This is a genomic window from Olsenella sp. oral taxon 809 str. F0356 (assembly GCF_000233535.1).
Taxonomy (GTDB): domain Bacteria; phylum Actinomycetota; class Coriobacteriia; order Coriobacteriales; family Atopobiaceae; genus Olsenella_I; species Olsenella_I phocaeensis.
The window spans coordinates 1-55680 of the sequence record NZ_JH376563.1 but is presented as its reverse complement, the minus strand read 5'-3'; the positions used below and the strand labels follow the sequence as shown (position 1 = coordinate 55680).

The window sequence follows — 55680 nt, the reverse complement described above, 5'->3', positions numbered from 1 at the left end:
GGCGGTGCGGTCGGGGATCTGCGGGTCGTTGAAGACGATCATGGGGATATTGTCCTGGTCGGTCGCCGCAGGGGTCTTCTTGATGATGGCCTCCATGAAGTAGGCGGTGGCGAGGGGTCCCACCCCGCCGATGATCCCCAGGATTGGCTTGTTCACGAAGGCTCCTCCCCGGCGCGCACGCGCCTCTCGCCCATCCGGACGATTGTAGGCGAGTGGGAGGGAGTTCTGTTCCTACGGTGCACTGTCCCTGCCCCCTTCGCAGCCTGCCTACAATATGCGGAGGCCCGCGCCACGCGGGCGGGCAGGGTCGGGCGGCTGGCAGGCGGGTGGCATGGCGCCGCCTGGGCAGGGCCGAGGCACAAGCACGAGAGACGGGTGCGCGCGATGGCGGAGCAGGCTGTGGAGGGTGGCAGGTCAGCAATGGGGGAGAGGGGCGCCGCTTCCTTCGTGCCCATCCTCCTGGGAACCGAGATCGGGTCCTACGGCATGGCGCGCGCCTTCTGGGAGCGCTACGGCGTGGCCAGCGTCTGCTACGGCAGCTTCCCCCTCACCCCCACGCGCGACTCGAAGTTCATCGAGCAGCGCTGTGACGCCGACTTCCTCGACCCCGCGCGCTTCGTCGAGCTCCTCAACGGGGACGCCGACGGCTTCAGGGACACGATCCCCCTGGTCATACCCTGCGGCGACGACTACTCGCTGCTCCTCTCCAACCACAAGGCCGAGCTGGACCCGGTCTATCGCTGCGTCTGCTCCGGGCCGGGCGTCCTCGACGAGCTCAACGACAAGGCGCGCTTCTACGCCCTCTGCGAGCGCGCCGGCGTGCCCTACCCCCGCACGGTCACCATCGGTCCCGGGGACGAAGGCAGGCTGCCCGAGCTTCCCTTCGGATTTCCCGTGGCGCTCAAGCCCACCGACGCCGCGTCGTGGCGCGACCACCCCTTCCAGGGGCAGAAGAAGGCCTTCGTCCTGGACGACGGGGAGATGCTGGCCAAGACCATACGACGCGCCTACGCCTCGGGCTACCAGGGGCAGCTCGTGATCCAGGACTTCATCCCCGGCGACGACGGCAACATGCGGGTCATGAACGGCTACGTGCGCCAGGACGGCTCCATATCGCTCCTCTCGCTGGGCCACCCCGTGCTCGAGGACTGCGCTCCCATGCGCATCGGCAACTATGCGGCCATCGTCTCGTACGCGGACGAGGGCATCTATGCCTCCGTCGAGCGGCTGATGGGCCACATCGACTACTTCGGCTACTTCAACATCGACATGAAGTACGACGAGCGCGACGGCAGCTGCAAGCTCCTTGACTTCAACCCCCGCCAGGGGAGGAGCAGCTTCTTCACCACGCTGGCCGGCTACAACCTCGCCGAGCACGTGGTGGCGGACGTCGTCGAGGGCAGGCGCGGGCCCGCGGTCCACGCCACCAACGAGTTCCTCTGGGTGGGCGTGCCCCGCTCCATCGTGCGCCGCTACGCCGCGAAGGGGCCGGGCCGCGACCGCGCGCTCGAGCTCATGCGCCAGGGCAGGGTGGGCACCACGCTCTTCGGGGCGCACGACGACAGCCCCCGGAGGCTCTGGAACATGGCTAAGCTCTGGGCGCATTACTATCTGGACTTCAAGAGGCACTTCGGGCACCGAGAGCTCGAGGACTAGGCGAGAGGGGCATACATGGCGGACTCGTCGCTCGAGCTGAGGCGCGCGCTCGCGCGGCGCAGCGGCACCTCCGAGGACGACTGGTTCCTCACCTACCGGGCGCGGCACGGCATGCTCGTGGCCTTCCGCGAGCTCGCACGGCTGCGGGGCGCGGGCGAGGTCGTGACGCAGCTCCTGACCTGCTGCACCGCCGTCGACCCCATCGTCGAGGCCGGGCTCGCCCCGCGCTACGCGGACGTCTCGGCGTCGAGCCTGGCGCTCGACGCCTCCCGGCTCGGACTCGGCCCGAGCTCGCGGGCCGTGGTCCTTCAGCACAGCTTCGGGATCTTCGAGCCAGCGGGCGACCTCGCCCTGAGGGAGGCCGCGGACGCGGCGGGGGCGCTTCTCGTCGAGGACTGCGCCCACTGCGTGGGGAGGCTCGCGCGCGACGGCGAGGGACGACCGCTCGCCGACGTCTCCGTCCACTCCTTCGGGGTGGAGAAGATGCTCCCCACCCACTTCGGCGGGGCGGTGTACGTGAGCCCCCGGATGGCGGACTCCGGGCTCAGGGCCGCCCTGGTGGAGGCTCTGGGCTCGCTTCCCCCCATCGACCCCGTGCTCGAGGAGGCCGCCAAGGGCTATCGCAGCCGCATCCGCGTGCTCAACCACCTGCCCGCCGGTCCCCGCCGCGCCCTTCGCGCGCGCTGGGAGGCCCGAGGAAGCTTCGACGCCGCGATATCACCCGAGGAGCAGAGGGGCCACGTCTCGCACGAGCCCTGCCAGCCTGGCGAGTGGATAGCCTCCCGGGCCCTGGAGGCCCTGGAGGGGCTCGACGCCCAGGAGGCCCTGCGACGAGAGGCCGTGACGGAGTACGTGCGCTCCCTTGCCGACACGGGAGTCGCCCTGCCCGCCGCCGTGTGCGCAGGTCCCGCCCAGCCGCTGCTGCGCCTCCCCGTCTTCCTGGCCGACTCCGGGCGCTCCGAGGCTCTCCTCGCCAGCGTGCGCGCGGCGGGGCACTATGCCGTGCCCTGGTACCGCCCGCTCCTCTTCCCCGGCGTCGAGGACCCTGCTGCATATGGCTTCGACGGCGGCATGGAGGGGCTCCCCGTGACCGAGCGCCTCTCGCGCGGGCCGGTGGCGCTTCCCTGCGACGTCACGCCCGAGCAGGCACGCCAGCTCGCGACCCTCGCGGCAGAGGCGGTCCGCTAGCATGGCCGCGCGTGGGGGCAAAAGGCCGGGCGAGGGGGAGCCTCTCGCCACAGACCGCTCCGAGGGCGGCAGGCCCAGCATCGCCGAGCAGGTGGAGCTCGTCCCCACCGACCCCGGCTGCTACCTCTGGAAGGACGGCAAGGGCGAGGTCATCTACGTGGGCAAGGCCAAGAACCTCCGCGCCCGCATGCGCCAGTATGTGACCCTCCAGGACGACCGCGCGAAGATCCCCCTCATGATGCAGGTGGTGCGCAGCTTCGACTACGTGGTCGTGGGCTCCGAGCACGAGGCGCTGGTGCTGGAGCGCAACCTCATCGCCCAGTACCACCCCTACTTCAACGTCGACTTCAAGGACGACAAGAGCTATCCCTACATAGCCATCACCGAGTCGGACGTATACCCGGCCATCAAGTACACCCGCGAGCGCCACCGCAAGGGGACCCGCTACTTCGGTCCCTACACCGACGCCCAGGCCGCCCGCGAGACCATCGACACCCTGCGCAAGGTGCTCCCCATCTGCTCCGCCAACTGCGCGGAGTGGAAGAGGGCGCGTCGCTACCTCCAGAGCCACCCCGACGACGTGGCCGTGGCCAACATGGTCCTGGCCGAGCGCGGCCGCCCCTGCTTCGACTACCACGTGGGTCGCGGGCCCGGCGTCTGCTGCGGCGCCATCACCACCGTGGACTACGCACGTCACGTGAGCCAGGTGGAGAGCTTCCTCTCGGGGAGGCGACGACAGGTGGTGGAGGAGCTCGAGGAACAGATGCGCGATGCGGCGGCCGAGCTCGAGTTCGAGCGCGCCTCCCGCATCAAGCGGCGCCTCGACGTCATAGGCGGGCTGGACGACCGCCAGGAGGTCATGTTCTCGAGCGACGTGAGCCTCGACCTCATCGGCTTCTACCGCGAGGAGACGATCAGCTGCGCCTGCGTCTTCGTCGTGCGGGAGGGGCGCACGATCCGCACCAGCGAGTTCATCCTCAACAAGGGCATGGACGTGGACGAGCAGGAGCTCGCCGCCGGCTTCCTCAAGCGCTACTACGACGAGACCGCCGACGTGCCCCAGGAGGTCGACCTCGCCTGCGAGCTGCCCGACGCGCAGCTCCTGGGCGAGTGGCTCAGCGCGAAGCGCGGGAGGCTCTGCCGCTTGCACCGCCCCCAGCGAGGCGAGAAGAGCCACCTCCTCCAGATGGCGGAGAGGAACGCCCGCCACGCCCTCATGCGCTACATGGTGCGCACGGGGTACGCCGACGAGCGCACCAACCAGGCCCTCCTCCAGCTCGAGAGCGCGCTCGCCCTGGAGCGACCGCCGATGCGCATAGAGTGCTTCGACATCTCGACCCTGCACGGGGCCTTCACCGTGGCGTCCATGGTGGTCTTCACCAACGGCCGGCCCGACAAGGGCCAGTACCGTCGCTTCAAGATCCGCGCCGAGCTCGACGAGGCCAACGACTTCGCAAGCATGGAGGAGGTGCTGGGCAGGCGCTACAGCCCCAAGAACATGGGGGACGAGCGCTTCGCCGCGGCGCCTCCCGACCTCCTCGTGGTGGACGGCGGCAAGCCCCAGCTCTCCGCCGCGATTCACCAGCTCGAGGAGCTGGGGCTCGACATCCCGGTCTGCGGCCTGGCCAAGTCGGACGAGGAGGTCTTCGTCCCCTGGGACGACACGCCGGTGGTGCTGCCCTCGGGCTCTCCCTCGCTCTACCTCATCAAGCAGGTGAGGGACGAGAGCCACCGCTTCGCCATCACCTTCCACCGGGAACTGCGCACCAGGGCGCAGTCCGTCTCGGTGCTGGACGACGTCGAGGGCGTGGGGCCCAAGCGCAAGCGGGCCATCCTACGTCGCTTCGGCTCCCTCAAGGGCCTGCGCGCCGCGAGCGTCGACCAGGTCGCCGAGGTCGAGGGCCTTCCCCGCTCCGTGGCCGAGGAGGTCTGGCAGACGGTGCACGCCTGGGAGGGGGAGGGCGCGTCCCTCTCGCCCGAGACGGAGGCGGATGCCGGGGGAGCCCCTGGTCCCAGTTCGCCTTCCGGCGGAGAGGGGCGAGGGGACGGGTCGGAGTAGCCCACGCCCGAAGCCCCTGCCACCCCGTCCGTTGCCCCTCGCTTGCCGCTGGGCGGAGATGATCTCGAAACATGCCTGAAATGCCATACGCTAGCGGGCGAGAGGTTGCGCCGACCCCGTTCTGCGCAACAAGGGACACGTTTGCGTGGAGAGAGGCAAGAACATGAAAGACCTGATGGGCAAGAACCTTTCGCGTCGCACCTTCCTCGGCGTCTCGAGCGGCGTCGCGGCCGTCGCGGGCCTGGGGCTCGTGGGCTGCGGCGGCGGCTCCGGCAGCAACGGCGGCAGCAGCGCCGGTGGCGAGAAGGCGGCCGGCGGCACCCTCACCGTGGGCACCGCCTACGCGACCCAGAACTACCACCCGTCCACCACGTCCTCGGCGCTCGCCCTGAGTGCCAACATGAACGTGGTTGAGGGCCTCTACGAGCTCGACTTCCATGACTACAGCACCCGCGCCGCCCTGGCCGCCGGCGACCCCACCAAGGTCGATGACACCACCTTCGAGGTCAAGCTGCGCGACGGCGCCAAGTTCTCCGACGGCACCGACGTCAAGGCGGAGGACGTCGTCTCGTCCTTCAAGCGCGCCAACGCCGAGGGCAACATCTACGTCTCGATGCTCACCCCCATCGCCTCCATCGAGGCCAAGGATGACACCACCGTCACCGTCAAGACCGCCTTCCCCGACTTCTCGCTGCTCAAGGAGCGCCTGGCGATCGTCAAGGTTGTCCCCAGCTCCGCGACCGACGAGGACCTGACCGCGAAGCCCACCGGCACCGGCCCCTGGATGTACGACGAGATCACCGACGCCTCCGTCACCCTCGTCCCCAACCCCAACTACAACGGCGAGTTCGCCGCCAAGGACGAGAAGATCCGCTATGACGTCCTGAAGGACGCCACCGCCCGCGTGACCGCCGCCCAGGAGGGCACCGACCTCATCTGCGAGTCCGTCCCCGCCGACTCCATCGACCAGCTCAAGAGCGCCGGCCTCTCCATCGACACCGTCCAGGGCTTCGGTACCCGCTTCATGATGTTCAACGTCAAGAAGGCCCCCTGGGACAACGTCAAGGTCCGCCAGGCCGTCATGTACGCCCTGAACTACGACCAGATGATCTCCAACGCCCTGGCCGGCATGGCCTCGACGCCCTCCTGCTACCTGCCCGAGACCTTCACCAACTACAACAAGGCCTCCATGGTCTATTCCTACGACCAGGAGAAGGCCAAGTCCCTCATCGCCGAGGCCGGCATCACGCCGGGCGCCATCACCCTGCGCACCACCGACAACGACCAGGTCGTCGCCATGTCCACGCAGATCAAGAACGACCTCGACGCCCTGGGCTTCGACGTCTCGATCCAGACCGACACCTCCGCGGCGACCTACGCCGCCATCGACGGCGGCGAGGCCTACGACCTCCTGCTCGCCCCCGGTGACCCCAGCTGCTTCGGTGCCGACCCCGACCTGCTGCTCAACTGGTGGTACGGCAACAACACCTGGATGCAGAAGCGCTGCGTTTGGAACGACTCCCCCGAGTTCGCGAAGCTCCACGAGCTGATGGACCAGGCCCTCTCCCAGACCGGCGACGAGCAGCAGAAGACCTGGAACCAGTGCTTCGACCTCATCTCCGAGAACGTTCCCCTGTATCCCGTCCTGCAGGTCCAGACCACGACCGGCTCCTGGCGTGACACCGCCAACGGCGACGGCACCAAGGTCTCCAGCGACTTCAAGGGCATCGGGACCACGGGCATCTCGCTGATCGGCGTCTCCACCACGAAGTAGTCGGCTCCGTCCCAACAGGCAGCGCGAGGGTAGGGCCCGGGCTTCAGGTACTGCCCGGGCCCTACCTCCTTGGAGCTGCCACGTCCTGACCGCACAGCGTTCGGAAAGGGGAGAGGCCACGTGAACAACCTCCTGCGCCTCATCGGACGGCGATTGGTGGCGCTGCCCATCATGGCCCTCGGCGTCACGATCCTCGTGTTCTTCCTCATGTCGTTCTCCAAGGTCGACCCGGCCTACAACGCGCTCGGCGAGAGCGCCACGCCGGAGGCGGTGGCCCAGTACCACGCCGACCACGGCCTGGACGACCCGTTGCCCACCCGCTACCTCCGCTACATGGGAGGGCTCCTCCACGGTGACCTCGGGAGCTACGGCGCCTCGAACTACTCCGTCGGCGAGCGCGTGGCCAAGGCCCTGCCCGTCACCATGCAGCTCACCTTCATCGGCCTGATCCTGGGTGCCATCGTGTCCTTCCTCCTGGGAGTGCTCGCCGCGCTCTACCGCGACGGATGGCCCGACCAGCTGATCCGCGTGCTCTCCATCGCCGGCCTCGCCACGCCCTCGTTCTGGCTGGCGGTCCTCATGATCCTGCTCTTCTCGTCGATGATGCACGTGCTGCCCGCCTCGGGCCCGCTGCCCAACTTCTTCGCCAACCCCGGCGGCTATGCCGCGCGCATGCTCATGCCCGCCGTGGCCCTCGCCTTCCCGCTCACCGGCCAGATGACCCGCATCGTGCGCACCGCCATGGTCGAGGAGCTCGACAAGGACTACGTCAAGACCGCGAAGGGCGCCGGGCTTCCCCAGGCCGTCGTCATCGGTCGCAACGTCCTGCGCAACGCCCTCATCACGCCTGTCACCACGCTGGGCCTCAAGATCGGCTACCTCATGGGCGGCGCCGTGGTCATCGAGACCATCTTCAACCTGCCCGGCATGGGCATGGCGATCCTCGAGGGCATCCAGGGCAACGAGACGAACCTGGTCCAGGGCGTCGTCATCGTCGTCGCGCTGTCGTTCATCGTGATCAACATCGTGGTCGACATGCTCTACCTCCTCATCAACCCCAGGATCAGGACGGTGTAGCCATGCTGACTCAGAGAAAAGAACAGGCCGAGAAGCTCGAGCAGGCCGCCGCGGGCGGCGCTCGCCTCGGCGGCTGGAAGAAGATGAGCGTCGGCTCCAAGGTCTCGCTCGTCCTGCTCGTCCTGGTGGCCCTCTCGGCCATCCTCGCCGCGGTCCTCTCTCCCTATGACCCGGTCGAGATCTTCACCGCGCGCCAGGCTCCCGGCGGCGGCTTCATCTTCGGCACCGACGACAAGGGGCGCGACATCCTGAGCCGCATGCTCTACGGCGGCCGCTACTCGCTGGTCATCGGCTTCGGCGCCACCCTCATGGCGCTGGTCTGCGGCTCCGTCATCGGCGCCATCGCCGCGGTCTCGCGCAAGTGGGTGTCCGAGGTGATCATGCGCGTCCTGGACATCATCATGTCCTTCCCCGGCATCGCGCTCGCGGCCGTGTTCGTGTCCATCTTGGGCAACAGCATCGGCTCGATCATCTTCTCCATCGGCTTCATGTACACGCCCCAGATCGCCCGCATCGTGCGCGCTAACATAGTGAGCGAGTACGGAGAGGACTACGTGCGCGCGGTCATCGTCTCCGGCGCCCGCGCCCCCTGGATTCTGATCAGGCACGTCCTGCGCAACTGCATCGCGCCGATCATGGTATTCACCGTGACCCTCGTGGCCGACGCCATCATCTTCGAGGCCTCCCTCACCTTCATAGGGGCCGGCATCCAGGAGCCCACCCCCACCTGGGGCAACATCCTGGCCGACGCCCGCGGTGGCGTGCTCGCGGGCCGTTGGTGGCAGGCGCTCTTCCCGGGCATGGCCATCATGGTCACCTGCCTCGCGCTCAACATCCTCTCCGAGGGCCTCACCGACGCCATGGCCGCCGCCCCCGGCGCCCCCGTCGACGCGGACAACTCCGAGAGCCGCCGTGCCGACGACATCCTGGCCTCCAATCCCGTCAAGGCCTACGAGGAGCAGGCGGAGGCGCTGGGTCGCAGGCTCGGTGCGCTGCGCGAGGTCGAGCTCGCCCGCGACGACCGCCACGTCCCCGACTACTCCGTGGAGCCCCTGCTGCAGGTCAAGGACCTCTGCATCAGCTTCCTCTCGCACGGTGACGTCCAGGTCGTGGACCACGTCAGCTTCGACGTGCGCCCCGGCCAGTGCATGGCCCTGGTGGGCGAGTCGGGCTGCGGCAAGTCCATCACCACCAAGACGATCATGAACCTCGTGGACCCCAAGGAGACGGTCACGGGCCAGCTCATCTACAAGGGCCAGGACCTGCTCAAGCTCAGCTCCGAGGAGCATCGCAAGCTCCTGGGCACCGAGATCGCCATGGTCTACCAGGACGCGCTCTCGTCCCTGAACCCCTCCATGCTCATCTCGACGCAGATGAAGCAGCTCACCGACCGAGGTGGGACCCGCTCCGCGGAGGAGCTGCTCGAGCTCGTAGGCCTCGATCCCAAGCGCACCCTCGAGTCCTACCCGCACGAACTGTCGGGCGGCCAGCGCCAGCGCGTGCTCATCGCCATGGCGCTCACCCGCGACCCGTCGCTGGTCATCTGCGACGAGCCCACCACGGCCCTGGACGTCACCGTCCAGAAGCAGGTCATCAAGCTCCTGAACGACCTCCAGGCAAAGCTGGGCTTCGCCATGGTCTTCGTGAGCCACGACCTCGCCCTGGTGGCCGAGGTGGCGTCCGAGATCACCGTCATGTACGCCGGCCAGGTCATCGAGCAGGCGCCGACCAAGGAGCTGCTCTGCAACCCCGTCCACGAGTACACCCGCGGGCTCCTGGGGTCGGTCCTCTCCATCGAGGAGGGCGCCCGTGACGGGAGCCGCCTGCACCAGGTGCCCGGCTCGGTCCCCTCGCCCGAGGACTTCCCGCGCGGCGACCGCTTCGCCCCGCGCTCCAGCCATCCCACGCTGGGCCTGGACGTGCACCCCGTCATCAAGAGCCTGCCGGGATGCGCCAACCACCGCTTCTCGGAGCTGCCCGACGACTATCTGAGGCAGAACGGGCTCGTTCCCTATCTAGACACCCTCAAGGAGGTGAGGTAGGTGGCCGACCAGAAGGAACCCATCATCTTCCTCGATGACATCTCCGTTACCTTCCGCACCCGCACGGGATCCATCCTCCACCCCAACCTGGTCCATGCGGTCCAGGGCGTGACCATCAAGCTCATGCCGGGCGAGACCATAGGAATCGTGGGCGAGTCGGGCTGCGGCAAGTCCACCACGGCCAACGTCATGTGCGGCCTGCAGTCGCCGACCTCCGGCCACGTCTACTTCCAGGGGACGGACGTCACGAAGCGCACGGCGGACCTGCGCAAGAAGATAGGCCGCGTCGTCTCGGTCGTCTTCCAGGACCCCGCCACGGCCCTCAACCCGCGCATGGTCGTCCGCGACCAGCTGCAGGACCCGCTGCTGGTGCACAAGGTGGGGGCGTCCGCCGACCAGGAGAGGCGCATCAACGAGCTCGTGGAGCTCGTGGGCCTGCCCAAGAGCGCGCTGCGCGCCCTGCCGGGTCAGCTCTCGGGCGGGCAGCGCCAGCGCGTCGCCATCGCCCGCGCCATGTCGCTCAACCCCTCGGCGATCATCGCCGACGAGCCCACCTCTGCCCTCGACGTGTCCGTGCGCGCCCAGATCCTCAACCTGCTCACCGACCTCAAGAGCGAGCTGGGGCTCTCGATGATCTTCATCAGCCACGACATCCAGACGGTCCGCTACATCTCCGACCGAATCATTGTCATGAACCACGGGCAGATCATGGAGCAGGGTCCGGCGCAGCAGGTGTTCAACGACCCCCAGGACGAGTACACCAAGACGCTCCTCGGGGCGGCACCGTCGCTCTTGCACCCCAAGATAGGTCGCTAGCAGCGAGCGCCCCGTCTGGCCGCGTGCCGGGCGGGGCGCGTCTCTCATGCGCGTCGCAGAGGACTAAGATGTGCCATCGTGCCCGGGCTTCCGGGCAGGCAGAGAGAAAAGGGTAGCCACATGTCAGACTTCAAGATCCGCGGCGTCGTGCCGCCCGTCGTCGTCCCCGACACCGAGGACCGCAGGCTGGACGTAGCCTCCTTCGAGCGCTCCATCGACCGCATGATCGACGCGGGCGTGGACGGCCTCTTCTTCCTGGGCTCCTCGGGAGAGGTGGTCTTCTCCACCGACGAGAGGCGCAACGAGGTCGTGCGCGAGGCGGTGCGCATCGTCGACCACCGCGTGCCCGTCCTGGTGGGCATCATCGACACCGAGACCGAGCGCGTGATCGAGCATGGCAGGCGCGCCCAGGAGCTGGGCGCCGACGCCCTCGTTGCCACCGCGCCCTTCTACGCCCTGGGCGGCATGGCAGACGTCGAGGAGCACTTCCGCGTCCTCCACGAGGAGCTCGACCTGCCCGTCTTCGCCTACGACATCCCCGTCTGCGTGCACACCAAGCTCCCCTGGAAGCTCCTGGCCAGGCTGGGGGCGGAGGGGGTGCTCGCGGGCGTCAAGGACTCCTCGGGCGACGACATCTCGTTCCGCTACCTCTGCCAGGAGAACGAGAGGCTGGGCCATCCCCTGAGCCTGCTCACCGGCCACGAGATTGTGGTCGACGGGGCCTACCTCTCGGGGGCCGACGGGTCCGTCCCCGGCCTGGCGAACGTCGAGCCCCACGGCTACGTGCGCATGTGGAGGGCCGCCGAGGCGGGCGACTGGGCCACGGTCAAGGCCGAGCAGGACAAGCTCAACGAGCTCAGCCACATCTTCGACGTCACCACCGGCGTCCAGGGCTTCGGCGGCGGCGTGGGCGCCTTCAAGACCGCCCTCATGCTCATGGGCGTGTACGAGTCCAACCAGATGCCCCGCCCGGTCAAGGCGCTCGAGGGCACCAACGTCGAGGCCATCCGCTCGGTGCTCGTGAGCTGTGGCCTCCTCGAGGCCTAGGCGAGAGGCGGCTCCCGCCCGAAGACGCAAGCCCGGGCGCGCTTGCGACGACGGCGCGCCCGCACCCCAGGAAGGAGTCCCATGGCAGCAGAGGCCAAGCGCGTCATCGCGCTCGACATCGGAGGCACCAAGATCGCCTCGGCCCTCGTGACGCTCCGCGCGGGCGAGGCGCCCCTCATCGAGCACTATGGCAAGGTTCCCACCGAGGCCAAGCTCGGTGGGCAGAGGGTGCTCGGGAACGCCATCGAATCCGCCCGTCGCGTCGCGGAGGTGGCGGGCGGCGGGCTGGACGGCATCGGCGTCTCGAGCGCGGGCGTCATCGACCCCGCGACGGGAGACGTCACCTACGCGAACGAGATCATGCCCGGCTGGGGCGGCACCCACCTGGGAGCCGAGCTCGCGCGCGAGCTCGGACTTCCCGCCCGCGTCCTGAACGACGTGCACGCCCATGCCCTGGGCGAGGCGCGCTGGGGCGGTGGCAGGGACGCCTCGAGCTGCCTGGTCGTCGCCGTGGGCACCGGCATCGGCGGTGCCTTCGTGCTGGGCGGTCACATCCTCCTGGGAGCCCACAACGAGGCGGGCCACGTGGGCCACGTGAGCTGCTCCGACGCCACCGGAGTCCCCTGCTCCTGTGGGGCGACGGGTCACCTCGAGCCCATCGCCGCAGGTCCCGGCATCATCGAGCGCTACCTCGAGCTGGGCGGCGATGCCACCCAGGCGGACGGCAGCCCCATGGACGGGGCCGAGATAGACCGCCGCGCGGCACGGGGCGACCAGGCCGCAAGGGACGCCGAGGTGCGCTCCGGCCATGCGATAGGCGAGGTCCTGGGCAGCATGTGCAACATGCTCGACCCCGACTGCGTCATACTCTCGGGCTCCGTCGCCCAGTGCGGGCCCGCCTGGCACGATGCCATGGAGCGTGGCTGGCACGAGGCGGTCATGCCGCCCGTGGCATCCACGCCCGTCCGCTCGGGCGAGCTGGGCGGCAACGCGCCCCTCATCGGCGCCGCCGAGAACGTAGTCCGCTCGGGCTACGCCGAGTTCGAGTAGGCAACGAGGGGGCCGTGCGAGGAGCGCGGCCCCACGTCTGGAGGTAGAAATGGAAGTCTCGCCCCTGGTCCAGTCGCTCAAGGGAAGGCTCGTCGTGAGCGTCCAGGCCTATCCCGGGGAGCCCCTGCGGCATCCCGAGACCATGGCCCAGATGGCGGAGGCCTGCGAGCAGGGTGGCGCCGCCGCCATCCGCTGCCAGGGCCTCTCTGACATCGCCGCCATCAAGGGCAGGGTCCAGGTGCCCGTCATCGGCCTCTGGAAGGAGGGGCACGAGGGCGTATACATCACGCCGACCCTGCGCCATGCCGTCGCCTGCATCAACGCCGGCGCGGACGTCGTCGCCATAGACGCCACCGACCGGCCCCGTCCCGACGGGAGGACCTTCGCCCAGACGGTGGCGGACCTTCGCGCCCAGTGCGAGACCCTCGTCATGGCCGACTGCATGACCATCGGCGACATACGCAACGCGGTGGCCGTCGGCTGCGACCTCGTGTCCACGACCCTCTCGCACAACAAGGCCGCCATCGACACCACCATGGACGACGGGCCCGACCTCCCGCTCCTGAGGCAGGCCACCGAGGAGTTCCCAGGCCTTCCCATCATCTGCGAGGGCCACGTGCACACGCCGGCGGACGCGGCGGCGGCCATCGGCGCCGGCGCCTGGGCCGTGGTCGTGGGGACGGGCATCACGCACCCCACGAGCCTCACCAAGTGGTTTCGCGCCGCGGTGGAGGGATGAGTCGGGGCCCTCGGGTCAGTTGCGGACTTCTCGCGTCTCAGGGTCCGCAGCTGACCTCCTGCTGGCGCGAGCCAGGCAGGGGTCTGGCCTGCCCTGGGCGCGCGTCGCAAACGGTTCGTTCGCGTGGGACGTCTAGCCGTACAATCAGGTGAGTCCGCAGCGCGGGCGGGGGAGGACCCCGCCCGCACCCCGTAGAGGGAGGGTCCATGGGAGCCGCAGTCAAGCCAAACGTGACCATCGACGACTGGGACAAGCTCGACGTCCGCGTGGGTCTGATCGAGCGCGTCGAGGACGTCAGGGGCTCCAAGAAGCTCGTTGCCCTCCACGTCGACTTCGGTGACTTCAAGCGCACCATCCTCACGGGGATGAGGGAGGAGCGCGAGGACTGCAGGGCGATTGAGGGGACCAAGACCCTCTTCCTCGTCAACATGGCGCCGCGCAGGATGGCAGGCATGCTGAGCGAGGGCATGCTCCTGGACATCGGCTACGAGGACGGCATCCCCTCGGTCCTCGCGACGCTCGAGAGGGACGTGCCCTCGGGCACGAGGCTCTGCTAGCCATGACCAACAGCAGCCAGCGCATGAGGGACGCCGCCGCGGCGGACCGCGTCCCCGACATCGTGGTGATCACCGGGATGTCGGGCAGCGGGCGCACCCAGGCCCTGCACGTCTTCGAGGATATGGGCTACTACTGCATCGACAACCTCCCTCCCCGCCTCGTCCTGGACCTCGCCCGCGTGGTGGGCATCAACGCCAACACCGGCCGTCACCTGGCCGTCACCTGCGACCTCAGGAGCCAGGGGCTCTTCGACGAGGTCACCGACGCGCTGGCGCAGCTCCGTGACCACGAGCTCAGCGTCAAGACCCTCTTCCTCGACTGCTCGGACGAGGTGCTGCTGCGCCGCTACGACGAGACCCGTCGCCGTCACCCCATCGCCCAGGAGGGCGAGACGACCGTTGCCGCCATAGCCCGCGAGCGCGCCGCGCTCGCGCCCATCCGCGACGAGTCCGACCTGGTCATCGACACGAGCCGCCTGCGCACGAACGCCCTGCGCAGCCGCATCAGGCACGCATTCTCGGAGCTCGACGAGCAGCAGCTCCTGGACGTGAGCGTCTTCAGCTTCGGCTTCAAGCACGGGCTCCCCGCCGAGGCCGACCTCATGATTGACGTGCGCTTCCTGCCCAACCCCTTCTACGACCCCGCCATGCGCGAGCTCACCGGCAACGACGCCCTGGTCACCGACTTCGTCATGCAGAACAAGGTGACGGCGGACTTCATGGTCGCCTGGAAGCGCCTCCTGGACGTGGCGATGCCGGGCTACGTGGCCGAGGGCAAGACCCAGCTCTCCATCGCCGTGGGCTGCACGGGCGGCCAGCATCGTTCCGTGGCCATCGCCAACGCGACTGCAGCCTACCTCACGGGGCAGGGCTACCGCGTCTCGCTTTCGCACCGCGACCTCCCCCTCGCCAACCGGAGGCCCTGATGGGCCTCGCGACGGTGCGGCACGGGGGTCGGTCGCAGCCCGCGCGCGTGGCCACTCTCGCCTGCGGGGGTGATGGGACATGTCGTTCACCGCGCAGGTGAAGGACGAGCTGTCGCGCGTGGAGGGGGAGTGCCCGCTCTGCGCCTACGCCCAGCTCTCGGCCATAACGCGCATCTGCGGCACGCTCTCCTTCAGGGGTCCGGGGCGCTACTCGATCCGCGTCTCGACCGAGACCGGCGCCGTGGCGCGCACCATGATCAAGCTCACCCACGAGCTCTTCGACCTCGAGACGCCTCTCACCGTGCGCCGCTCCAACCTGCACAAGGCCCGCAACTACCTCATAGAGATCCCCGAGCAGCGCGAGCTCGAGGCCGACCTCGTCCGCCTGGGCATCCTCCTGCCGGGCCGCGGCCTCGCGCCGGGCATCCCCTGGCAGCTCCTGCGCTCGGACCACTGCAGGCGCGCCTTCGTGCGCGGGGCCTTCATGGCCGGGGGTTTCATCGCGGACCCCAGGGGCGACTTCCACCTCGAGGTCGCGGTCACGGGCGAGGAGTTCGCCCGCGAGCTCGCCGACGTCCTGGAGGACCTGGGGGTCTCCGCCCGCCTCAACCGCCGACGCGGCTCCTTTGCGATCTACCTCAAGAGCTTCGACGAGATAGCCCGCCTCCTCGACGCCATGGGCGCGCGCCGCTCCACCCTCCTCGTCGACAAGGTGCGGCGCATGAAGTCGCTCAAGAACGACGTCAACCGCCGCGTCAACGCCGAGATGGCCAACCAGGCCCGCTCGACCGGTGCCGCGGCGGACCAGCTGGGCCTCATCGACCAGGCGGAGCGCGAGCCCGGGCTGCGCGCGCTGCCGCCGGCGGTGAGGGAGTTCTGCGCCCTCAGGAGGGCGCATCCCGAGAAGTCGCTGGCGGATCTCGGCGCCATGGCCGAGCCGCCGGCATCCAAGTCGGCCATGTACCATCGCCTCCTGCGCCTCCAGAAGATCGTGGGGGAGTCGCAGGGGGCGTAGCGCGTGCCCGTATGGGCGAGAGTTGCCCTGGCCACGGCACCTAACGAGGAGCGCGAGCGCGGCGTAGCGCGCGCCCGTGGGCGAGAGTCGCCCCCGTCCCGCCTGGAAGGTCCCTGCCGGCGCGCCGGACACGGCGGCGGGCCCGGGTACCTCTCGCCTGGCCATTCCAAATGCACCCCGAACAGTGGCCAACCGTGGGCGCGCCTCCAAATTCACCCCCATTTGGCTTTGGGCGACCGAGTTGCAGTTTTGTGGGTAAAATAGGGGTGTGCTTGTAAGAGTGTTGGCCACTCCCGAGGAACGGCCTCGGTTGGCCTCGCGAAAGGAGAAAGCATGGCAGTCAAGGTTGCTATCAACGGCTTCGGACGTATCGGTCGCCTCGCGTTCCGCCAGATGTTTGGCCACGAGGGCTCCGAGATCGTCGCCATCAACGACCTCACCTCGCCCGATATGCTCGCGTACCTCCTGAAGTACGATTCCACCCAGGGCAACTACGCCCGTGACCACAAGGTCGAGTCCACCGAGGATGCCATCATCGTCGATGGCAAGAAGATTACCATCTACAAGGAGGCGGACGCCAACAACCTGCCTTGGGGCGAGCTCGGCGTCGACGTCGTCCTCGAGTGCACCGGCTTCTACACCTCCAAGGCCAAGGCGCAGGCCCACATTAACGCGGGCGCCAAGAAGGTCGTCATCTCCGCCCCCGCCGGTAACGACCTGCCCACCATCGTCTTCAACGTCAACCACGAGCAGCTGACCGCCGACGACAACATCATCTCCGCCGCCTCCTGCACCACCAACTGCCTCGCCCCCATGGCCAAGGGCCTGAACGACTTCGCCCCCATCGTCAGCGGCATCATGACCACCATCCACGCCTTCACCGGCGACCAGATGGTCCTCGACGGCCCCCAGCGCAAGGGCAACAAGCGTCGCTCCCGCGCGGCCTCCGAGAACATCGTCCCCAACTCCACCGGCGCCGCCAAGGCCATCGGCTTGGTGCTCCCCGAGCTCAACGGCAAGCTCATCGGTGCCGCCCAGCGCGTCCCGACGCCGACCGGCTCCCTCACCAACCTCTATGCCGTCGTTGACAAGAAGGTCACCGTCGACGAGGTCAACGCTGCCATGAAGGCCTACGCCGAGACCATCCCCGAGACCTTCGGCTACAACGAGGACGAGATCGTCTCCCGCGACATCGTCGGCGAGACCCACGGCTCGATCTTCGACGCCACCCAGACCATGGTCCAGGACCTCGGCAACGGCCAGAGCCTCGTCCAGGTCACCTCTTGGTACGACAACGAGAACTCCTACACCTCTCAGATGGTCCGCACCATCAAGTACTTCGAGAAGTTCGTTGCCTAGCCACTAGGCACCCTCGGTTTTGCAGGGGCGCGGCCGCTGGCCCACGGGTCGCAGCCGCGCCCCTTTCTTGCACGGAGTCGCATCGATCGCCGCAGCAGAAGGAGTGAGCATGGCTTTTACCAAGAAGACCGTCCGCGACGTGGACGTCGACGGCAAGCGCGTCATCATGCGCGTCGACTTCAACGTCCCCCTGAAGGATGGCGTCGTCACCGATGACACGCGCGTCCGCGCCGCCATCCCCACCATCAAGTACCTCAAGGAGCATAACGCCGGCATCGTCCTCATGAGCCACCTCGGACGTCCCAAGGGTGACGGTCCCGAGCCCGAGCTCTCGCTGAAGCCTGCCGCAGACAAGCTCGCCGAGCTCACCGGATACGAGGTCAAGTTCGTGGACGACACCTACGGCGAGAAGGCGGCCGCCGCCGTCGCCGAGGTCAAGCCCGGTGACATCCTGGTCCTCGAGAACGTCCGCTTCCTCAAGGCCGAGAAGAAGAACGACCCCGAGGTCGCCAAGAAGCTCGCCTCCTATGGCGACATCTTCGTCCTCGACGCCTTCGGCACCGCCCACCGCGCCCAGGGCTCCGTCGTCGGCCCGGCCGAGTTCATCCCCGCCGTCGCCGGCTTCCTGCTCGAGAAGGAGGTCGACACCCTGACCTCGATCTTCGCCGAGCCCGAGCGCCCCTTCGTCGCCATCGTGGGCGGCTCCAAGGTCTCCAGCAAGATCGGCGTCCTCGACCACCTCATCGACTCCGCCGACACCCTCATCATCGGCGGCGGCATGGCCTACACCTTCTTCCTGGCCAAGGGCTACAGCGTGGGCACCTCCCTCAAGGAGGAGGACTGGATCGAGCGCGCGGGCGAGATGCTGAAGAAGGCCGAGGCCAAGGGCTGCAAGATTCTGCTTCCCGTCGACAACGTGGTCGCCGACCACTTCGGCGAGGACGCCACGGGCGAGGTCGTCGACTCCGACAAGATTCCCGACGACCGCATGGGCATGGACATCGGGCCCAAGACCGTCGAACTCTACTGCGAGGCCGTCAAGGCCGCCAAGACCGTCTTCTGGAACGGCCCCATGGGCGTCTTCGAGATGGACCAGTTCGCCAAGGGCACCGAGGCCGTCGCCCGTGCCATCGCGGACTCCGACTGCACGTCCATCATCGGCGGCGGTGACTCCGTCGCGGCAATCAACAAGTTTGGCCTGGCCGACAAGATGAGCTGGATCTCCACTGGCGGCGGCGCCTCCATGGAGCTCGTCGAGGGCAAGGCCCTTCCCGGAGTGGAGGCGCTTCTCGATGCGTAACAGGATGATCGCCGGCAACTGGAAGATGAACAAGAGCTACTCCGAGGGCGTCGTCCTGGCTCAGGGCCTGGCCCGCGAGCTCGAGGGCGGCACGGGAGACGTCGACGTCGTCGTCTGCCCCCCGACGGTCGACCTCAAGGGCGTCGCAACCGTCATCGAGCAGGAGAGCGCGCCCTTCTCGCTTGGCGCCCAGAACGCCTACTTCGAGGAGTCTGGCGCCTACACCGGAGAGACCGCTCCCTCGATGTTGACCGACATCGGCGCGACCTACTGCATCATCGGCCACTCCGAGCGTCGCGGCTACTTCGGCGAGACCGACGAGGACATTAACAAGAAGGCCAAGGCCCTGATGGCCCATGGCATCGTGCCCATCAGCTGCTGCGGCGAGTCCCTCGAGGTCCGCGAGGCGGGCAAGCACGTCGAGTTCGTCGTGGACCAGATCAAGAAGGACACCGAGAACCTCGTCATCGACGATCCTTCGAAGTACGTCGTCGCCTACGAGCCCATCTGGGCCATCGGCACCGGCAAGACCGCCACGGCCGACGACGCCCAGGAGGTCTGTGGCGCCATCCGCAAGACCCTGGCCGAGGTCTTCGGCCAGGAGGTGGCCGACGGCATCCGCGTGCTCTACGGCGGCTCCGCCAAGCCCGAGAACGTGGCCGGTTTCCTCGAGAAGGAGGACGTGGACGGCGCGCTCGTCGGTGGCGCGTCCCTCAAGGCGGACTCCTTCGCCGCCATGGTCAAGGCGGCCATGTAGGGGGACGGTCCCTCTCGCCCAAGGAGACCTGGGCCCCGGCACGGAGGTGTTGGGGCCCATTTTTTGTGGGCGGGACCGACGCGCGTGGGGCGAGCGTCGGCAGGCTTGGGGCTGCCGTCGATTCTATGGCAGTTGGTAACGGCCTTGACTCATGTGGTAAGCTAACCAATCGATGTAGTTGCACCATCCGTGGGCACATAAAAAGGAGCACTTCGTGGGCGTTCTGAACACCATCCTTCTGGTCATCCTGGCACTCTCGGCCGTCCTGACGGTCATCCTCATCCTCATGCACTCCGGGAAGGGGACCGGGGTCTCGGACATGATCGCCTCCTCCATGTACAACTCGGCCGCCGGCTCGGGGGTCTGGGAGAAGAACCTCGACCGCCTCACCGTCATCACCGCGGTCGTCTTCGGTGTCACCGTCTGCGTCATGGCGTTGACCTTCCCGCTGGGCACCATCTAGGCTCTTGCGCGCACGGCCCGTCTTCCGCCCCTGGGCGCGTGGACGGGCCGTTATCTCTGCCGCGTCTCGTGCCGTGGTAGGATTTTGCACGTTGTGTTCTTGCGTGCCCTGGCTCCCGGCCCACCCGAGGCCCGACGCGAAGGCATGCTGCTTGCGCCTCTGGCTGGGCGGACGTGCCGCCACGGAAGCGCATTCTGCAGAAGAGGGACGTGGTCGCATCGCCGTCGCGTCCTCGTGCGCCCCCGGGGCGCGCGAAGCGAAGTGAGGAGCGTCCATGGCGCGATTCGTCGGGTACATAGCCAAGCGTGTGGCGAGCTACATAGTCATGATCTTCGTGGCGACCTCGCTCACGTACTTCCTGGCATCGGCCTTCATGAGCCCGCGATCCAACTACGAGTCCCGCACTCCCAGGCCACCGCAGGAGTCCATTGAGGCGTCGCTCGACGCCACCAACCTCAACGACAAGACCCCCATCCTCCAGCGCTACCAGAGGTGGCTGGGCGGCATCGTCACCAGGTGGGACTGGGGTCAGACGCCCACCGGCGTCTCGGTGAACGAGGAGATGTCCTCGCGCATCGGCGCCTCTGTGGAGCTGATGTCGCTCGCCACCATCATCTCCATCGTGGTGGGCGTGAGCCTGGGCGTGTACACCGCCCAGCGGCAGTACCAGTGGCAGGACCGCTTCCTGGGCGGCATGGCCTCGCTCTTCATGGTTATCCCCACCGTCGTCCTGGCCATCCTCATCGTGTTCGCGGCCATCGAGATAAACCAGGCGGCGGGGTCGCGCCTCTTCTACGTGACGGGCCTCTCCAGCTACGAGGGCGGCAATCCCCTCATGACCTTCCTCGACTTCCTCCAGCACATCCTGCTGCCCACCGTGGTGCTCACCATCATCAGCTCCGTGGGCTACCACCTGGGCCAGCGCACCTACCTCCTGGACGAGATGCACGCCGACTACGTGCGCACCGCCCGCGCGAAGGGCCTCACCAAGAAGCAGGCCATCCGCAAGCACGCCCTGCGCGCCTCGCTCATCCCCACGGCCGTCTCGGTGGCCTTCTCCATCGCCGGCATCTTCACGGGCGCCGTCATGACCGAGAAGATCTTTGCCATCCACGGCCTGGGCGAGTACTTCATCAACTGCATCAACAACAACAACATCCATGGCGCCGTGGCCGTCGCGGCGTTCAGCGGGGCCTGCACGCTCGTGGGCGCGCTCCTGGCGGACCTCTTCGCCGCCGCGCTCGACCCCCGCATCAAGATGAGCTAAGGAGAGCGCGATGTCAGACGAAATCAGGCAGGACGCTCCCCAGGCGGAGGGCGACGCACGGCAGGCCGGCGACGGGGAGGGCAGGCAGCTCACCAACGCCGAGCTCGAGCTCCTCGCCGACAAGATGGGCGGCTCCGGCGGCGAGGTCAAGCGCATAGGCTACCTCTCGCTCATCGGCAGGCGCTTCGTGCGCCAGCGCAGCGCCATGGTGGGGCTGGTGATCCTCGTCCTGCTGGTGCTGATGGCCATCTTCGGTCCCCACGTCACCCCCTTCACCTACACCGACCCGGACTTCACCTCCCTCAACGTGCCGCCCAACGCCACGCACTGGTTTGGCACCGACGGCGGCGGCTTCGACCTCTTCGCCTGCGTGGTGCACGGCCTGGGCCGCTCCCTCGTCATCGGCGTCATCTACTCGGTGCTCACCACCGTCATCGCGGCCGTGGTGGGAACCTCCATCGCCTACGTGCGCGGCGTCCCCGAGAAGATCGGCATGTGGTTCCTGGACATGCTGCTCATCATCCCGAGCTTCCTCCTCGTAGCCATGGTCGTCCGCGCCGCCAGCGGCACCCAGGGCTGGGTCACGCTCATCGTGGGCCTCACCGCCTTCGGCTGGATCGGCTACGCCCGAACCCTGCGCACCATGGCCCTCTCGCTGCGCGAGCGCGACTACGTGCGCGCCGCCAAGTACATGGGCGTGTCCCCCTTCAAGACCATCGTGCGCCACCTCATCCCCAACCTGGGCTCCATCCTCATCCTGGACACCGTGCTGGGCGTGATAGGCGGCATCAACTCCGAGACCGCCTACAGCTTCCTGGGCCTGGGCATCAAGGCCCCCGACACCTCGCTGGGCTACCTGCTGAGCCAGGGCTCCTCCGCAATGCTCTCGGCCCCCTGGATCGTCCTCATCCCCTCCGCCGTGCTGATCGTGCTCTGCGTGAGCATGCAGCTCATCGGCGACGGCCTGCGCGACGCCATCGACCCGTACTCGCGCGCCGCGGGAAGCGTCGAGGACGAGGCCGAGCAGGAGGAGGCACCGGAGCCCGCGGGCAACTAACGCCAGCACGCGGCGCGGTGCCCCGCCGGGTGCCGTCCGCCAACCCCAAGACACGTTACGGAGCGAGATATGGCCGAGAAGGCAAACGACAGCACGAGGGGCACGTGGGTTCCCCAGGACGACGTGATTCGCTACGAGCTCCTCGAGGGCAACGGCCCCAAGGGCGCGCCCCAGGGCGACCCCATCATGAGCGTGCGCAACCTCAAGGTCTCCTTCGCCACCGAGGCCGGCAGGGTCGACGCCGTCCGCGGGGTCAACTTCGACCTGTGGCGCGGGCGCACCTTGGGCATCGTCGGCGAGTCGGGCTCGGGCAAGTCGGTCACCGCCCTCTCGCTCATCGGGCTCCTGGACGACAACGCCAAGGTGGGCGGCTCCGTCAAGTTCGACGGCGAGGAGCTCGTGGGCAAGTCGGACGAGCAGATGGCGGCCTTCCGCGGCAAGTCCATCTCGATGATTTTCCAGGACCCCCTGAGCGCCCTCACGCCCATGTTCACCATCGGCGAGCAGCTCGAGGAGACCCTCCTCATCCACAATCCGCAGATGGGCAAGCAGGAGCTCCGCGCGCGCTGCGTCGAGCTCCTGCGCATGGTGGGTATCACCAATCCCGAGGAACGCCTGGACGCCTACCCGCACGAGTTCTCGGGCGGCATGCGCCAGCGCGTGGTCATCGCCATCGCCATCGCCAACGACCCCGACGTGATCATCGCCGACGAGCCCACCACGGCCCTCGACGTGACCATCCAGGCCCAGATTCTGGACGTCCTGGCCGTGGCCCAGCGCGAGACGGGCGCCGCCGTCGTGCTGATCACCCACGACCTGGGGGTCATCGCCGGTACCGCAGACGACGTCCTGGTGATGTATGCCGGGCGTGCCGTCGAGCGCGCGAGCATCGACACCATCTTCGACCAGCCCTCGCAGCCCTACACCATGGGCCTTTTGGGCGCCGTGCCCAAGCCCCACGTGGCGGCCGAGCATCGCCTGGTCCCCATCAAGGGCAACCCGCCCTCGCTGGCCGCCATCCCCAAGGGCTGCCCCTTCTCCCCCCGCTGCCCGATGGCGAGCGGGAAGTGCTTTGAGGTCGAGCCCGTCCTCGAGCCCTTCGACGCCGCCGAGGGCCACCTCGTCAGCTGCCACAAGCTCGCGGAGATCCGCGAGCGCCACCTGAGCTTCCAGGAGGTCTACCCCGAGCTCGAGCCCCTGCCCGCAAAGTGGGCGGAGGTCCCCCGCGACCAGCGCCCGGTGGTCCTCGAGGTCAAGGACCTGGTGAAGACCTTCCCGATCCAGGGCAAGGGCCTCATCCGCCGCGACCGGGGCACCATGTGCGCGGTCGACCACGTGAGCTTCAAGATCCACGAGGGCGAGACGCTTGCGTTGGTGGGCGAGTCAGGCTCCGGCAAGTCCACCACCCTCATGCAGATCATGGACCTCGTGAGGCCCGAGCGCGGCAGCATCGAGGTGCTGGGCCGCGACATCGCGACCCTGCGCAACAACCGCGAGAGGCGCGAGCTCAGGCGCGACCTGCAGGTCATCTTCCAGGACCCCATGAGCTCGCTTGACCCCCGCATGCCCATCTACGACGTGCTGGCCGAGCCCCTGCGCGCGCAGAGGTGGTCCGCGAAGGACATCAACTCCCGCATCGGCGAGCTGATGCACCTCGTCGGCATCAACCCGGACTACGTCGACCGCTTCCCCAGCCAGTTCTCCGGCGGCCAGCGCCAGCGCATCGCCATCGCCCGCGCCCTGGCCACGCGCCCCAAGATCCTCCTGCTCGACGAGCCCATCGCCTCCCTGGACGTCTCGATCCAGGCCGGCATCATCAACCTGCTCGAGGACCTGCAGGTGCAGCTCAAGATCTCGTACCTCTTCGTCGCCCACGACCTTGCCGTCATCCGCCACATCTCCGACAGCGTCGCCGTGATGCACCTGGGCAAGATCGTGGAGCAGGGCGATACCGAGGAGGTCTTCACCAACCCGCAGGACCCCTACACCAAGGCCCTGCTCTCGGCCATCCCCATCCCCGACCCCAAGGTGGAGCGCTCCCGCGAGCGCCTGGTCTACCAGGACGGGAAGCTCGTCTCGTCCTCGAGCCTCTTGCCCACGCTGGAGGGGTAGGGGAGAGGTCCCTCCTCCGCCTGCCGTGGTCTCCCTTGGGGAGAGGCATTCGGAGCTGGGGCGCACTTTGCTGGATTCCCAGGGCGGTCCGCGACGCTGCGGGCCGCCCTGCGCTATGTTGTTGGGGTCGAACGGCCCATCCCTATGCGCAGGCGCTGCGCGAACGGAGGATCAGATGGCAGAGAGCTACAAGTCCCGCGCGGACGTCCCCGAGAGGTACACCTGGGACACCAGCGGGCTCTTTGTGGGCGACGAGGCGGCCGACGCCGCGTTCGAGGAGGTGCGGGCGCTTCCCGCCGAGCTGGAGTCATGGAAGGGCAGGGCGCTCGAGAGCGCGGAGGGGCTTCTCGCCTTCCTCCGCCTCGAGGACGAGGTCACGATCAAGGTGGCCCGCCTCTACGAGTACGCCGCCCGCAAGGCCGACGAGGACACCCGCGTCGGGCGCTACCAGGACATGCTCGCCCGCCAGCGCTCGCTCATGGCAAGCGTGGACGCGGCGAAGTCCTGGTTCGAGCCGGCGCTCCTCTCGCTTGACGAGGCCACGCTGGACGCGTGGTGCGAGGAGTGCGAGGGCCTGGGGACGTACCGCCGCGCGCTGGACAAGATCCGAGCCCTCGCCAAGCACGTGCTCACGCCCGAGCTCGAGGCGCTCTTGGCCAAGGCCCAGGAGATGGCCGCCAGCCCCGAGGTCGGCTTCTCCATGCTGAACGACGCCGACCTGCGCTTCGCCGACGCGCTCGACTCCAAGGGAGAGGCGCACCCCATCACGCACGGCAGCTACGGCACGGCGCTGATCAGCCCCGACCGCACGCTGCGCGAGAACGCCTACAAGAGCGTCTACGGCAGCTATCGTGGCGTGCGCAACACCTCGGCGGCCCTCCTTGCCGCCCAGATGAAGCAGCTCGAGTTCTTCGCCACCGCCCGTGGCTACAAGAACACCCTAGATGCCTCCCTCGCCCCCACCGAGGTGCCCCGCGCCGTCTATGAGTCCCTCATCGAGTCCGTGCACAGGAACGCCCCCGCCATGCACCGCTACATGGCGCTGAGGGCCCGTGCCCTGGGCCTCGAGCAGGCCCGCTACTGGGACGTCTACGTGCCCATAGTCAAGATGCCGGAGCGCCGCTACAGCTTCGAGGAGGCCTGCGACTTCATGCTCGAGGCCCTGGCGCCCCTGGGCGAGGACTACCTCGCCGTGGTGAGGCGTGCCATAGACGAGCGCTGGATCGACGTGTACGAGACCCCGGGCAAGGCGAGCGGCGCCTACTCCTCCGGTGGCCGCGGCCTCACGCCCCTCATCCTCCTCAACTTCATGGGCACCCTGGAGGACGTCTTCACCCTGGTGCACGAGATGGGACACTCGCTCCACACCTACCTGGCCAGCAAGGCGCAGCCCACGCGCTACGCCGACTACGAGATGTTCGTGGCGGAGGTGTCATCCACCACCAACGAGATGCTCCTCATGCGCTACCTGCTCGACCATGCGGCAGACGACGCGGAGCGCGCCTACCTCCTCGACGACCTCTGCGGCAAGTTCAAGGGCACGCTCTACCGTCAGACCATGTTCGCGGAGTTCGAGATGCTCGCCAACGACGCCTCCCAGGCGGGGGAGGGGGTCGGAGCGGAGGCCAACAGCAGGCGCTACCGTGCCCTCAACGAGCTCTACTACGGGCCCGCTGTCCTGACGGACGAGGACATCGCCCTGGAGTGGTCCCGCATCCCGCACTTCTACTACGACTACTACGTCTACGTCTACGCGACGAGCTTCGCCGCGGCCGTGGCGCTCTCGGACAAGATCCTGGCCGATGGCGCGCCGGCGGTCGAGCGCTACCTGGGCTTCCTCGCGGGCGGCAGCTCGAAGCCCCCGCTGGAGCTGCTCGCCGGGGCGGGGGTCGACATGGCCTCCGGCAAGGCGGTCGACGACGCGCTGGTGCGCTTCGGCCAGGTCGTGGACGAGCTGGATGGCCTGATCTAGCGACGGGCCGCAGGGCGGGTCACCTCGCGGCCCCTTTGTCCCAGTACACAAGCTTGTAACAATCGGGCAGGGATTTTTTTATCTTTTTGAAATAAAATGTGAACAGGCATCCGTCGGGGTGCATGCATTTCGCCGTGCGCACGTCGCGCAGGAAATTGGAGGAGAAATGATTTCTAACATCGTCTCGCGTCGCTCGTTCGTGGGCATGGCCGGTGCGGCTGCGGCTCTCGCCGGCCTCGGACTTGCAGGCTGCGGCGGTTCGGGCAACTCCGGCAGCGGCTCCGCCGGCGCCGACACGGGCGTCGAGCCCCAGAACGGCTCGCCCGCAACCACTCCCATCGACCAGCTGCCCCTGCCCGAGAAGGGCAAGACCTACGACAACCCGCTCAGCCGCGACAAGGTCAAGGACGGCGGCACCCTCGTGCTCTCCGTCACCGAGGTCGGCCCTGACTTCAACTACTTCAGCGTGAACGGCAACACCGTCTACATCAGCTGGTTCTGGTACTTCTACATGCCCACGCTCTTCACGGTGGACGCCACGGCCTCCGCGTTCACGCCCAACCCCAACTTCGTCGCGTCCGCGTCGGCCGACATGGTGGACGGCAAGCAGGTTGCCACCATCACCCTTGCCGACAAGGCGAACTTCAACGACGGCACGCCCATCGACTGGCGCTCCATCGAGGCCGTCTGGAAGTGCTGCAGCGGCGCCGACGAGAACTACACCCCCTCCTCGACCGACGGCTTCGTCCAGGTCGAGAGCGTGGTCAAGGGCGAGACGGACAAGCAGGCCGTCATCACCTTCTCCCAGCCGTACTACCCCTGGCAGAACCTCTTCCAGAGGGTCCTGCACCCCTCCGCGGCGACGGTCGACGCCTTCAACAACGGCTGGGTGAACAACCCGCACAACGAGTGGGCGGCTGGTCCCTTCGTCGTCGACAGCTCCGACGAGACCCAGATCACCTTCAAGCGCAACGAGAAGTGGTGGGGCGACGAGGCAAAGCTGGAGACCGTCACCTTCAAGCAGATGGAGTCCCAGGCGATGTTCAACGCCTTCAAGAACGGCGAGATCGACGCCACCGAGCTTGGCCAGTCCGGCACCGGCGAGATGCTCTCCAACTTCGTGGGCATGGAGAACACCGAGATCCGTCGTGCCGACTCCAAGTCCATCGCCGTCATCGAGGTCAACTCCACCCGCGAGGGCCTGAAGGACGAGGCCGTGCGCAAGGCCTTCATGCAGTGCATCAACACCGAGACCATCGTCGGCATCGTCTACCAGGGAGTCAACTGGAAGGAAGACCGCATGGGCTCGCTGGTGATCGCCCCCTGGATGGATGGCTACGAGAACAACCTGCCCGAGGACGTTGCCGCCAACACTACCGCCGAGGCCCAGGCCGAGGCCGCCAAGAAGACCCTCGAGGCCGCTGGCTACGAGATGGGCTCCGACGGCTACTACGCCAAGGACGGCAAGCAGGTGACCTTCTCCTTCACCGCCATCGGTGACTCCAACGTGGTCAAGAACCGTGCCGCAGCCATCCAGAAGATGGCCAAGGACGCCGGCATGAACCTGACCATCGACAACAAGCCCTCCTCCGAGTTCTCCAAGACCCTCACGGGCGGCGAGTGGGACACCATCCTCTTCGGCTGGTCCTCGGGCTCCGCCTCCTACAACAACGGCGGCCAGATCTTCGGCTCCCAGAGCTCCTCGAACTTCACCCACTGCGGCAACGCCGAGCTCGACGCCAAGTTCCTCGCGGTCACCGGCATCGCCGACCACGCCGAACAGATGAAGGCCTTCAACGCGGCCGAGAAGGAGGCCCTGAAGTCCTACGCCTTCATCCCCCTGTTCGCTGGCGCAGACGCCATCGCCTGCAAGGCCGGCCTTGCCAACTGGGGTCCCGCGCTTCTGAAGGACATCGTCGCCGAGAACGTCGGCTGGGCCAAGGAGTAGCGTCCAGGACGGCATCCGCCGATGCCTCTGGGTTGGGGTCCCCTTGGCCTCAGCCCAGGCAAAAAAGTTGTTGCCACGGGGCAAAGGCGGATGCTATAGTACTCTTTGCTGCGACGCAGCAAGCCATGTCGGAGTGGCGGAATTGGCAGACGCGCTAGCTTGAGGTGCTAGTGACTGACTAAAAGGTCGTGCGGGTTCAAGTCCCGCCTCCGACACCAGAGAATGCGAGAGGCCCCTTCGGTGGGCCTCTCTTCTTATGTATGCTTCCTCTGTGTGGCCTTGGTTGGCGCCGAGCGAGGCGCGTGACTTTGGGGGCGGAAGATGGCGAGAGGCGAGTTGGTGCGTCGCGTGGACGGCATCGGCCAGGGCAGCGTCAACGGGGCGCTGGCCGCCCTCCTCTCGCTCACGAGCGACGCCGTCCTCGCCTTCGACGGCCTGGGCAGGGTCCTCCTCGCCAACGAGCGGGCAGAGAGGCTCCTCTCGCACGCGCCCGACGGGCTCGTGGGGCAGGACGTCCGCTCCCTTTTCCCGCCGGCGGTGGGGGCGGCGCCCAGGACGCCCTTCTCGCCCACGGACCTGCCCTTCGCCCTGGACGGGAGCGCGGGGTCGGTGCTGTGCCTGCGCCCCGATGGCTACTCCGCCGACCTGGCGATTCGCTGCATGCGCCTCCCCTCCGCCGGGGACACCTACCTCCTCGTGGCGCGCCAGGCCGATTCGGCGCAGGCTGCCAGGGGCGAGCACGAGCGCCTGGTGGGGGAGCTGTCGCGCGCGAACAAGAGACTCTCCGGCACGCTGCGCATCGTGCTCGAGACCCTGGGCTCGGGCGACGTCACGACCCTCTTCGACCGCGTGCTCGAGGAGGTCACCAGCACCATGGAGGCTTCCGGCACGGTCTTCTACGTGGCCGAGCCCGACGGGTACCACCTGCGAGGCGTGAGCTCCAGCCTGGGGGGCGTGCGCGTGCCGCGCTTCCTGCCGGCGGGCAGCACCCTCGAGGCCCTGAGCGTCCGCGCCCGCGAGGCGCTGCGCCTGCGCGTGCTGGCTCCCGGCAGGGAGGAGCTCCGGCGTGGCAGGCTCACCCAGCGCGAGCTCGTCAACGAGGAGACCCGCGAGGTCTATCGCGTGCGCGCGAGCCACCTGCCGCCCTTCTCGAGCCTCATCTGCGTTCCCGTGTGGTTCGGCGGGCACGTCATTGCCCTCATCGAGGTGGGCTGGCAGCAGGCGCACGTCACGAGGCGCGAGGACGGGGAGCTCCTGGACGCCGTGACGCAGTACCTCTCGGTGCAGCTCGTGGGCGCGTTCTCGGCATTGCGCACGCACAAGGAGGAGGAGCTTCGCGAGCTGGGCATACAGCTGCACGACCACGTCCTCGCCGCGGACGACGCCCGCGCCGCCACCAACGAGGCCACGGAGCGCGTCTGCAGGAGCCTGGGGGTGGCCGTGCTGCCGCTCGTGCCCCCCGGGGACGGAGGTACGGGGTTCTCGCTCGAGCTACCGGGAGGGGAGCCCAGGCGGATCGACCCGGACCTCGACGCCCTTTTGGGCAAGCACGCCGCAGACCAGGCGGTCGTCCTCCCGCTCCGCCTTGCGCCGAGCCTCCAGGAATGGCTGCAGGAGCAGGGGATGTCCCCCCTCGGTGCGCTGGTGGACCTGGGGACGCTCTGGGGCGAGCGTCGGGTCGTGCTGCTCTCGCGTCCCGCCGACGGCGAGCCCCTGGACGACGTCGAGATCGCCTTCCTGCGCACCGTGGCCCAGGGGCTGGGCGACATCTCGCGCGGGGAGGAGGAGCGCCGCCAGGACCGCCGCATCTCGCAGGCGCTGCAGACGGGCATGAGAAACGAGCTCCAGCGGGTGCCGGGCATCACCGCGCAGGGCATCTACTCGTCCGCCACCGCCACTGCCGTCATAGGCGGGGACTTCTACGACCTCATCCGCCTGCCCGACCAGCGCTCCTGCGTGATCATGGGCGACGTGAGCGGCAAGGGGGTCGAGGCCGCCTCGGTCTCGGCGGCGGTGAGGACGGCACTGGGCGCCTACTCCTGGCAGGGTCTGAGCCCCGCCCGGATGGTGCGCCTGCTCAACGACTTCCTCCTGGGCTTCTCGAGGCTCGAGACCTTCGCCACGCTCTTCGTGGGCGTGTGCGACCTCGCCGCAGGCACCCTGACCTACTGCTCGGCGGGGCATCCGCCTGCGATCCTGGTGCGTGCGGGCTCCTGCCAGGTGGAGACCCTGGACGTGCAGTCCGGTGTCGTGGGGGCCTTCCACGAGATGCGCTACCGCAACGGCTCCGTGCGCCTGGAGCCGGGGGACATGCTCCTGCTCTACACCGACGGGACGACCGAGGCTCGCGCGACGGATGGTTCCTTCTTCGGGGAGGACGGCTTGCGTGACGCGGTGATGAGCGAGTTTCCCCGTGGCTTCGAGGGCGTGCTCGACCGCCTGCTGAGCCATCTGGACAGCTTTACCGAGCGCCACCTGGACGATGACGTGGCCATGGTGTCGTTGCGCTTCGACGACGTGCGGGGGGCGGGGGAGTAGCCGGTGCGCGCCTGCCATGAGGCGGGAGTGGCCTGGACGCGGCTGCCGCGAGGAGGGGGCGGGGGCAGGACGTGCCCACAAGCCGTACGCGAGGCACGCGGCTTCGGGCGGTTTGGCCGATTCTCTCGCCTCGCGCGCGTTTGCGCCCGTCCGTTTTGGGCAAAAGAGCCACATGGAGGAGCATTCCAACATAGCCCTGGTGCCGGTTGACCATGACCTCGACGTGAGCTCGGTCGACGAGGTGCGGCGCACGCTGGACGCCCTCATCGACGGAGGCTGCCGGCGCATCGTGCTCAACCTCTCGGGCATGAGCTTCGTGGACTCGGCGGGGATGGCGCTCATCTTCAGGGAGGTCCGCCGCATGAGGCAGGCGGGAGGCCTCGTGTCCATCACCAACGCGAGCGACCGCGTCCTGCGCTCGCTGCGCATCGCCCGGCTGGTGGACTTCGCGCCCGTCTCGGGCTGCGGCGAGCGGCCACGGGTGCAGGAGCTCGACCCCGGCGTGCTGCCCGAGTGGCGCTCGACGCTCTCCATCGACCCGACGGACCTTGCGGGGTCGCGCCGCCGCGTGGAAAAGATGCTCGCGCGCCTGGGGCTTGCGGCCGACGCCTCCTTCGACCTCGCTCTGGCGGTGGGGGAGGCCATGGGCAACGCGGTCGACCACACAGACGGCCACTGCGCCCTGGTGACGGTGGCCCGCTACCCGGATCGTGCCGTCATCGAGGTGACCGACTGCGGCTGCGGCTACGAGCTGGAGCCCGGGAGCGAGCTTCCCGAGGTCTCTGATTCGGGCGAGAGGGGCCGGGGGATCCGGCTGATGCGCCTCCTGGCGGACGCGGTGACCATCGCGCGCAAGCCCTCCGGCCGGGGGACCGTGGTGAGGATCGTGAAGCTGCTGGCGTAGGGTCGCGGCACTAGGTCCTCGGGTGGGGCGGTTTCGGCCAAATAAAGGAGGGCGACCGCCGAAGCAGCCGCCCTCTTGCGTTCGTTGGAGGCGAGACCCGGATTCGAACCGGGGATAAAGGCTTTGCAGGCCTCTGCCTTACCACTTGGCCATCTCGCCGTATGAAAAAGGCCGATCGAAACCGGCCTTCTAGTTCGCATGGAGCGGGCTACGGGGTTCGAACCCGCGACCTCCACCTTGGCAAGGTGGCGCGCTACCAACTGCGCCAAGCCCGCGAACGCGAGGAATAATATACGTGACCGTCTCAGGGGATGCAAGCCCGAATTTTGAAAATCTTTCTTCGTCTGGCAAAATCGCAGCTAGATATGGATAAAAAACTTTTGAATCGACCTGCCCCGCGCCGCTGCGCTATGCTCGAAGGGTCGCCCGCGTCGCGCCTTGCCTGAAGGGCGCCTGGCGCGCGACCGCGGAGTCCCGGCCAGCGCCTGGCCTCAGGCCACGACCCCGACCAACCCTGGCCTCGGGCCTCGAGTCCGGCCAGTGCCCGATTCCGACCAACCCCGAACCCGGTCTGCACCGATTCCAGCCCAGAAGACGGAGCCGCATGCTTCTCAACATCCTCCTCCTGCTCGTCATCCTCCTGGTTGTGCGCGGCATCGCCCGCCTCGTCAGGTGGTTCCTCCTGTGGCTCGGCCGAGGCCGACGGCTGGATGGCGCCGTGGACATGCGCCGCATCAACCAGGACGCCGTCCGGGCCGACATAGAGGCCGAGAACGCGGCCGCTGGCGTCGAGCGACTCACGCGAGCCCAGCAGGCAGAGGTCATCGCCGCCCAGCTCATGGACCGCGAGCTCTTCCTGGCCGACCTGCACGTGGGCTGGTACCAGGTGGTCATCATCTTCGTGATCGGCTCCATGGCAGGCCTCGTCCTCGAGGAGCTCTGGATGCTCATCACGGCCGGGCTCACCCAGAGCCGCGTGGGGCTGGTATGGGGGCCGTTCTCGCCTTTGTACGGATTCGGCGCCGTGCTGCTCACCCTCGTGAGCTTTGGCCTGCGGGAGAGGGGCGCGCGCGACTGGCAGGTCTTCCTCGCCTCCCTGGCCCTGGGAGGCGCGCTCGAGCAGCTGACCGGCTGGGGCATGCAGACCCTGTTCAGCGCAGAGTCCTGGACCTACGCCCACCTGCCCGACCACATCACCCAGTGGGTCGCCTGGCGCTTCCTCGTTGCCTGGGGGCTCCTCGGGCTGGTGTGGGCCAAGCTCATCATGCCCGAGGCCCTGTACCGCATCGGCAGCCCCACGACGCGACGGCAGGTCGTCTTCGTGGTGCTCCTCGCCGCCTACCTGGCGTTGGACATCCTCATGACCGTGGCGTGCTTCCAGAGGAGGGCCGAGAGGGACGCCGGCATCCCGCCCCTCAACGCCTTCGAGGCCTGGGTGGACGTCCACTACACCGACGAGTTCATGTCGAACCGCTTCCAGAACCTCGTGGTGGGGAGGGAGCTGTGACGGCCTCGGCTGGTGGGAACATGGGAGAGGAGCGCTCGCCCGTGCCTCCCACGACGCGCGGCACGGGGGTTGACGTCGCCCCTTGCGAGGCCTACTTGGACTACGCGGCCGCCACGCCCCTCGACCCGCGCGTCCTCGAGGCGATGCTGCCTTACCTCACGGAGCGCTTCCACAACCCCTCGTCGCCCTACGCCGCCGCGCGCCGCGTGCGTGCCGACGTCGAGGACGCCCGCCGTCGCCTGGCGCTGATGCTAGGCGCCCGTGCCGACGGGATCACCCTGACCTCAGGGGCCACCGAGGCCAACAACCTGGCCTTCGCCGCGACGGACGGACACGTGGTCACCGATGCCATCGAGCACCAGAGCGTCCTGCGCGTCGCCGAGGGACGGCCGCACACGCTGGTGGGGGTCGCCGCGGACGGGCGCGTGGACGCCCATGCCATGGCCGCCGCCATCACGTCCCAGACCGAGCTCGTGAGCCTCGAGCTGGCAAACGGCGAGGTGGGCTGCGTCCAGCCCGTGCGCGAGCTTGCACGGCTGGTCGCGGCGGAGCGCCGGCGCAGGCTCGAGGCGGGGGAGCCGCGCCAGCTCCTGCTGCACGTGGACGCCTCCCAGGCGACGGGTCAGCTGGCCGTGAACGTCTCGTCCCTCGAGGCGGACATGGTCACCGTGTCGGCGGCGAAGATCTATGGCCCCAAGCAGGTGGGCCTGCTCTGGTGCTCCGACCGCGTGCGCCTGCGCCCGCTGGTGCTGGGGGGCGGGCAGGAGCGCGGCGTGCGCTCCGGGACGGAGAACGTCGCCGGCATCGTAGGCTTCGCGCGGGCGTTGGAGCTCGCGGAGGCCCTGCGCCGGGAGGAGGCGGCGCGCCTGCGCGGCTTGCGACAAGGCATGGAGGCCGAGCTGCGCCGTGAGCTGCCCTGGTGCGTGGTGAGCGGTCCCAGGCAAGAGAGGCTGCGCCTGCCCGGGCTGCTGCACCTCTCGCTTCCCGGACTCGAGGCCCAACGCCTGGTCGTGCTGCTCGAGCGCGAGGGCGTCAGCGTGGGCACGGGCTCGGCCTGCGCGGCGAGCAAGATGCGGGCGTCCCACGTGCTCGAGGCGCTGGGGATGCCGCCGACCCTCTCTCAGGGGAGCCTGAGGCTCACGCTGGGCCGGCCCAGCACGCCCGAGGAGGTCGCGTACGGCACGCGGGCCATCGTGCGCTGCGTGCGGTCCGAGATGGTGCGCCTCGGCCTGGATGACGCTGCGATGTCGGAGCGCGCGGCGGCGCTGGGGGCCGCGGGCGGACGATGGCGGGGAGGCAGGGGCTGATGGCGAAGACGGTGTGCCTGGGCATGAGCGGGGGCGTTGACTCCGCGCTGGCGGCCGCGCTCCTCGTGGAACAGGGCTTCGACGTGCGTGCGGTGTACATGCGCAACTGGTCGCGCGACCTGCCGGGGTTCCGCTGCCGCTGGGCGGACGACCTGGCGGACGCCGAGCGTGTCGCGGTGACGTTGGGCATCGGCCTCGAGGTCTGGGACTGCGAGGAGGAGTACCGGCGCACGGTGGTCGACTATCTCGTCGACGCCTACGCTTGCGGCCTCACGCCTAACCCCGACGTGATGTGCAACCAGACCGTGAAGTTTGGGACCTTTGCCCAGCGCGCGCTGGCGGAGGGCGCGGACTACATGGCCACGGGCCACTACGCGCGCGTGGGCTCGCAGCTGGGCGAGGGGGCGCGCCGTCCGGGGTCGCGGCGGCGATGCCGCAGGCGGGCGTCCCGGCGTCCGGGCAGGCGGGCATGGACGGCCTTGGCGCCGCGTCCGGCCTCGTCGCACCCGCGCGCCTCTTCCGCGCCGCGGACGAGTACAAGGACCAGACCTACTTCCTCTGGCGCGTCCCCGGTGAGGTTCTCGCGCACACGCTCTTCCCCATAGGCGGCTATGCCAGCAAGGCGGAGGTACGTGCCGCCTGCGCCGAGCGGGGCCTGGGCGTGGAGGCCAAGCCGGACTCCGACGGCATCTGCTTCGTGGGCGAGGTGGGCATCCGCAGCTTCCTCCTGGACACGCTGGAACGCCGCGCGGGAGACGTCGTGGAATGGGAGACGGGCCGGGTCCTGGGCCGCCATGACGGGGCCTTCCTCTTCACCGTGGGGCAGCGTCGCGGGCTCGACCTGGGCGGGGGGCCTGCCCGCTACGTGGTGTCCACGGACGTGGAGAGGAACGTCGTCTACGTCAGCGCAAGCCTGGACTGCCCCGGGCTCTGGTGCCGGGGCCTGGAGCTCTCTGACGTGCGCTGGATTGCGGGACTCCCGCCTCGAGCTGGTCGCTACCTGCTGCGTACCCGCCACACGGGCGAGCTGGTCGAGGCGCTGGTCACGCCCCGCGAGCCCGATGTGGCACACGACCTCCCCTGGGCCACGGTCGAGTTCGACGAGCCGCGGCGCACGGTTGCGCCCGGACAGAGCGCCGTCGTGTACGACGGGCTGGAGTGCCTGGGGGGCGGCGTGGTCGTCCGCGGTCCGGAGGGCGTGCCGGGCTGGGCTTAGGAGGGGGCGGCGTACGCGCGCGTCTCTCGGCCGTCATGTCCCGTCGCGGTCATGGCTCCCGCCCCGTTCGCGTTGGTTGCCGCCCCTCGTGGCCCTTACCTCCCCGATTGCGCCATCTGGCGTCGTGCATCGGGGAGCGTACGTGCGCTGGGATATGGTTGCGAACACGCACGGACCGCAACGTCGCGCCGGCTGGTGCGACGCGCCTTTTGCATCGTTGGAACTTTGATTAGGAGGAGGAATCGGGTGCTGGGAGCTTACTTCACCCATCTGGCAGACGTGACCGCAGGTTGGAGCGCCGAGGCGGTGTTCTTGCGCATGGCGCTCGCGACATTGGTAGGCGTGGTCATCGGCCTCGAGCGAGAGTACAAGAACAAGGGCGCGGGCATCAAGACCCACGTGCTGGTGTGCCTGGGCTCGGCGATGTCCATGCTCGTGGCCCAGTACGTGCTGGTCACCTTCCCCGACGCACGCGCGGACATGAACCGCATCGGCGCGCAGGTCATCAGTGGCGTGGGCTTCCTGGGCGTGGGCACGATCATGGTCACCGGCCTCAATGAGGTGCGCGGCCTCACCACGGCAGCGGGGCTCTGGGCCTGCGCCTGCATTGGCCTGGCAGCGGGAATCGGGTTCGTGGAGGGCACGCTGATCGCGCTGGTCTTCGTCCTGTTCACCTTCGCGGTGCTGTCGCGCATCGACGCGCGGGTGCGCAGCAAGTCGAAGAACTTCGACATCTACGTCGAGTTCGAGGATCGCAGCGGTGCGAAGAAGATGCTCAAGATGCTGCACTCGTGGGACTGCACCTACAGCGACTTCACCCTGACGCGCGGGGAGTCGGGCGAGAGGGGCATGGCGGCGACGATGTCCATCCACCTCTTCGAGCTGGGCCAGAAGGAGCCGTTCCTCAACTCGATTCAGAACCTGGACTTCGTCAGCTACTGCGACGAGATGTAGGGGAGAGGGGCGCGCGGCGGCCGCGACGGCGTCAGGCGCGTGCGTCTTTGCTGCGACAACGTCCAACGCGTGCGTGTCGACCGCGCGACTACGCTCGGCGCGCATATCTCGCCTGCGACGACGTCCAATGCGTGCGGTACTGCCACGACTACGTCCAACACGTGCGAATTTGTCGCGAGAACGTCCAGCGCGCGCTTCTCGCCCGCGACAACGTCGAACGCGTGCGTTTTTGCCGCGACTACGTCCGACGCGTCTTTTCTCCATCGCTCAACTGGGCAAACGTGACGCGTATAAACGCGTTCGACGTGCTCGCGAGCGGTGGTGACGCGTTGGACGCTGTCGCAGGCATGATGGCCGATCATGTCATCTTGGTAAGTCAGCAGAATTTGAATTTTTGCTGGCTAATCTTTCCGTGAGCTGGGCAAATGCGAATGAGGTCAGCAGAAGAGAAAATAATGCTGACTTGGTACGGAGCGGATGACGGGGCGAGTGGCCGGAAACTCCCAATGCCAGCCGACAGCCGTCCACCATGCCAGCCATCTGACAAGTCACCGAAAGAATGCCGTCCTGCCATTTAGGCAAGTACAATCAAGATGGTTCACAGCGGAGAGGAGGCGTCATGTCCGAGCCACTTTCAAGAGATGAGATCACCCAGATCATCAGGCCAATCCTAAGGCGATATCATGCGAGCGGCGCCGCCCTATTCGGCTCATACGCACGTGGGGAAGCGACGCAAGACTCGGACATTGACCTCATCATCTATGGCGGTCCCGATTTTGATCGTACGGACATCTTCTCCATTGCCGAGGAGCTCTTTGAAACCTCTGGAAAGCGAGTTGACGTCTACGAAGCAAGCGAACTCAATCCGGCCTCCGACTTCTATAGTTCGGTCAAGCATGACGAGGTGCGTGTGGCATGAACGACTCCGACCGCCGGAACCTCGAGCGAGCACTTGAGTTCGCCGATGAGCTCGCAAGTACGCTCGTCGAGCGCGACATCACACGCGAGATCCTGATATCCGATCGCTTTGTTCAGTGGGCAATCACAACGCCGCTGTATAACGTGGGCGAGTTCGTCTCGCACGTCTCCAAAGAACTGCGGGCCTCGCACCCAGAAATCCCGTGGTCCAAGGTCGCGGGCACGAGACATCGCTTGGTACATGACTACGGCGGCACCGATTGGACTATAGTCACGGAGATAGTCTATAGGGACCTGCCCTCCTTCGCGGACCAAATCCGTGGACTGCTGAGATAGCGATTCTTCCAATTGGATGCTTTCTGGCAGCCAGCAATAGGCTGCATATCGACAACGTCCAACGCGTCATCATCGCTCGCGAGCGCGTCGAACGCGTCTGAGAGCCTTGCGTTTGCCCAGTTGAGCGAGGGAGAAAAGACGCGCCGGACGTAGTCGCGGCAAAAACGCACGCGTTCGGCGTAGTCGCGGCAGAGACGCACGCGCCGCCATCGCCGCATCAGCGCCAAGCGCTCCGCCAGCCACTTCGAGCGAGTAGGTATGGAGAGAAAATATCTGTTGCATGCTGGGGGGAGTTCCTCTATAGTAGCTAACGCGCTGCGCGAACCCCCCCATGCGCGGCAGACATATTCGGGCGTTTAGCTCAGGGGGAGAGCGCTTCCCTGACACGGAAGAGGTCACAAGTTCAAATCTTGTAACGCCCACCAGGAAACCGCAGGTCGGAGGCCGAAAACCTCCGGCCTGCTCTTTTGCGTCGGATGGCCGAAACCGCTAAGCACCGCTAGGAGCCGTTGACAACCCTGCCCATGGCGTCGGCGGACTCGCCGAAGGTGCCCTCGTAGGGGTTGAGGTAGTTGGTGTACAGCACGCGGGAGTCGCGCGAGCGGCCCTGCATGGCGTTGATCACCGTGTGGTCCACGCCCGCGCGCTGCATGAGGGTGGAGTAGGTCGCGCGCATGCGGTTGATGCCGACGAAGGGAAGGCCGTGTAGGGCGTGCCCCTCCGCGAAGAGGCGCTTCCATCGCTTGGGGAGGTAGTTCGGGCTCATCCGCCTGCCCTGGCGTCCCACGCAGAGGGGGCCGGTCGCGCCCCGGCACGCCCAGAGCGCGTCCGAGAACGGCTGGGAGACGGGGACGGAGCGGTACCTGCGGTCGTTCTTCGGCTCCTTCATCCCGTCGCGGGAGGTGTACGCCCTGCCTCAATCGGAGGCCGCACCGCGTCTTCTCTGTGCCAAATCCTTCTCCCTTCGATTACGTGCCACCCCTGCTGGGCAGAAACACCAGTAGCGAAACGCGTCACAAGAGGAGAGGAACAAGCCATGGAGTTCAGCGAGGTCATCGCCAAGAGGTATGCCTGCAAGAAGTACGACGGCAGCGCGGTGAGCGATGGGCAGCTGCAGGCCATCCTGGAGGCGGGGCGGCTTGCCCCCACCGCCAAGAACATTCAGGAGCAGCACGTCTACGTCGCGCGTACGGCAGAGGCGCTGCAGAAGATTGACCAGATTACGCCCTGCCGCTACGGCGCGCCGGTCGTCCTGGTCGTGACCAGCAACTCCGGTGCGGCCTTCACCTACCCCGGCGGCTCGCGGAACTCCGCCGAGGAGGACGCTGCCATCGTCGCGACCCACATGATGCTCGCCGCCACCGACGCCGGTCTCGACAGCTGCTGGGTCAACTTCTTTGACCCCCAGAAGGCGGCCGAGGTCCTCGGGTTTCCCGAGGGCGAGGAGGCCGTCATGATGCTTGACCTGGGCCATGCGACCGAGGGTACGGGTCCTCTCGCCAACCACTCGAGCCGCAAGGAGATCTCGCAGACGGTCACGTACCTCTAGGGGTGGTGAGTTTCCTCTTGTACGTATAATATTCGTACAAGAGGAGGAGAGGACCATGGCTACGCTGCCAAAGAGCGCACGCACAAGCAGGCTCGACATGAGGCTTACCCCGACGGAGCGAGAGGAGTTCGAGCTTGCGGCGGCCCTGAAGGACATGACACTCACGCAATGGGCGGTTCAATGCCTGAGGGAGCGTGCTCGCGAGGACGTTGCGGAAGAGACCGAGACGCGCCTGGCCCGCAAGGCCTTCGATGAGTTCAAGAAGGCGCTTGACCTGCCGCTTCCCGACGAGGCACGAGTACTCCTTGGGCAGAAGAGAGTGTGGGAATGAGCCGGTTTCTCCCACCTCGACTGCTTGGTGAGGGTGATGACCTCTCTGCCTTTGAGTGCGGTGAGCCGGTCGTGGACACATGGGTGCGTAGGCGTGCGTTGCGTTCGGTCAGGGCGGGGACGGCTTCCGTTCATGTCGTTACGACCGAAGCCGGAATCATTGCTGGCCTGTATTCGCTGAGTGCTCACTCGGTGTTGCGGGCCGACGTGCAAGGTGGCTGGCTTAGACGCAATGTGCCGGAACAGATTCCAGCGGTTCTTCTGGGCATGCTGGGGGTAGACCGGCGCTTCCAGGGGTTTGGGTTGGGCGGTTCGCTGCTGGCCGACGCGATCGAACGCGCTCTCGTCGTCTCACGTCAGGTTGGGGCACGAGCGGTTCTGGTCGACCCAGCCTCGGAGAAGGCCGGCATGTTTTACAAGCGCTATGGCTTCAAGGTCGTGCCAGGTACGGGGTGGATGTACCTGCCGCTGGGTAGGGGCTGATTTGTCGGTGGTCTCCTTGGCGCGATGTACCGACAAACGGCGTCGATGGCCGTGCCTCTCCCCAAAGACGTGCGTTTGCCGGTGCCTTTTCAGGTGAGAGGTGCCGACAACCGTTATTGGGCACCTGGTGCGGTGCGGGCCATCCCACACGCTGAAGTGAACGCGCCCGGAATTCTCCACGCTCGAGCGCACAATGTCGCCAGCGCCCAACTGGGCAAACGTGCTGGCGCGCGTGCGTATCAGCGTGCTCAGCGAAATTGGCGTGCGTATCAGCGTACTCGGCGGTACTGCGTGTGCGCGTCAGCGTGCGTGACGCAGCCACAGCGTGACGCAGCCGCGGCCGCAGCGTATTGTCCCCGCCGTCGCGCCGGCGGCATGCGCGCCCCTCTCGCCTGTATTATCAGCGTGTTGCGCCCTTGCCGAGAGCTTGCCTGGGCATGCCCACTGCGAGCACAATGCCATACGTGCAAACGCAAAGCTGATCGCCGAGGAGCGCCAGACATGTCCCTCTACCTGCCCGAGCAGTACGACCCCAAGATGAGCGTCCGCCAGACGGAGGATGCCATCAAGTACATCCGCGATACCTTCCAGCGCGAGATGGGCCGCGAGATGAGGCTCTCGCGCGTCTCTGCCCCGCTCTTCGTGGAGAGGAGCTCCGGCCTCAACGACAACCTCAACGGCGTCGAGCGCCCCGTGAGCTTCGACGTGCCCTGGCAGCCGGACGAGACCGTGGAGGTCGTGCAGTCGCTGGCCAAGTGGAAGCGCATGGCGCTGCGCAAGTACGGCTACCAGCCGGGCGAGGGAATCTACGCCAACATGAACGCCGTGCGCCGCGACGAGGAGCTGGACAACCTGCACTCCTGCTACGTGGACCAGTGGGACTGGGAGCGCGTCATCCGCCGCGAGGACCGCAGTGAGGAGACCCTGCGCAACACCGCGTCCGAGGTCTTCCGCATCATCAAGCACATGCAGCACGAGGTCTGGTACAAGTACTCGGACGCCTTCTACCGCCTGCCCGACGAGATGCACTTCGTGGACAGCGAGGAGCTGCTGCAGCGTTATCCCGGCCTCACGCCGCGCGAGCGCGAGGACGCGATCACCCACGAGCTGGGCTGCGTCTTCCTGATGCGCATAGGCGAGAGGCTCTCCAACGGCGAGCCGCATGACGGTCGCGCGCCGGACTACGACGACTGGCAGCTCAACGGCGACATCCTCTTCTGGTACGAGCCCCTGCAGCGCGCGCTCGAGATCTCGAGCATGGGCATCCGCGTTGATGCCGCGGCACTGCGCTCCCAGCTCCAGAAGGCGGGGTGCCCCGAGCGAGCCGAGCTTCCGTACCACCGCGCGGTGCTGGCGGACGAGCTGCCCTTCACCATCGGTGGCGGCATCGGACAGTCCCGCCTGTGCATGCTGCTCTTGGGCCGCGTCCACGTTGGGGAGGTGCAGGCCAGCATCTGGCCTGAGGACATGGTGCGTGCCTGCGAGGAGCACGGGGTGCGGCTGCTCTAGCGTTCTAGCATGGCCGCTCCGGTCATGGCCTCGCACGACCGTCGCGTGCGCCCGCATTCCAGCCAAAGGGCTCGGGCCTCTCCCCTCCGTGCTACGCTCTTCCCGTCACGATGCCGTGGGGACGGCACGGACGTCGTCGGAAGGGGAGTGCCATGCTCGACTTCACCTACTTTGCGCCCACCAAGATTCACTTCGGCCGAGGCCAGATCAGCCACCTGAGCGAGCTGCGCCAGAGCGGCGATCGGGTGCTTCTCTGCTACGGCGGCGGCAGCATCAAGCGCAATGGCATCTACGACGAGGCGCTTCGCGTCCTGGGCGAGGCCGGCATTCAGGTCTTTGAGCTCGATGGCGTCGAGCCCAACCCCCGCATCCAGACGGTGCGACGCGGCGTCGAGCTCTGCCGCTCCAACGGCATCGACATGGTCCTCGCCATCGGTGGGGGCAGCTCCATCGACTGCGCGAAGGTGGTTGCGGCGGGCGCCCGCTACGACGGGGACCCCTGGGACCTGGTCATCCATCCGCAGCTGATCGAGGCCGCGCTGCCCATCTACACCGTGTTGACGCTCTCGGCGACGGGGTCCGAGATGGACGCCTTCGCGGTGATCAGCGACCTCGAGAAGAACGAGAAGTGGGGGACGGCCGGCTCGGCGCTGCTTCCCACGATGTCCGTGCTCGACCCCAGCTATACCTTCTCGGTGCCCGCGCGCCAGACGGCAGCGGGGACGGCGGACATGATGAGCCACACCTTCGAGAACTACTTCCACTTCGAGCCTGGCAGCTTCCTGCAGGAGCGTCTGGCCGAGGGCATCCTCAAGACCTGCATCCACTACGGGCCCATCGCGCTGGCCAAGCCGGACGACTACGAGGCGCGCGCCAACCTCATGTGGGCGTCGAGCCACGCCATCAACGGCCTGGTGAGCGAGGGCTGCTCGCCGGCATGGTGCGTGCATCCCATGGAGCACGAGCTCTCGGCCTTCTATGACATCACGCATGGCGAGGGGCTCGCGATCCTGACGCCCGCCTGGATGGAGCACGTGCTGGACGAGCGCACGGCTCCCGTGTTTGCGCGCTACGGCCGCAACGTCTGGGGCGTGACTGAGGCCGACGACATGGCCGCGTCGCGCGAGGCCATTCGCCTTACGCGCGAGTTCTTCTTCGGGACGATGGGGATGCCCGCGACGCTGCGCGAGGTGGGCATCACGAGCGACGAGCACTTCGCGGTCATGGCCAAGAAGGCGGCGGCTGGCTCCAAGGGCAGCTTCGTGGAGCTGAGCGAGGAGGACGTCGAGCAGATCTACTCTGCCGCCCTCTAGCGGGAGCGAGGGCCAGGCGAGAGGTTCGGGTGAGAGTGACGCTCGTACGTCGTTGGTGGCGGTGCGAGCCGTGGCCGGTTGTGTTACAGCCTCGGCTCGTGCCGCCAGCACGCAGTTGCGCACGCCTCCGGGCCGCTGGCACGCCGCTGCGCACGCCTGTCTGAATCCGCCACGCGCTTGCGCACATCTCCGTAATCCTCCACGCGCTTGTGCACACTCGTCCCCCTCGCCATCTGCGCAAACGCAGGGTCCGCTGTGCGCAAGCGCGTGCTGGGCGAAAAGGGCGTGCGCTTATGCGTGCGCGACGAGGCGCGGAAGGTCTGGCGCGCTCGCTTCAGCTTTAAGGAGGGGAAGGGCTACAAGTACAGGCCCGTTGTCGTTCTGGCGTCTGCTCCCTGACGTCAGTTACGCCATATTAGCAGGTAGATAGGTATATTTGACATTACAGGGCACCCTCGCGGGCACTCGGTCGGTCGGGTTATGATGTGGCCGGAGCGAATTATTCATCGGTTCCGCAGGAGGATGGCATGGAAACGAAGTCCATCGGGGTGGTGGCTCTGCTTGTCGTCTCTCTGGTCTTGGTTGTTTGGGGTGCGTTGCTCGTGTCCGGCAGGGGTCTCAGGTCCATTGCGGGAAACAGGAAGGCGACCGATGAGCAAATCGAGGCCCAGAAGCAAGATGGGCTGGGCCACGCGATTGGCGGCATACTGATTGGGATGGCTGCCATCTGCATGGTAGAGCTCATCGTGATGTACCTCTGATGGCCCATGCCTTTGGAGCGATCATCGATTGCTTGGGTTGACCGCATCGCTTAGATTCCGGTCTCGTACCTGGGGATTGCAGGACGCATCGGCCGACTGAGCGACAGGGATCCCTTGGCGCTCGCTTGCATTCTGAGGAAGATTGCATCGAATGTTCGCTGATGTCTTGCGTGCTGGGCGGTCCATGTGCGGCCGTGCCGCCAGTACGTCGTTGCGCACGCCTCCGGGATCCTCCACGCTAAAGCGCACGCCCGTCCCCCTCGCCATCTGCGCAAACGCAGGGTCCGCCGTGCGCAACAGCGTGCTGGGCGAAAAGGGCGTGCGCAACAGCGTGCTGGGCGAAAAGGGCGTGCGCTTTAGCGTGCTGGATGAAAAACGTGTGCGCATGCGCGTGCGGGATGGGCACTTCGTGCGCTCGTGCGTGCCAAGCGAGAAAGGCACCGCTCATCTCGCTTGAAAGACTTCAAGATAGTACCCAATTTGGGTACTATTCGGGTAAGTACTGCAAAGGAGGTAAAGTATGGCAACTGTGACACCCCCTCATGACGCGGAGATAAAGACACGCGCTCCCCGCAAGGTGCGCGATGGGGCGCGGAAGGTCTACGCGCGCTGGGGCATCAGCCTGAATGACGCGATCAACATGTTCCTGGTCAAGTCGATAGAGGTCGGCGGCCTTCCCTTTGACCTCCGTCCTGAGGCTCCGAGCTTCGAGGAGCTCTCGGCGCTGGCATACAAGGCACAGCTGGACTCATCGGACACCGCCATCCTCCCTGCGGACTGGGACGAGGATGAGTGACTTGAACCTATGCAGATGGGAGGTCTGGCACGCCCGCTTCAACTTTCAGGAAGGGAAGGGTTACAAGTACAGGCCCGTTATCGTGCTGGCGTCTGATGGTAGAGACCAGCTGGTCATGATGGTTACCAGCGCCACCAACAAGCTCCATCTTGAGAATGACTACAAGCTTGTCGACTGGGCACAGGCGGGGTTGGACAAGCCGTCGATTGCTCGGGTGGATCGCATTGCCCAGATTCCTGCCTCGTACCTGGGGACTGCGGGACGCATTGGCCGATTGAGCGAGAAGGATGCCCTGGCGCTTGTCGCCCTCCTGCGGAAGGTCGCGTCGGAGGCGCGCTAATGCCTGCAAGGCAGGTCGGCATGTGTGCGAGCTGTGCCGCCACGCAGTTGCGCACGCCTCCGGCATCCGCCACGCGCTTGCGCACGCTCGCCCCTCTCACCATCTGTGCAAACGCAGGGTCCGCCGTGCGCAACAGCGTGCTGGGCGAAAAGGGCGTGCGCAACAGCGTGCTGGGCGAAAAGGGCGTGCGCAATCGCGTGCCGAGCGAGAGCAGCAGCTCGAGCGACGTCGCGAGCTCAATCTGGCAAAGGGTGCCCCGCACTTCGACGTCCAGGTCTTCGTGCCCGACGACCTGGACGTCATCGGGTTCGGGTAGTCTTTTCCCAACGCGAACCGAAGGGACGTCACATATGAACATGCAGGAGGCCATGGCCGCGCGCCACACGGTGAGGAAGTTCGACGGACGACCGCTCGACGACCAGAAGCTTGCCGCCCTCGAGGGGCGCGTCGAGCTCCTCAACCACGAGCATGGCACCCACATGGTGCTCGTCCACGACGACGGCCACGCCTTTGGCGCGCTGCTCCGCATGACGCTCGCCCGCGGCGTGCGTGACTACGTCGCCCTCATGGGTCCCGAGGACGGCTCGCTCGACGAGACCCTGGGCTGGTGCAGCTCGGACCTCATGCTCCATGCCCAGATCCTGGGCCTGAACAGTTGGTGGGTGGGCGGGACCTTCAGCCGCGGCGGCGCGTCGCGTGCGGCGGGCATGGCCCAAGGCGAGAAGCTCGTGGGCATCGTCTGCGTGGGCCACGGCCTCGAGCAGGGGAGGCCCCATCGCTCCAAGCGGGTGGACCAGGTGAGCTCCTACGCAGGCGAGGAGCCCGAGTGGTTCAGGGCGGGCGTCGAGGCGGCCCTCCTTGCCCCCACTGCCATCAACCGTCAGGCGTTCATGTTGGAGGGCTCGGGTCACACGGTGCATGCGAGCTATGCGCCCGGGGCGCTCGCCGGCGTCGACCTGGGCATCGTGAGGCATCACTTCGAGTTGGGTGCAGGCAGGGAGAACTTCGACTGGGCGTAGGCCCGTGCTGCCCGTACCTCTTGCCATGTGACAATGTTGAGTCGCGCTGTCCTGGTGATTGACCGCAGACTTTTGCGGTACACTCAATCCGCAGAACTTTGCGGATTGGATTGAGGATGAAACAGATTCACATTCCGAGACAAATGGGGCAGGCGGTCCGTACGAAGAGGCTCGAGCTTGGGCTGACACAGCGGGAGCTTGCGGGCAAGGCTGGGGTGTCCGAACGGCTTGTGCTCTCCCTTGAGCAGGGGGAGGCGACGGGCATCCGGCTCGACAAGCTCCTGGGGATCCTGGGCTCCCTTGGGCTCTCACTGTACGTTGGTGGCGGCTTGAGCGCCGCGACGGCTGTGCATCAGTCATCTGCTTCGCCTCTGGCATCCGACAAAGGTCCAACAAAATCTTATGAAGAGACCTACGCGGACTTTGTTGCCGAGTCCCTCTCCGATGCGTACGACTGGGAGGGATAAGGATGTCCCGACAGCTCGTCGCGATAATGGGAACCCGTATAGCCTAGGGACTGGCGATTGTCCTACGCTACCTCGTGGATGCGCGCTCCCGGGCGGCGTTCACGAAGCCCTCGATCAGTCTCCTCTGGTGCCAGTCGCTGGCAAACATGAGCTCCGGGTGCCACTGGACCGCCCACACGTAGCTCTTCCGGGGCATCCACACGGCCTCGACGAGCCCGTCGTCCGACCAGGCCATGGGCTCAATTCCCGGCGCGAGCTCGCGCAGGGCCTGGTGGTGCTTGCTGTTGACGCCTATGGACGGCTCCCCGTCGAGCAGCCTGCCAAGAGGGCTTCCCTCGACGATGCTCACGTCGTGCCACGGCGCGTCGAAGGGCGGGTCCATGCGGTGGGTGTGGCTCTGCGGGCACTGCGTGGGGATGTCCTGGACGAGGTTGCCGCCCAGCGCGACGTTGATGACCTGGATGCCACGGCAGATGCCCAGGACGGGAAGGTCGCGGTCGATGGCGCGGGGGACCAGCATCATCTGCAGGGCGTCGAGCTCCCTCTGGGGCTCATCCACCTGGGGCAGTGGGCTCTCTCCGTACAGATGGGGATCGACGTCGTAGCCGCCGGTGAGCAGGATGCCGTCCACGTGACCCAGGATCTGGTCGATGTCGGTCACGTCGTTGGTGTAGGGAAGCATGACGGGAATCGCCCCACAGGCAGTCAGCGCCTCGAAGTAGCCGGGACGGATCACCGTCTCGTCCGTGTCGGGGTTGGTAAGGGGGGTCACTCCTATGATTGGCTTCATGCTCGCATCCTCGTTCGTTTGGCAACCTATTGAGCATAGACCACAATTGCACGCATGGCAGGCAATTGACAAAGTCGAAAGACCGTTGCCGAGCGGTCGTGGCTTGGCTAGGGTGGGCGTGACAAACGTGACGCCGGACGGTCGACATGGGTCGTCCGTATGGGCGAGAGGAACGGGAGGATCCCATGGAAGGCGAAGGCCAGACGAACGACCGCGTCGAACGGGAGGGCGGCGTGGCAGGGCTTGACGACCATGAGCGTCGTGTGACCCAGGCGGGAAACCCCGCCCGCCCCGAGGGCAGCTTCGGCGCCCAGATGCTGCGGCGCATGAACCAGAGCCATGAGGGCCTCACCAACTGGGCACTCGACTTCCTGTCCTTCGCCCCGGGCGACCAGGCCCTGGACGTGGGCTGCGGTGGAGGGGCAACCATGGGCCGCCTGGGACGGCGCATCGCCGCGGCGGGCGACGGTACCCTGCGCGGGCACGTCACGGGCCTCGACTACTCCGAGGTCTCGTGCGAGCAGTCCCGCCTGGCCAACGCCGAGGCCATCGCAGAGGGCAGGATGGACGTGGTCTGCGCGTCGGTTGCCGAGCTACCCTTCGCGGACGCGAGCTTCGACGTGGTGACCACGGTGGAGAGCTTCTACTTCTGGCCCGACCCCGAGGCGAACCTGCGCGAGGTGGCGCGCGTCATCCGTCCCGTGGGCCGCTTCCTCCTGGTGGCGGACGTGTACCTGCGGGAGGGGCTCGATTCCGACACCCTGGCCAACATCCGCAGGTACGACCTGACGGTCCTCTCGCCCGAGGGATACGAGGAGCTCGTGCTGAGGGCGGGGTTCGCCTCCTGCCGCTGTCACCTGAGCGACGAGGGCTGGATCGCGGTGGATGCCGTGCGCTAGGTGCGAGCCCCTGGCGGGGCGCCGACATGGTTGACTGACGCCAAGGCGGTGGGTCCCGACGGGCCCGCCGCCTCTTCCATGGCGACCGCCCCGCCTGCCTTCCGCGCGAGCCTGGGCGCCGCCTGCAAAATGCCCGTCTTTCTCAGCTGATCTATTGGTATTATCTGGTATACCTTAGGCATACAAAGTAATACCAACGTAGCAGCAAAACGCAGCAGAAGGCAGCCCGCAGAGGTGGACATGAAGGAAAAGCTGACGCCCGTGGTGGCCAAGGTCCTTCCCGACGAGAAGGAGCGCTTCTTCGAGGCGACCGAGCAGATCGGGACCACGCCGTCAAACGCGATCCGGATGTTCATCTCGGCGTTCAACCGAGCCGGTACGTTTCCGTTCGAGATAGTTGCCCCGAAGGCGGGGGATGGGGGGATCGCCGATGCGCGCGGAGATACGGTGGCGCTTTCTTAGGGCGTCCATCCTGCTTGCGAGGGTCCTTCCCTGTACGATGACCTCGCGCATGCGCAGCGCCTACGTCTCGAACTCCCTCCGCTGCATGTGGCACTAGCCAGACGCGCCTGGCCATGACTTGGGTCCAGAGGCGCCTGGCCTCTGGCGCGCCTGTCGTCTGGATTCCAAAATGGGTCCTCTTCCTCCTTGCGTGCATGCCAAGCATGCTCTAAAATGCTCCTCGATTCAGCAGGTTTGTTACTCCTCGGAGGCATCACTTGCGCAGGCGTCGGGCCCCATGGCCCGCCTGTCGCTGTGCCGTTCCAGGGAGTATTTTTATGTTTATCGTCAGCAAGATAAACAACAACGCGGCCATCGCGCTGGACGACAACGGGCGCAAGCTCGTGGTCTTCGGTCGCGGTATCGGCTTCCCCAAGACCCCCTACGAGCTCAAAGACCCCGCGCAGATCGAGCGCGCCTTCTACGGCATCGACAAGAGCCTGCTGCCCCTGCTGGTCTCGCTCTCGGACAAGGTGCTCGAGGCATCTGTCGAGATCGTCGAGCTCGCGGGCAGCCGCTTCGGCGAGCTCAATCCCAACCTGGTCCTGACCCTGGCCGATCACCCGCAGTTCGCCATCAGCCGCGAGGAGGGCGGGATCCATCTGGAGAATCCCCTCTCCACGCAGATCGGCATCGTGTACCCGCGGGAGGTCGAGGTCGGCTGGACGGGCCTGGACGTCTGCGAGCGCTGCTGTGGCATCCGCCTGCCGGACTCCGAGGCGTACACCATCGCCGTCCACATCGTCAGCGCCGAGATGGACCAGACCTCCGGGGCGAGCGGCATGCACCTGGTCATGGAGAGCACCGAGCTCATCGAGGAGATCGTCTCCATCGTGGAGTCCTTCGCGGGCGGGGTGCTGGACCACAGGTGCTACGCCTACACCCGCTTCATCACGCACCTGCGCTACCTGGTCTCGGTCCTCCTGGGCAGCGTGGAGCCGACCGAGGGCGGAATCGACACCGACGAGATGCTGGCCATGATCCGCAGGTCATATCCCGCCGCCTACGCCTGCACCGACCGCATAGTCGAACACCTCCGACGCCGCTGCTCCTGGGAGTGCACGAGCGAGCAGCGCCTCTACCTGGCCATGCACGTCAACCAATTCCTCAAGGCCAAATAGCCGCGCCCCAGTCAAGACGTGCGGCCACGGTCCCGAAGACGGCCCCACAAACCCCAGAGAAAGGGAGTACGGATGGATCCAGCAAAGAGCGCGGCAGAAATCCTCGAGGCGGTGGGAGGCAAGGAGAACATCTCTGACGTCTCGCACTGCTTCACTAGGCTCAGGCTCGTCCTCAAGGACGAGGGCAAGGTCGACCAGAAGAGGGTCGAGCAGACCGAGGGCGTAATCCAGGTGGTCAAGGCCCAGGGCCAGTTCCAGGTCGTCCTGGGGGCCAAGGTCGAGAAGGTCTACGACGCGCTCCTGCCCATGGCGGGCATCGAGGGCACCGGCCTCGTCGACGCCGAGACCGGCAAGCCCGTCGCCGACGAGCCCAAGGGCAAGCTGGGCGACCGCATCCTGCAGACCGTCGCCAAGATGTTCACCCCGCTTATTCCCGCCATCGCCGCGGCCGGCCTGATCAAGGGCCTGCTCACCGCCGCGAAGCTCATCTTCGCGCGCCAGGGCATCGACATCGCGACTTCCGATACCTACGTGCTCCTCTATGCCGCGAGCCAGATCATCTTCTACTTCATGCCCGTCTTCCTGGGCTACACCGCGGCCAAGGCGCTCAAGTGCAACGAGATCATCGCCATGGTGCTGGGTGGCTTCCTCTGCTACCCGCAGGTCGACGCCCTGATTCAGGACACCTCCACGGCGACGGCCATCTTCGGCCTGCCCGTGGTCAAGGCGGCCTGGACCATCGGTGAGTCAACTAAGGTCTTCAGCTACACCGAGTCGGTCATCCCCATCCTGCTGGCCGTGCTCGTCCTCATGTACGTCGAGCGCTTCCTCAAGAAGTACGTCCCCGAGATCCTACAGATCATCGTGGTCCCCGGCGTCTCCCTCATCGTCATGCTGCCCCTCACCCTCTGCCTCCTCGGGCCCGTGGGCATCGTCATCGGCAACGTGATCCAGGTCGTCTACTACGCCCTCATGAACTTCAACGCCCTGCTCGGCGGTGCCGTGGTCGGCGGCCTTTGGGGCGTGCTCGTCATCTTCGGCGCCCACCGCGCCCTGCTTCCCGTGGGCCTCAACGACGTCGCCGTGAGCGGCAGGCAGAACCTGCTCGCCTTTGCCGGCGCTGCCAACTTTGCCCAGGGCGGAGCCGCCCTCGGCGTCATGCTCAAGACCAAGAACGAGCAGCTCAAGGGCGTCTCTGCCTCTGCGGTCATCTCGGCCGTGCTCGTCGGCATCACCGAGCCCGCCATCTACGGCTGCAACCTGCGCTTCAAGAGGCCCATGGTCTGCGCCATCGTCGCCGGTGCGATCGGCGGCGCCATCATGGGCGCGGGCGGGGTCTACGGCGACGCCTTCGCCAACAACGGCGTCCTGACCATCTTCACCTACGCCGCCTTCGGCATGACCCCGTTCGTCTTCTACCTGGTGGGCTGCCTGGTCGCCTTCGTGGGCGCCTGCGTCGCCACCTACGTGGTGGGCTTCGAGGACCTTCCCGCGACCATGGGCGAGAAGGCTCCCAAGGCCTCCGCGGCCGTCAAGGCGTAGCCGGAGCACGGGAGAGGAGAACGCAATGCCTGTTAGCTTCCCCAAGGACTTCAGGTGGGGCGCCTCGTCCTCGGCCTTCCAGATCGAGGGAGGCTGGGACGAGGGCGGCAAGGGCCCGAGCGTCGCGGACCACAACGCCTTCAAGCGCTCCGACCGCCAGGCCGACACCAAGGTCGCCAGCGACCTCTACCACCGCTGGCGCGGCGACGTCGCGCTCATGAAGGAGCTCGGCCTGGGCATGTATCGCTTCTCCATCGCCTGGACGCGCATCGTTCCCGACGGCGACGGCGAGGTGAGCGAGGAGGGCGTCGCCTTCTACGACGCGCTCATCGACGAGCTGCTCGCCGCGGGGATCGAGCCCTGGGTGACCCTGTACCACTTCGACCTGCCCTGGGCGCTCGTGGAGCGCTACGGCGGCTGGGCCGACCGACGCTGCGTCGACGCCTTCGATCGCTATGCCCGGATCTGCTTCGAGCGCTTCGGAGACCGCGTCAAGCACTGGCAGACCATCAACGAGCAGAACCTCATGGTCCGCGTGGACGAGCGCATGAACATCACGGTGTCTGACCCGCTCGAGGCCGACCGCCTGCGCGCCCAGATGGACTACCACATGTCGCTGGCGCACGCCCGTGCGACGATGTCCTGCCACGAGCTGGTTGAGGGCGGCCAGGTGGGTCCCGCCATCTCGTCCACCTGCACCTACCCGCTCACCCCCAAGCCGGAGGACGTCTGGGCGGCGCGCAGCAACGACTACCTAAAGACCCTATACAACCTGGACATGTGCCAGTACGGTGCCTACTCCGGCTTCTACATGGACTATCTCGAGAAGCGCGGCATCGTGCCCGTCATGCTCCCCGAGGATGCGGAGACCCTGCGCCATGGCAAGATGGACTACCTGGCGCTGAACTACTACCGCACCCTCTGCGCGAGCTACCTCCCCGTCGACGACGAGCACCCCCTGGGGTCTCGCGCCTTCCGGGGCAACGAGGTGGACTTCGACCAGTACGGCTGGTGCCGCGACGAGAGGAACCCCTCCCTCGAGGCCAGCGAGTACGGTGCCCAGATCGACCCCATGGGCCTGCGCATCGTGCTCGACGAGTACTACGCATGCTACCGCGTGCCCATTATCATCACCGAGAACGGCCTGGGGGCTCCCGACGAGCTCACGGCCGACGGGCGCGTGCACGACAACTATCGCATCGACTACCTGCGCGCCCACGTGGGGGCCTGTCGCGACGCGATGCGCGACGGCGTCGAGCTCATGGGCTACTCGCCCTGGTCCGTCATGGACCTCCTGAGCTCGCACCAGGGCTTCCGCAAGCGCTACGGCTTCATCTACGTGGACCGTGGCGAGCACGACCTGCGGAGCCTCGAGCGCGTCCGCAAGGACAGCTTCTTCTGGTACCAGAACGTGATTAGGACCAACGGGGCCGAGCTCTAGTCGGGCCAGGCACACGTTCCAAGAGGGGAGAGCCGCTTCGGCCAAGGCCGCGGCGACTCTCCCCTCTGCGTGGTTCTCCCCTTGCCCTGCCAGCAGGGCGGGCAACGAAGGGCGGGGCGGCCCGAAACCGGACCGCCCCGCCTGACGTGCAGCCTGTCTTGCGGGCGCTACTGGATCTGGGACACCATGGCCATGTTGGTCGAGGTGATGTAGTCACCCTGGGAGGGCGAGGTCTGGGGGTCGCCGGCGGTGATGACCACCAGGTCGCCCTTCTCGACCAGGCCCTGCTCCTTGGCCACGGTCAGGGCGTTGTAGCAGGTGGCCGAGAGCGAGCCCTGCTCGGTGGTCTTGTAGGCGTGGACGCCCCACTGGAAGCAGGTCTTGCGGATGGCGTGGTTCGAGGGCGACATCGCATAGATCGGCAGCTTGGGACGGAAGTTGGAGATCAGGCGCGCGGTGCGGCCGGAGTGCGTGGGGCAGATGATGCACTTGGCTTTGACGCGGTCCGCGATCTCGACCGCGGCCAGGCCGATGGAGGCGTTGACGTTGCGCAGGCCGCCGCGGTCGTGGAAGTTGTGGTGCTCGAGCAGGTAGCGCTCGGTCTCCTTGCAGATCGAGGCCATGGTCTTGACGGCCTCGATGGGGTACTTGCCGGCAGCGGTCTCGCCCGAGAGCATGACGCAGTCGGTGCCGTCGTAGACCGCGTTGGCGACGTCGTTGACCTCGGCGCGGGTGGGACGGGGGTTGCGGATCATGGAGTCCAGCATCTGCGTGGCGGTGATGACGGGCTTGTAGGCGTCGTTGCACTTCTGGATGATGGTCTTCTGGATATGAGGGACCTGCGCCGCGGGAATCTCGACGCCCAGGTCGCCGCGGGCGACCATGATGCCGTCGGAGACGGCCAGGATCTCGTCGAAGTTCTTGACGCCCATGGCGCTCTCGATCTTCGGGAAGATGTAGACGTTGCGCATGCCGCTCTCGGCGCAGATCTGGCGAATCTCCTCGACGGCGCCGGCGTTGCGGATGAAGGACGCGGCGATGGCGTCGATGCCCAGCTCGCAGCCAAACATGATGTCGGCGCGGTCCTGCTCGGTGACGGAGGGGAGGCCGACCTCGACGTTGGGCACGTTGACGCCCTTGTGCTCGCCCAGCTCGCCGCCATTGGTGACCTTGCAGTACATGTCCTCGCCCACGACGTGGTCGACCTCCAGGCCGATGAGGCCGTCGTCGATCAGGATGGTGGAGCCCTTCTCCACCTCGTGGGGGAGCTCGGCGTAGTCGAGCGAGAAGCGCTCGGCCGTGCCCTCGATGGAGGTGTCGGTGGTCACGATGACGTCGTCGCCGGTGTTGAGGGTGACCTTCTGGCCGTCCTTGAGCAGGCCGGTGCGGATCTCGGGGCCCTTGGTGTCGAGCATGATGGCCACGGGGATGGACAGCTCGCTCGAGATGCGGCGGACGCGCTCGATGTTGTTGCGGTGGTAGTCGTGGCTGCCGTGGCTGAAGTTGAAGCGGGCCACGTTCATGCCGTTCTTGATGAGCTCGGTCAGGACTTCGTCGCTCTCGGTCGCAGGGCCCATGGTGCAGACGATCTTGGTTCTCTTGGCAGGCATGTTCTTTCCTTTCGGTCTTCCTATGTGACTCAGGCTGGCCCAAAAGGGGACCAGCCTGATTTTGGCGTCCAAAAAATCTTGCAGCCGATGATTATAGGACGTTCGTGGATGACTTATTGACAAACGGGAGCATTTGCTAACAAACGACGCTGCGCTCCACAAAATCGGTACCGTTGGCGAAGGCGCGGGCGTTCTGGAGCGTGACCTCGGCTATCTGGCCCAGCGCCTCCTTGGTGAAGAAGGCCTGGTGGGAGGTCATGACCACGTTGGGGAAGGAGCAGAGGCGGGCGGTGATGGAGGAGCCCAGGATCTGGTCCTCGCGGTCCTGGTAGACGTTGGCGTTCTCCTCCTCGTAGACGTCGAGGCCGGCGGCGCCGATCTTGCCCGACCTGATGCCGCGGATGAGCGCGTTGGAGTCGACCAGGCCGCCGCGGCCCGTGTTGACGAAGATGACGCCGTCCTTCATCTTGGCGATGCTCTCGTCGTTGATCATGTGGTAGCTGTCCTCGTTGAGGAAGGCGTGGAGCGAGATGAGATCGGCGCGGGCGTACAGCGTGTCGTAGTCCACGTACTCGTCGATGATGTGCTCGTCGTCGACGAGGCTCTGGTTGGGATAGAGGTCGGAGCCCAGGACGGTCATGCCGAAGCCCTTGCAGATGCGGCAGAGCGCGGCGCCGATGCGGCCGGTCCCGATGATGCCCGCGGTCTTGCCGTGCAGCGTCACGCCCACGAGCCCCTCGAGCGAGAAGTTGTTCTCGCGCACGCGGATGTAGCCCTTGTGGATGCGGCGGTTGGCGGTGAGGGCGAGGCCCATGGCATGCTCGGCGATGGCCTCGGGCGAGTAGGCGGGGACGCGCGTGACCTTCATGCCCAGGGACTTGGCGAAGTCCACGTTGACGGCGTCGAAGCCGGCGCAGCGCATGAGCACGAGTCCCACTCCCAGGCCGCGCAGGACCTCGAGGGTCATGGCGCCGACGTTGGCGTTGACGAAGGCGCAGACGGCGTCGTAGCCCTGGGCAAGGGTGGCGGTGAGCGGGGTGAGGTTGGTCTCGGTGAAGTCGACCTTGAGCTCCGGGTAGTTGGGGAGGATCGAGTTGAACGAGGACTTGTCGTAGCTCTTGGTGCCGAAGACGAGAACGTTCATGTGACGATTCCTTTCTCTGGGAGCCGCAGCCCCGATCCAAGTACGCCCTGACGTCTTGATTCTAGCGCAGGTGAGGGTCCTGAGGCGCAGGTCGCCGCTCGCCCGTCGGGTCGCGGGGAGAGCGGGTGGGGGTCGGCGGAGCCGCGCGCGGCGGGCGAGGGGCGACAATCGGCGGAGTCGCGCGCGAAGTCGGCGGGCGCGCGC

Annotated in this window: 51 protein-coding genes, 4 tRNA genes and 1 pseudogene (1 of these 56 only partly in view); 49 read left to right on the top strand and 7 right to left on the bottom strand. The window is 67.0% G+C overall.

The genetic code is table 11. From position 1 onward, the window contains the following. A protein-coding gene (locus HMPREF1008_RS00285) for an aspartate/glutamate racemase family protein (protein WP_009277841.1) crosses the window boundary here: on the bottom strand, positions 1-156 show its start. It extends 573 nt beyond the left edge of the window; 156 of the gene's 729 nt are visible here — the first part of the coding sequence; its start codon is at positions 154-156; the stop codon falls past the left edge of the window. A gap of 228 nt (positions 157-384) precedes the next feature. Between HMPREF1008_RS00285 and HMPREF1008_RS00280 the strand changes: the two genes are divergently transcribed. The 25 genes from HMPREF1008_RS00280 (at position 385) to HMPREF1008_RS00160 (ending at position 31623) form a co-directional block, all read left to right on the top strand. Continuing rightward, positions 385-1656 (top strand): hypothetical protein, encoded by a 1272-nt coding sequence (locus tag HMPREF1008_RS00280; RefSeq protein WP_198003123.1) that lies wholly within the window; start codon positions 385-387, stop codon positions 1654-1656. Positions 1657-1671: 15 nt separating this feature from the next. Next, the gene (locus HMPREF1008_RS00275; RefSeq protein WP_009277839.1) at positions 1672-2844 is read left to right on the top strand and encodes a DegT/DnrJ/EryC1/StrS family aminotransferase; all 1173 of its coding nucleotides are present in this window, start codon (positions 1672-1674) and stop codon (positions 2842-2844) included. Position 2845: 1 nt separating this feature from the next. Beyond that, the gene (uvrC, locus tag HMPREF1008_RS00270; RefSeq protein ID WP_009277838.1) at positions 2846-4903 is read left to right on the top strand and encodes an excinuclease ABC subunit UvrC; all 2058 of its coding nucleotides are present in this window, start codon (positions 2846-2848) and stop codon (positions 4901-4903) included. A 163-nt stretch (positions 4904-5066) separates the two neighbouring features. Continuing rightward, entirely contained in the window at positions 5067-6677 is a 1611-nt protein-coding gene (locus HMPREF1008_RS00265) for an ABC transporter substrate-binding protein (RefSeq protein ID WP_009277837.1), read from the top strand. Between the two features lie 120 nt (positions 6678-6797). Continuing rightward, the gene (locus HMPREF1008_RS00260; protein ID WP_009277836.1) at positions 6798-7754 is read left to right on the top strand and encodes an ABC transporter permease; all 957 of its coding nucleotides are present in this window, start codon (positions 6798-6800) and stop codon (positions 7752-7754) included. Between the two features lie 2 nt (positions 7755-7756). Then, complete coding sequence (locus tag HMPREF1008_RS00255; protein WP_009277835.1) at positions 7757-9796, top strand: dipeptide/oligopeptide/nickel ABC transporter permease/ATP-binding protein; 2040 nt, start codon at positions 7757-7759, stop codon at positions 9794-9796. Continuing rightward, positions 9797-10612, top strand: a complete 816-nt coding sequence (locus tag HMPREF1008_RS00250) for an ABC transporter ATP-binding protein (protein ID WP_009277834.1) — start codon at positions 9797-9799, stop codon at positions 10610-10612. A 120-nt stretch (positions 10613-10732) separates the two neighbouring features. Continuing rightward, positions 10733-11659 carry a dihydrodipicolinate synthase family protein gene (locus HMPREF1008_RS00245; protein ID WP_009277833.1) on the top strand — a complete coding sequence of 309 codons (927 nt, stop codon included), beginning with the start codon at positions 10733-10735 and terminating at the stop codon, positions 11657-11659. An 81-nt stretch (positions 11660-11740) separates the two neighbouring features. Further along, a complete protein-coding gene (locus tag HMPREF1008_RS00240; protein ID WP_009277832.1) occupies positions 11741-12709 on the top strand; it encodes an ROK family protein in 969 nt (322 codons plus the stop codon). 49 nt (positions 12710-12758) lie between these two features. Continuing rightward, positions 12759-13448 (top strand): N-acetylmannosamine-6-phosphate 2-epimerase, encoded by a 690-nt coding sequence (locus HMPREF1008_RS00235; RefSeq protein WP_009277831.1) that lies wholly within the window; start codon positions 12759-12761, stop codon positions 13446-13448. 206 nt (positions 13449-13654) lie between these two features. Further along, positions 13655-14005 (top strand): tRNA-binding protein, encoded by a 351-nt coding sequence (locus tag HMPREF1008_RS00230; RefSeq protein WP_009277830.1) that lies wholly within the window; start codon positions 13655-13657, stop codon positions 14003-14005. Between the two features lie 2 nt (positions 14006-14007). Beyond that, on the top strand, positions 14008-14931 hold the full coding sequence (rapZ, locus tag HMPREF1008_RS00225; protein ID WP_009277829.1) for an RNase adapter RapZ: 924 nt from the start codon (positions 14008-14010) through the stop codon (positions 14929-14931). Between the two features lie 79 nt (positions 14932-15010). Beyond that, entirely contained in the window at positions 15011-15946 is a 936-nt protein-coding gene (gene whiA, locus HMPREF1008_RS00220) for a DNA-binding protein WhiA (RefSeq protein WP_009277828.1), read from the top strand. Between the two features lie 333 nt (positions 15947-16279). Further along, positions 16280-17305, top strand: coding sequence for a type I glyceraldehyde-3-phosphate dehydrogenase (gap, locus tag HMPREF1008_RS00215; protein ID WP_009277827.1), 1026 nt, complete (start codon positions 16280-16282; stop codon positions 17303-17305). Positions 17306-17414: 109 nt separating this feature from the next. Continuing rightward, positions 17415-18605: a phosphoglycerate kinase gene (gene pgk, locus HMPREF1008_RS00210; protein WP_009277826.1), complete on the top strand. Its 1191-nt coding sequence runs from the start codon at positions 17415-17417 to the stop codon at positions 18603-18605. Further along, positions 18598-19362, top strand: coding sequence for a triose-phosphate isomerase (gene tpiA, locus HMPREF1008_RS00205; RefSeq protein WP_009277825.1), 765 nt, complete (start codon positions 18598-18600; stop codon positions 19360-19362). Before pgk ends, tpiA begins: the two co-directional genes overlap by 8 nt. Before the next feature lie 214 nt (positions 19363-19576). Next, positions 19577-19825, top strand: coding sequence for a preprotein translocase subunit SecG (gene secG / locus HMPREF1008_RS00200; RefSeq protein WP_009277824.1), 249 nt, complete (start codon positions 19577-19579; stop codon positions 19823-19825). Positions 19826-20099: 274 nt separating this feature from the next. Next, positions 20100-21092, top strand: coding sequence for an ABC transporter permease (locus HMPREF1008_RS00195; RefSeq protein WP_009277823.1), 993 nt, complete (start codon positions 20100-20102; stop codon positions 21090-21092). 10 nt (positions 21093-21102) lie between these two features. Next, the gene (locus HMPREF1008_RS00190) at positions 21103-22149 is read left to right on the top strand and encodes an ABC transporter permease (RefSeq protein WP_009277822.1); all 1047 of its coding nucleotides are present in this window, start codon (positions 21103-21105) and stop codon (positions 22147-22149) included. Between the two features lie 69 nt (positions 22150-22218). Next, positions 22219-24261 (top strand): ABC transporter ATP-binding protein, encoded by a 2043-nt coding sequence (locus HMPREF1008_RS11010; protein ID WP_009277821.1) that lies wholly within the window; start codon positions 22219-22221, stop codon positions 24259-24261. Positions 24262-24436: 175 nt separating this feature from the next. Next, positions 24437-26233: an oligoendopeptidase F gene (pepF, locus tag HMPREF1008_RS00180; RefSeq protein ID WP_009277820.1), complete on the top strand. Its 1797-nt coding sequence runs from the start codon at positions 24437-24439 to the stop codon at positions 26231-26233. 166 nt (positions 26234-26399) lie between these two features. Further along, the gene (locus HMPREF1008_RS00175) at positions 26400-28181 is read left to right on the top strand and encodes an ABC transporter family substrate-binding protein (protein WP_009277819.1); all 1782 of its coding nucleotides are present in this window, start codon (positions 26400-26402) and stop codon (positions 28179-28181) included. Between the two features lie 127 nt (positions 28182-28308). Beyond that, a tRNA-Leu gene (locus tag HMPREF1008_RS00170) sits at positions 28309-28399 on the top strand. A gap of 103 nt (positions 28400-28502) precedes the next feature. Next, complete coding sequence (locus tag HMPREF1008_RS00165) at positions 28503-30719, top strand: SpoIIE family protein phosphatase (RefSeq protein WP_040656635.1); 2217 nt, start codon at positions 28503-28505, stop codon at positions 30717-30719. Positions 30720-30891: 172 nt separating this feature from the next. Next, a complete protein-coding gene (locus HMPREF1008_RS00160; RefSeq protein ID WP_009277817.1) occupies positions 30892-31623 on the top strand; it encodes an anti-sigma factor antagonist in 732 nt (243 codons plus the stop codon). A gap of 85 nt (positions 31624-31708) precedes the next feature. Here HMPREF1008_RS00160 and HMPREF1008_RS00155 read toward each other — a convergent pair. Then, positions 31709-31782, bottom strand: a tRNA-Cys gene (locus tag HMPREF1008_RS00155). Between the two features lie 40 nt (positions 31783-31822). Next, a tRNA-Gly gene (locus HMPREF1008_RS00150) sits at positions 31823-31898 on the bottom strand. Positions 31899-32227: 329 nt separating this feature from the next. Between HMPREF1008_RS00150 and HMPREF1008_RS00145 the strand changes: the two genes are divergently transcribed. From HMPREF1008_RS00145 to HMPREF1008_RS00110, 8 genes and pseudogenes are all read left to right on the top strand, one after another. Further along, positions 32228-33130, top strand: a complete 903-nt coding sequence (locus HMPREF1008_RS00145) for a putative ABC transporter permease (protein WP_009277816.1) — start codon at positions 32228-32230, stop codon at positions 33128-33130. A 41-nt stretch (positions 33131-33171) separates the two neighbouring features. Continuing rightward, positions 33172-34437, top strand: a complete 1266-nt coding sequence (locus HMPREF1008_RS00140) for a cysteine desulfurase family protein (protein ID WP_232202812.1) — start codon at positions 33172-33174, stop codon at positions 34435-34437. After that, a pseudogene (locus HMPREF1008_RS10935) lies at positions 34416-34766 on the top strand (tRNA 2-thiouridine(34) synthase MnmA); the annotation flags it as partial. The gene HMPREF1008_RS00140 and the pseudogene HMPREF1008_RS10935, both read left to right, overlap by 22 nt. A 140-nt stretch (positions 34767-34906) precedes the next feature. Continuing rightward, a complete protein-coding gene (locus tag HMPREF1008_RS10930) occupies positions 34907-35653 on the top strand; it encodes a tRNA-specific 2-thiouridylase (RefSeq protein WP_009277814.1) in 747 nt (248 codons plus the stop codon). A gap of 246 nt (positions 35654-35899) precedes the next feature. Beyond that, on the top strand, positions 35900-36607 hold the full coding sequence (locus tag HMPREF1008_RS00125) for an MgtC/SapB family protein (RefSeq protein ID WP_009277813.1): 708 nt from the start codon (positions 35900-35902) through the stop codon (positions 36605-36607). Between the two features lie 619 nt (positions 36608-37226). After that, a complete protein-coding gene (locus HMPREF1008_RS00120) occupies positions 37227-37526 on the top strand; it encodes a nucleotidyltransferase family protein (RefSeq protein ID WP_009277812.1) in 300 nt (99 codons plus the stop codon). Next, positions 37523-37861 carry a DUF86 domain-containing protein gene (locus HMPREF1008_RS00115; RefSeq protein WP_009277811.1) on the top strand — a complete coding sequence of 113 codons (339 nt, stop codon included), beginning with the start codon at positions 37523-37525 and terminating at the stop codon, positions 37859-37861. The genes HMPREF1008_RS00120 and HMPREF1008_RS00115 overlap by 4 nt, the downstream gene beginning before the upstream one ends. Before the next feature lie 350 nt (positions 37862-38211). Continuing rightward, positions 38212-38286 (top strand) — tRNA-Val (locus HMPREF1008_RS00110). Between the two features lie 74 nt (positions 38287-38360). On the opposite strand, the gene HMPREF1008_RS00105 is transcribed toward HMPREF1008_RS00110, so the two are convergent. After that, positions 38361-38750: a hypothetical protein gene (locus HMPREF1008_RS00105; protein WP_009277810.1), complete on the bottom strand. Its 390-nt coding sequence runs from the start codon at positions 38748-38750 to the stop codon at positions 38361-38363. Between the two features lie 147 nt (positions 38751-38897). On the opposite strand from HMPREF1008_RS00105, the gene HMPREF1008_RS00100 reads away from it, so the two are divergent. From HMPREF1008_RS00100 to HMPREF1008_RS09705, 11 genes are all read left to right on the top strand, one after another. Continuing rightward, complete coding sequence (locus tag HMPREF1008_RS00100) at positions 38898-39410, top strand: nitroreductase family protein (RefSeq protein ID WP_009277809.1); 513 nt, start codon at positions 38898-38900, stop codon at positions 39408-39410. Between the two features lie 55 nt (positions 39411-39465). Beyond that, a complete protein-coding gene (locus HMPREF1008_RS00095; protein ID WP_009277808.1) occupies positions 39466-39741 on the top strand; it encodes a DUF1778 domain-containing protein in 276 nt (91 codons plus the stop codon). Continuing rightward, positions 39738-40223: a GNAT family N-acetyltransferase gene (locus tag HMPREF1008_RS00090; protein WP_040656632.1), complete on the top strand. Its 486-nt coding sequence runs from the start codon at positions 39738-39740 to the stop codon at positions 40221-40223. Before HMPREF1008_RS00095 ends, HMPREF1008_RS00090 begins: the two co-directional genes overlap by 4 nt. Positions 40224-40724: 501 nt before the next feature. Further along, positions 40725-41732, top strand: coding sequence for an aspartate--ammonia ligase (gene asnA, locus HMPREF1008_RS00085; protein WP_009277807.1), 1008 nt, complete (start codon positions 40725-40727; stop codon positions 41730-41732). 152 nt (positions 41733-41884) lie between these two features. Then, positions 41885-43045 (top strand): iron-containing alcohol dehydrogenase, encoded by a 1161-nt coding sequence (locus HMPREF1008_RS00080; RefSeq protein WP_009277806.1) that lies wholly within the window; start codon positions 41885-41887, stop codon positions 43043-43045. Positions 43046-43572: 527 nt separating this feature from the next. Next, the gene (locus HMPREF1008_RS00075) at positions 43573-43806 is read left to right on the top strand and encodes a hypothetical protein (RefSeq protein WP_009277805.1); all 234 of its coding nucleotides are present in this window, start codon (positions 43573-43575) and stop codon (positions 43804-43806) included. Between the two features lie 289 nt (positions 43807-44095). Continuing rightward, the gene (locus HMPREF1008_RS10325; protein ID WP_009277804.1) at positions 44096-44263 is read left to right on the top strand and encodes a hypothetical protein; all 168 of its coding nucleotides are present in this window, start codon (positions 44096-44098) and stop codon (positions 44261-44263) included. A 63-nt stretch (positions 44264-44326) separates the two neighbouring features. After that, positions 44327-44602, top strand: coding sequence for a type II toxin-antitoxin system RelB/DinJ family antitoxin (locus HMPREF1008_RS00065; RefSeq protein ID WP_009277803.1), 276 nt, complete (start codon positions 44327-44329; stop codon positions 44600-44602). After that, on the top strand, positions 44595-44942 hold the full coding sequence (locus tag HMPREF1008_RS00060; RefSeq protein ID WP_009277802.1) for a type II toxin-antitoxin system PemK/MazF family toxin: 348 nt from the start codon (positions 44595-44597) through the stop codon (positions 44940-44942). The genes HMPREF1008_RS00065 and HMPREF1008_RS00060 overlap by 8 nt, the downstream gene beginning before the upstream one ends. Before the next feature lie 350 nt (positions 44943-45292). Continuing rightward, complete coding sequence (locus tag HMPREF1008_RS00055; RefSeq protein WP_040656628.1) at positions 45293-45961, top strand: nitroreductase family protein; 669 nt, start codon at positions 45293-45295, stop codon at positions 45959-45961. Positions 45962-46104: 143 nt separating this feature from the next. Then, positions 46105-46428, top strand: coding sequence for a helix-turn-helix domain-containing protein (locus HMPREF1008_RS09705; protein ID WP_050796566.1), 324 nt, complete (start codon positions 46105-46107; stop codon positions 46426-46428). Between the two features lie 67 nt (positions 46429-46495). Here the strand turns inward: HMPREF1008_RS09705 and HMPREF1008_RS00045 are convergent, their stop codons facing one another. Then, positions 46496-47218: a gamma-glutamyl-gamma-aminobutyrate hydrolase family protein gene (locus tag HMPREF1008_RS00045; RefSeq protein ID WP_009277799.1), complete on the bottom strand. Its 723-nt coding sequence runs from the start codon at positions 47216-47218 to the stop codon at positions 46496-46498. A gap of 185 nt (positions 47219-47403) precedes the next feature. Between HMPREF1008_RS00045 and HMPREF1008_RS00040 the strand changes: the two genes are divergently transcribed. From HMPREF1008_RS00040 to HMPREF1008_RS00015, 5 genes are all read left to right on the top strand, one after another. After that, positions 47404-48117, top strand: a complete 714-nt coding sequence (locus tag HMPREF1008_RS00040; protein ID WP_009277798.1) for a class I SAM-dependent methyltransferase — start codon at positions 47404-47406, stop codon at positions 48115-48117. Positions 48118-48357: 240 nt separating this feature from the next. Beyond that, entirely contained in the window at positions 48358-48579 is a 222-nt protein-coding gene (locus tag HMPREF1008_RS00030; protein WP_009277797.1) for a type II toxin-antitoxin system RelB/DinJ family antitoxin, read from the top strand. 317 nt (positions 48580-48896) lie between these two features. Next, the gene (locus HMPREF1008_RS00025; RefSeq protein WP_009277795.1) at positions 48897-49739 is read left to right on the top strand and encodes a PRD domain-containing protein; all 843 of its coding nucleotides are present in this window, start codon (positions 48897-48899) and stop codon (positions 49737-49739) included. Between the two features lie 72 nt (positions 49740-49811). Continuing rightward, a complete protein-coding gene (locus tag HMPREF1008_RS00020) occupies positions 49812-51281 on the top strand; it encodes a PTS transporter subunit EIIC (RefSeq protein ID WP_009277794.1) in 1470 nt (489 codons plus the stop codon). A gap of 25 nt (positions 51282-51306) precedes the next feature. After that, a complete protein-coding gene (locus HMPREF1008_RS00015; protein WP_009277793.1) occupies positions 51307-52722 on the top strand; it encodes a glycoside hydrolase family 1 protein in 1416 nt (471 codons plus the stop codon). A gap of 167 nt (positions 52723-52889) precedes the next feature. Here HMPREF1008_RS00015 and pyk read toward each other — a convergent pair whose 3' ends face one another. Beyond that, positions 52890-54332: a pyruvate kinase gene (pyk, locus tag HMPREF1008_RS00010; RefSeq protein WP_009277792.1), complete on the bottom strand. Its 1443-nt coding sequence runs from the start codon at positions 54330-54332 to the stop codon at positions 52890-52892. A 136-nt stretch (positions 54333-54468) separates the two neighbouring features. Then, the gene (locus HMPREF1008_RS00005) at positions 54469-55476 is read right to left on the bottom strand and encodes a 2-hydroxyacid dehydrogenase (RefSeq protein WP_009277791.1); all 1008 of its coding nucleotides are present in this window, start codon (positions 55474-55476) and stop codon (positions 54469-54471) included. Positions 55477-55680: the final 204 nt, after the last annotated feature.

Excerpts from the sequence above, each read along its gene's own strand:
- HMPREF1008_RS00265 (WP_009277837.1), top strand. The coding sequence starts at position 5,067 with ATGAAAGACCTGATGGGCAAGAACCTTTCGCGTCGCACCTTCCTCGGC.
- pyk (WP_009277792.1), bottom strand. The coding sequence starts at position 54,332 with ATGCCTGCCAAGAGAACCAAGATCGTCTGCACCATGGGCCCTGCGACC.
- HMPREF1008_RS00145 (WP_009277816.1), top strand. The coding sequence starts at position 32,228 with ATGCTTCTCAACATCCTCCTCCTGCTCGTCATCCTCCTGGTTGTGCGC.
- HMPREF1008_RS00255 (WP_009277835.1), top strand. The coding sequence starts at position 7,757 with ATGCTGACTCAGAGAAAAGAACAGGCCGAGAAGCTCGAGCAGGCCGCC.
- HMPREF1008_RS00235 (WP_009277831.1), top strand. The coding sequence starts at position 12,759 with ATGGAAGTCTCGCCCCTGGTCCAGTCGCTCAAGGGAAGGCTCGTCGTG.
- HMPREF1008_RS00105 (WP_009277810.1), bottom strand. The coding sequence starts at position 38,750 with ATGAAGGAGCCGAAGAACGACCGCAGGTACCGCTCCGTCCCCGTCTCC.
- HMPREF1008_RS00030 (WP_009277797.1), top strand. The coding sequence starts at position 48,358 with ATGAAGGAAAAGCTGACGCCCGTGGTGGCCAAGGTCCTTCCCGACGAG.
- HMPREF1008_RS00005 (WP_009277791.1), bottom strand. The coding sequence starts at position 55,476 with ATGAACGTTCTCGTCTTCGGCACCAAGAGCTACGACAAGTCCTCGTTC.
- asnA (WP_009277807.1), top strand. The coding sequence starts at position 40,725 with ATGTCCCTCTACCTGCCCGAGCAGTACGACCCCAAGATGAGCGTCCGC.
- HMPREF1008_RS00120 (WP_009277812.1), top strand. The coding sequence starts at position 37,227 with ATGTCCGAGCCACTTTCAAGAGATGAGATCACCCAGATCATCAGGCCA.
- pepF (WP_009277820.1), top strand. The coding sequence starts at position 24,437 with ATGGCAGAGAGCTACAAGTCCCGCGCGGACGTCCCCGAGAGGTACACC.
- HMPREF1008_RS00240 (WP_009277832.1), top strand. The coding sequence starts at position 11,741 with ATGGCAGCAGAGGCCAAGCGCGTCATCGCGCTCGACATCGGAGGCACC.
- uvrC (WP_009277838.1), top strand. The coding sequence starts at position 2,846 with ATGGCCGCGCGTGGGGGCAAAAGGCCGGGCGAGGGGGAGCCTCTCGCC.
- rapZ (WP_009277829.1), top strand. The coding sequence starts at position 14,008 with ATGACCAACAGCAGCCAGCGCATGAGGGACGCCGCCGCGGCGGACCGC.
- HMPREF1008_RS00025 (WP_009277795.1), top strand. The coding sequence starts at position 48,897 with ATGTTTATCGTCAGCAAGATAAACAACAACGCGGCCATCGCGCTGGAC.
- HMPREF1008_RS00245 (WP_009277833.1), top strand. The coding sequence starts at position 10,733 with ATGTCAGACTTCAAGATCCGCGGCGTCGTGCCGCCCGTCGTCGTCCCC.
- HMPREF1008_RS00055 (WP_040656628.1), top strand. The coding sequence starts at position 45,293 with ATGAACATGCAGGAGGCCATGGCCGCGCGCCACACGGTGAGGAAGTTC.
- HMPREF1008_RS00060 (WP_009277802.1), top strand. The coding sequence starts at position 44,595 with ATGAGTGACTTGAACCTATGCAGATGGGAGGTCTGGCACGCCCGCTTC.
- HMPREF1008_RS00280 (WP_198003123.1), top strand. The coding sequence starts at position 385 with ATGGCGGAGCAGGCTGTGGAGGGTGGCAGGTCAGCAATGGGGGAGAGG.
- HMPREF1008_RS00190 (WP_009277822.1), top strand. The coding sequence starts at position 21,103 with ATGTCAGACGAAATCAGGCAGGACGCTCCCCAGGCGGAGGGCGACGCA.
- whiA (WP_009277828.1), top strand. The coding sequence starts at position 15,011 with ATGTCGTTCACCGCGCAGGTGAAGGACGAGCTGTCGCGCGTGGAGGGG.
- HMPREF1008_RS00165 (WP_040656635.1), top strand. The coding sequence starts at position 28,503 with ATGGCGAGAGGCGAGTTGGTGCGTCGCGTGGACGGCATCGGCCAGGGC.
- gap (WP_009277827.1), top strand. The coding sequence starts at position 16,280 with ATGGCAGTCAAGGTTGCTATCAACGGCTTCGGACGTATCGGTCGCCTC.
- HMPREF1008_RS00075 (WP_009277805.1), top strand. The coding sequence starts at position 43,573 with ATGGAAACGAAGTCCATCGGGGTGGTGGCTCTGCTTGTCGTCTCTCTG.
- HMPREF1008_RS00090 (WP_040656632.1), top strand. The coding sequence starts at position 39,738 with ATGAGCCGGTTTCTCCCACCTCGACTGCTTGGTGAGGGTGATGACCTC.
- HMPREF1008_RS00115 (WP_009277811.1), top strand. The coding sequence starts at position 37,523 with ATGAACGACTCCGACCGCCGGAACCTCGAGCGAGCACTTGAGTTCGCC.
- HMPREF1008_RS11010 (WP_009277821.1), top strand. The coding sequence starts at position 22,219 with ATGGCCGAGAAGGCAAACGACAGCACGAGGGGCACGTGGGTTCCCCAG.
- HMPREF1008_RS09705 (WP_050796566.1), top strand. The coding sequence starts at position 46,105 with ATGGGGCAGGCGGTCCGTACGAAGAGGCTCGAGCTTGGGCTGACACAG.
- HMPREF1008_RS00015 (WP_009277793.1), top strand. The coding sequence starts at position 51,307 with ATGCCTGTTAGCTTCCCCAAGGACTTCAGGTGGGGCGCCTCGTCCTCG.
- HMPREF1008_RS00065 (WP_009277803.1), top strand. The coding sequence starts at position 44,327 with ATGGCAACTGTGACACCCCCTCATGACGCGGAGATAAAGACACGCGCT.
- HMPREF1008_RS00095 (WP_009277808.1), top strand. The coding sequence starts at position 39,466 with ATGGCTACGCTGCCAAAGAGCGCACGCACAAGCAGGCTCGACATGAGG.
- HMPREF1008_RS00230 (WP_009277830.1), top strand. The coding sequence starts at position 13,655 with ATGGGAGCCGCAGTCAAGCCAAACGTGACCATCGACGACTGGGACAAG.
- HMPREF1008_RS00020 (WP_009277794.1), top strand. The coding sequence starts at position 49,812 with ATGGATCCAGCAAAGAGCGCGGCAGAAATCCTCGAGGCGGTGGGAGGC.
- HMPREF1008_RS00275 (WP_009277839.1), top strand. The coding sequence starts at position 1,672 with ATGGCGGACTCGTCGCTCGAGCTGAGGCGCGCGCTCGCGCGGCGCAGC.
- HMPREF1008_RS00045 (WP_009277799.1), bottom strand. The coding sequence starts at position 47,218 with ATGAAGCCAATCATAGGAGTGACCCCCCTTACCAACCCCGACACGGAC.
- HMPREF1008_RS00100 (WP_009277809.1), top strand. The coding sequence starts at position 38,898 with ATGGAGTTCAGCGAGGTCATCGCCAAGAGGTATGCCTGCAAGAAGTAC.
- HMPREF1008_RS00080 (WP_009277806.1), top strand. The coding sequence starts at position 41,885 with ATGCTCGACTTCACCTACTTTGCGCCCACCAAGATTCACTTCGGCCGA.
- HMPREF1008_RS00040 (WP_009277798.1), top strand. The coding sequence starts at position 47,404 with ATGGAAGGCGAAGGCCAGACGAACGACCGCGTCGAACGGGAGGGCGGC.
- HMPREF1008_RS10930 (WP_009277814.1), top strand. The coding sequence starts at position 34,907 with ATGGACGGCCTTGGCGCCGCGTCCGGCCTCGTCGCACCCGCGCGCCTC.
- tpiA (WP_009277825.1), top strand. The coding sequence starts at position 18,598 with ATGCGTAACAGGATGATCGCCGGCAACTGGAAGATGAACAAGAGCTAC.
- HMPREF1008_RS00195 (WP_009277823.1), top strand. The coding sequence starts at position 20,100 with ATGGCGCGATTCGTCGGGTACATAGCCAAGCGTGTGGCGAGCTACATA.
- HMPREF1008_RS00175 (WP_009277819.1), top strand. The coding sequence starts at position 26,400 with ATGATTTCTAACATCGTCTCGCGTCGCTCGTTCGTGGGCATGGCCGGT.
- pgk (WP_009277826.1), top strand. The coding sequence starts at position 17,415 with ATGGCTTTTACCAAGAAGACCGTCCGCGACGTGGACGTCGACGGCAAG.
- HMPREF1008_RS00160 (WP_009277817.1), top strand. The coding sequence starts at position 30,892 with ATGGAGGAGCATTCCAACATAGCCCTGGTGCCGGTTGACCATGACCTC.